Raw genomic sequence first — 57671 nt, 5'->3', positions numbered from 1 at the left:
TGAAGCATCCGCCACCACAAACACCTCAAAACCCTCTTCAATCGCTGCCAGTGCCGGGAATGCTACGCATACCTCAGTCACCACACCAGCAATAATCAATTGCTTCTTACCGGTCGCCTTAATTGCTTTCACAAAGTCTTCGTTATCCCACGCATTGATTTGGCCTGGACGTGGAATGAATGGTGCATCTGGGAACATCTCTTTCAACTCTGGCATCAATGGACCGTTCGGGCCATTCTCAAAGCTGGTAGTTAAGATCGTTGGCAACTTAAAGTATTTGGCTGCATCTGCTAGTGCCAACACATTATTCTTGAAACGATCTGGTTCGATATCACGCACTAAAGATAACAGGCCTGCTTGGTGATCTACTAATAAAACTACTGCGTTATCGCGGTCTAGACGTACATATGGTTTGTTCATGGTGTTTCTCCTAAATAAGTAATTAAAAATTAAAGTGTTGTATTGTTTTATGCCGCTACTGCAAAGCGACCATTGTTGTAATCATCAACCGCCTGATTGATTTCCTCCCAGATGTTCATGACAAAAGGGCCATGGCCAACCACTGGTTCATTCAGCGGCGCCCCGTTTAATAACAGCAGGACTGTGTCTTGCTGTGCTTCTAACACCAATTCTGTGCCTTCGCGTTGCATGACGGCAAGCTCGGATGGCTGGATAATGTGTACATCGCCAGTGCTAATTGCACCATGCAACACAAATAAGGCAGTGGTATGACCTTCTGGCAAATTAAATGTCGTTGTGCTGCCGGCATTCAATCTGACATCCCATACATTCATGCTACTGAAGGTATGCGCTGGGCCTTTTTGTCCTGCAAACTCACCTGCAATGACGCGCACTTTGCCGGCATTGCCAGCCAGTTTAATTTCTGGAATCTGTGCACTGGTAATGCCTTGATAGCCAGGGGTTGTCATCTTGTGTTTAGCTGGCAGATTGACCCAGAGCTGTATCATCTCGAAAGGCCCGCCAGTGTGAGCATAATCATCACCGTGATATTCCTCATGGATAATGCCGGAGCCGGCTGTCATCCATTGCACATCACCTGCGCCGATAGTGCCGCCTGCATTGGTAGAGTCATGGTGTGAAACCTGGCCATCGTAGACGATGGTGACTGTTTCGAAACCACGGTGTGGATGCTTGCCTACACCACGGCGTTGCTCCGTTGGCTCAAAGTTAGTTGGGCCGGCGTAATCCATGAGTAGGAATGGTGACATTTCTTCATAGATGTCGCGGTAAGAAAAAATGCTTTTCACAGGGAAGCCGTCACCTACCCAGTGATTACCGTTGCTGCGTTTAATAAAAGCTAGTTTTTTCATGATGTTTTTCCTTTATTTCTGTACTTCAGTTTTTTAACTTAGTTACGATGGTTATCACTATAAACACATGACAAATCCTATACTAGATGGTTAAATGTGAAATTACTTTTCATTTAAATGAATAATTATGGATTTCAACGAATCGGCGGTATTTGTAAAGGTAGTACAGGCTGGCAGTTTTAGTGAGGCGGCTAGGCAGATTGGCCTGCCTACCTCTACAGTCAGTACTAGAATTTCTAGGTTAGAAAAGCGTCTGGGTATTACGCTGTTACAACGTACCACCCGAAGGCTGAGCCTGACTGAAGCCGGCACAGTTTATTACCATCATGCCTCGCAGGGCCTGAGCTATTTGTTGGAGGCGGAAGCTGCCGTCGACGAGGCGCGCAAGCAGCCGCAAGGTAAGCTGAAAGTGACCGCACCTGCTGACCTTGGCGATAGCCTACTCGCTAACCTAATACAGCGTGCACAGCGAGAGTTTCCTGAGTTGGAGATGGAGTTGCTTTTGACCGACCGTTATATAGACCTCGTGGCGGAAGGGGTCGATGTTGCAATTCGTACCGGTGATTTACGCGACTCTAGCCTAGTAGCAAAGTCATTAGGTACGATACATTGGGAGCTATTTGCCAGCCGTGATTATTTAAAAAGCGCCGCTCCATTAGAGGTACCACAAGACATACATGCACATCATTGCTTGCAATTTACCCCCATGGGGCGTGATGCATGGACCTTGAGGCGTGAGCAGAGCAGCATGACCATTCCATTACAGGCACGCACCATGGCTAACAGTATTGGTGTTGTGAAGTCGATGACAGAAAATGGGCAGGGCATAGCGCTATTGCCTGCTTTTATCTGCAGGCAGGGAGTAACCAGGGGGGATTTGTTAAGAGTTCTCCCTGAGTGGCAAGGTAAAGCTGACCCCGTGCATTTGGTGTACCCCAAGCAGCGCTTTATGCCGCCTAAGCTGCGTGCATTTTTAGATCTGGCACAAGCAGAACTGAGGCCGCAGTTTCTTAGTCAGCTAGCCTAAAGCCAGATTGAGCATTTGGTAATTAACTCAGCTTGATTAGCTGCATTAAGCGTATCTCGGGCGCTTCGGAGCTGATTCTCTATGGTGCGTACAGACTTACCTAATTCATTTGCAATTTGTTTATAGCTCATGCCTTTTGCTGCAAGCTTGATTGCAATGAGCTCGGACTCAGTAGGCTTTTTGATGAGCTGGTATTTTTTAGGGTCATGCCAGAAATGGCTAATGCCTAGTAATGGCCCTAAAAAAGTTTCGCAGAATTCTGCGACAAATTCGATTTCAGTTTGCGTCCAAAAATGAGGCTCATGCGTAAAATCAATACAGGCCATGCCTAGTGGGCTTCTATCCCATACCAATCTTTGAAATAAAATAGACTTGCTCTGAATCGACTCGAATTTTTTCCTGGAATCGAGCAGCAGCGGGCTGGAGGTTACATTGTCACAAGCTACCGGTAGGCGCTGATGCCAGGTTTTCTGGAACACTCTGTCTTGGTTGGAATACACTGTTCCAGTGCAGTTCAGCGGACTTGAGCTTGCGTTGTAATAAATAAAAGCAGGCCTGTAAATACTGTCTTGTGGCCTGACAAAGCCAATATCTGCGCGGCACGCTTCGAGTTTTTTCACGATAAACTCCAAAGCCACCGACATCATTTCATCCGGGCTTTCAATCACCAAAATCAAGTGCGCAACACAGTTAAGCGTATCTTGCGGAAAGGCGCCTCTATTAGCATCAATGAAGTGCTGTTTCAATAACCGCTTAGATGGCGGCTCATCTTTATAATTGAACAAGTTCAATCACTTACGCCTTAAAGAGCTCTAGTTAGCAGCGGACTGCCTATTTATATCTTACTCCTAATTTTTAATGATTAGACAAACTATTCAACAATATTGATTCACAGTTTTATTACAAAAATATTTAGTTTTTTTGAGTTTTATAGGGGTTTTTTGTCATGTTTGTACACTCTATTAACAAATAAGATATCTCCAATGAAAGAGCAATCTTTCTTAATTGAAACATTAATTTTTAATATTGGAGATGAACATGAAAAAGTCATATTTATTAAGTGGTTTGATCGCAACTTTAGCTGTTTCTTATGGCGCTGCGTTAATGGCGCACGGCGTAGAGGTACCTGCTGGCAGCAAAAAAATGGAGTATTTTAAAAATGCCTCACGCATGAAAATTAAATCTATGAACATTAAAGGCACCAATGCTTACTTGCAGGATATCGTTGCCTCGAGCGACCCGAAAGCGCCGATTGCATGTGGCTTGTTTAAAATTGAAAAAGGCAATTCATTAACTTACACATACGGTTACGATGAGGCTAAAATCATTATCAAAGGTGAGATGATAGTGAACGATGGCACCACCAAAGTGAAAGCTTTACCGGGTGATGTGCTTTTCTTTCCTAAGGGTTCAACCATCACTTTTAGCACAGAAAGCTCAGGTTTAGGATTTATCTGTGGTCAACGTGAAATTGACGGCGCTTAATATTCAATAGCAAATTAATTTCAGTTGAACCAGAGGGCTCCAAGGAGAGCAAAATGAAAAAACTACCCACTTATGCCTTGCCATTGTTTGCGTCCTTATCCATTGCATCATTTGGCACACAGGCAGATGAAAGTATTAATCTTACTGACCTGACACAGGGCGACCCGTTCTTTTATACCAGTGATCAGAACATTAAAGATGACGATGCACAAAAGGCCTTAATCGGAACGGGCCGCCCGAACAAGACCCATTCTCAGATTCCACACCTACCGTTTTATAGTGGGTATATGAGCACTAACTATACTTACCGCTTTATTACGGTGGCAGAGCAAGTGCTGACCATGATAGGTGAAGGTAAACATGGCCTGTGGCGTGTGCAAGAAAACGGCACAGTCCGTGAGTACCTTAAAAAAGGTGCGAGCGGATTGCCCGCAACTGCCGATTTAACCGCTAAAGACAACTTAGCAAAAATCGAAAGTGACTACAGCGCTTATTTGCCGCAGGAAAGCTGGTCTGGCTATAAATACCCGGATGAGAAATTGAGTAAAGATGGCCAGCTAAACTATATTGATTTACCTATCAACCATCCTAAATATAAAGGTAAGTACGCAAAGCACGAGCCTATTGAACTGCCTAACTTTTATTGCACCATGTCTGAAAACGACTATCCATATGCCAAACAGGCAATGAATTTTGCGTTTAACCAACCGGGGGCTAACAAAATTGGCCCGCTTGGTAAACGCGCAGGCTTAGACGTAAAAGAAAACTACACCAATGTGCTTAGGTTAAATCAATTATCAGATGCGCGCTCCTGGATTAACGTGGGGCAGAAGGGTAAGGACAATCTCCATGTGAAGTGGGAGGCTGTTGATGCCAATAAAACCAATGTTGAATATTACTTGGTGGAGCGCCCATTCTTTAATAAGCCTTATCTTTTTGTGACTGCGGTATATGACAACAAAGATAACAATGATTTACGCTATGTGCGGCCCGAAGGCCCTTATTACGACAGTATTAAGAATGAGGGCTTGAAGTTAAAAACCACAGTGACTTCCCAGCCTAGATTCCACTTAGAAAATGGCGAAATCGGGCAACCAGTTGGCCTACCTATTTATGGCGTACACCACCCAAACCGTGCCGCATTTGGTGGCGGAGGTGCTTGTCCATTCAAAGGTGGTGACTGGGGGCGTTACCCTAAAACTACCGGTGGTTCTGGCTGGCCTACCCAATATGAGGAAGTGACCCCGCTTTGCGATGCAGTATTAGTAGACATTAAGTTCTATAGCAATCTTGATGGCAGAGATTGGAATGATGCCAACAAATATATGGCCAATGCTGGTGTAGGTGAAAAAACCGTTACTTACAAAATGCAGCCGGGTGAATATGGTGTGTTTGATGATCCATACAACACCAAACGTGGCGTTAAAAATGCTGAAGCGCAAAATGTACCGAGTGTAGTAGCGCTCACTTACCCTGCCGTACAGCCTGCTGTTACTTATGTTGAACCACCCAAACTGGACCTAGCTAACCGCATGGTCCCTACCAAAGGCACCACCTGCCGACCTGTACAGCAATAACAATAAAACAGCTGTAAGGCCACATCACAACTTAGGAGAGAATAATGTACACACGTATATTAAAAACCGTGAGCTTGCTCATGGTGAGTATGGTTTTGTCTGTAAATGCCTTAGCTGCAGGCGCAGATAGACCAAAAGATGAAACCGGACCTGTAGAAACAGGCCCTGTAAAAGCTGCAAAAGAGTCCAACGCATTTGATGATTTTTTAGATGATGAAACACTATTGGGCGGAAAATTCACCACTTGGGTTGAGTTTGCTTCCGATTATGTGTTTCGTGGGGAGTCTGAAACCAATGACGGCAAAATCCCTTCGTTAAAAGCCGCGATCACCTGGTCACATCCCAGTGGTTTTTATTTAGGGTATTACGGGGCAAATAACTTATTCCCCGGCAATGATGCAGCCCATAATAATCCACATATCAATGCACTGTGGGGCCCCTATGCTGGCTACAGCGTTAAGGATATTGCGGGTAGCGGTATTAACTATAATGGTATGTTTTTTCAATACATCTACCCTGGCTCCAGAGATTCAAATTATCTCGAGATGTTCAACTACCTAGATACACAAATAGGTAACTTGAATCTGAAATTTGAATATTCACCGACGATTACTGACTGGTTTGGTGTTAAAGGATTGCAATCTCACAACATTGCCATTCTACCAAGCTATGCACTGCCACATAAGTTTGTAGTCTCCGGCGGGGTAGGGTATCAGTTCTTTAATAACCATGGCCCTAACTTAGATGCAAACGGCAATGGCAAAGAGGAGCTAAATTGGGTGCATTGGAATATTGGCGTTAGCCGTAAGATGTTTGGGTATAACGTAGATTTGCGTTACCACGATACCAACATCAAAGAAGGTCATCATGACTTTTATGGGTTTTCATCTAACCACCAAATTGTAGATTCACGCTACGTATTCTCATTATCCAGAAGTTTTTAAGCGTCAAACTCTCCTGCCCACTTGATCGTTGGGCAGGTTTTCTCATATATAAAACAGCGGGTTGTGGTTTTTATCTAATATAGAAATTCCTACAGGTGACGAATCATCACATTTAAACCCAAAAGATGATGAACTAGCTTCTAAACTCTAAAACAGACTTGGCTACTTGGCTACTTGGCTACTTGGCACATTTAACACAATTTCTACCCTCCAGCTTAGCTTTATATAAAGCTTTGTCAGCACGGTTAAGCAAGCTTGCTGTGCTTTCTCCTGGTAGCATTTGGGCGACGCCAAATGATGCCGTTACAACACCAACCGTACTGTCGCTCTTTAGCTCGAAACTGTTTCTGATTCGCTCGGCAAACTTTAAAGTCGCTTTAAGGGTAGAGTTTGATACGACAATTAAAAACTCCTCACCACCCCAGCGAATGACACTATCTGTAACTCTTGCCTCACTTTTAAGCAATTGGCTGCTAGACTTTAATACCTGATCGCCGATGATGTGTCCGAACGTGTCATTGATTTTTTTAAATTTATCAATATCCAACATAATCAAGCAAAGCATATTGTTAGGCGGCTGTTTCATATCATCGTACTGCTTGAGCAGTTGCTCACCAGATCGTCTGTTGAGCAGGCCAGTCAAGGCGTCTCTTGATGCCAGATCTTTTAGCTCAAGCTCTTGCTTCAGCCTGTCAGTTGAGTCTTTACTGAAACTCACATAATGCGTTACTTTTCCAGCGTTGTCCTGAATCTTGGCAATACTTTGATCGACATAAAATAGTGCCCCGTCTTTACGTAAATTAGGCGCCTGTGATTTGAAATGCAGGTTAGATGATAGTTGTGAGTCTGAACTATCAGGCGCTATCTCTGATGTGTTGCTCCATAAAAAAGATGGTTCTTTGCCGAGCACCTCATCTTGCCCATACCCGGTTAATTGTTCGAAACCAGTGTTCACAAATATAATTTTATTTTGTATATCAGTAATCATGACGCAATCTGGCGAGTCATTAAGCGCTTTTGCCAGTAGGCTACGTTCTTGCTGCACTGCAATTAAAGCGGTGATATTTTTTTGTACAGAGATGAAATGCTGAATAACACCAGATTGATCCTTAATCGGAGAGATAGACCACTCTACATTGTATGGGGAGCCATTTTTATTGTAATTAATCGTGGAGCCTTCAAAAAACCTTCCGGTTTGTATGCATAACCGCATTTCTTCTATAACTCGTTGATCCGTGAGTGGGCCTTGCAGAATTTTAGGAGACCTGCCAATGAGTTCACACATGGTATAACCGGTCATTTTTTCAAATGAAGGGTTTGCATAAATGATACGTGGGCCTTCATCTGTGGTATTGGCATCAGTAATCACTACAGAGTTGTATGATTGATCAAGCGCCACCTGAAAAAGTAGCGCCTTGGCTTCTACAGGCATTGCCAGACTTTGGTACGCGTTACTGTTAAGGTCAGTCATACGTGCTTAATATCAAATGCAGTGAAATGGTTGATTAATGAATACAGAAACCATCATAACCATGCTTCCTCTCTAATTGAAGGCAATGATTCAAAACCTGGTCTGGCAAAATGGTAACCTTGAAATAAATCGACTCCTTGCTCAAACAAGGTTCTGCATTCTTCTTCACACTCAATGCCTTCTGCGATGATTTTGATAGATAGCTCTCTACATACCGTAATAATGCCAAACACTAAAGACCTGCGAACACGGTCATTATGGATGTTTCTTGTTAATGACATATCAAGTTTGATGACATCAGGCTGCCAGTCCGCTAGAAGATTTAGCCCCGCATAACCTGCGCCAAAATCATCGATAGCAGTAGTAAAGTTCTGTTTTTTATATTCAATAAAGATGCTCTTTAAATGATTATGGTCTTTAACTTTTTCACCTTCGGTGACCTCAAACATAATGCGGTCAGTTGGGAAGTCTAATTCTGCTGCGGCTTCAAGCGTTGCTCTAATACAAGTTTCTGGGCGATATACCGCATTAGGCAGGAAATTGATACTCAGCATTCCCTGTAGGTTCAGTTTCTTTGCCAGGTCCAGCGCCTTCACGCGGATTGCCTGATCGAACTTATAGCGGTTGCTGTCATTGAGCTGTGAAAGTACAGAGTCTGCACCTTCACCATTGATGCCTCTCACCAGCGCTTCATATCCAAAGATGGTTTTATCGCGCACATTCACAATAGGCTGAAAAGCCATGGTGAACTGGATTCCGAGTTTTTCTGGATCACGACATTCTTTGCAGCCAACAGGCTCAAATGGTTTAACTTCAATCATTAAATTTTATCCCCGATGCTAACTATATAATTTTTATACTTTTAAATTGTGCCGCGAACAGACATAAGTGCTACTAAGGAGAACGCAAACGCACTTATTGAAAAAAATAAAGCTAACATTACTAGCTTTTTATAACGACCTAACTGCGTTGGCGCGTGCTGGATTACGCTAGTGGCGTCTGCCTCTAGCGCTAACGTTGGATCGTATGCGTCGATTAGCAGCCCTAAGACTTTTTCTGTCATGGCTGGAACAAACGCGTAAGGATCGAACGTTTGGTATCCATTCTCTTTCAGGAACTTCCCCATTTTTTCATCAAGAGGCGCATATTTCATCGCCCAATCTGGAAAAGAGAGTTTCGCAATATATTTTCTGGAAATTAACTTAAGGTCTTTATGGCGAGGGTCTTTTTCGATTTTGGCAAAAAGAGTATTAATTGCTTCCTCATCGCCTTCCAAGCATTGAAAGAATGCACCGTCGCCAAAATACATAACACCAACTAGGCCATTCTTGCGGTTATTAATTCTAGATTTCGCCAGAATTCTCACTACGTTTGGTTCTATCTTATTTACTTTATCCGCACTTTCAAAAGTTGAGCGGCTGATATAGATAATCTGTACAAGCTTTCCCATATTACCCCTTGTAATATTTTGATTTGTAGCGCTTTAAATAGCAGTGGTGATTAAAATTACCTTCAATTGACAATCGAATTGACGACTTGTTCTGTCATTTCACAAATAGGCTAAAAATCGCAGCTAAACCTAAGGCTCTGGATTGAATTGCCTGCAAACCTATATTCATGCATTTGTTTGATTCAACAGATAACTTGAATCTGTAAAAGCCACATCGTGAATGTAGTGCCGATGGTCACAACCAAGCCGCTCTTTTTTGCACATATGAAAAGTATATACAGATCTGTATAAAAATGGTGAACTTTAGTGTTAATTAATGCTCATAGGAGTAAGTAGTTCAAGCTACTTTTAAAGTTAAACCAGTAACGATTATTAATTAAGGGGTTAAAAAATGAAATTAAGTCTTGTTGTGTCGTCATTAATACTTGGTATGTCTTTCAACACTTTTGCTGCTGATGCAAAAAAGCTTACTGTCAGTGAAAGCGTAACAATCAACGCACCTGCGGCTAAGGTTTGGGAGAAGGTGCATAACTTTAATGACCTAGGCGCTTGGCACCCTGCGGTTGCTAAAACAGAAATTACTTCAGGTACCAATAATAAAAAAGGAGCTGTTCGCCAATTAACATTGCAAGACGGTGGAAAGATCAATGAAAAATTATTGGCTTTTAGTGATAAGCATATGACTTTTAAGTACACCATTATTGATGGTGTTTTACCGGTAAGTAATTATGTATCAAGCATTACTGTAAAAGCAGACGGTGCTAACAAATCAACCGTGGTATGGCATGGTGACTTTAAGCGTAAAGATTTGAACAGCAACCCTGCAAAAGATCAAGATGATGAAACAGCGACTAAAACTATTACAGGTGTATATCGTGGTGGTTTAGATAACCTCAAGAAAATCAGTGAATAATTATCCAAGATAAAACTATCGGTTACCTTGAGTGTTACTGTGGTTAAAAGTATCTGACACATGATGTTGGCATGTAGTTGTTAGTATCTATTTTATGTGTTTGGATTAAAAGAAAGGCCTACTTCTAACTAGGAGTAGGCCTTTGTAGTTTTTGGTGTGGCAACCTGAAGATGGTTTAAGTGAATATAAGTAGTGAGGTGACGAGCTTGATAGAGGGGAGCCGGGCGGGACAAATTGTCGTCTGCATATAGTAAATAAAATTCAGCTAGTCACCTTAAGTCAGCGACTCATCAGAAACTTTTATACTAGGCCTAAACCAATGTAAGGATATAGCTGATGTAAACTCTCGTTAACTCAATCAATGATGACCTTATGACCGCACAACGTACATTCTGGACGCTAGTAATTTCAGCCGCCGCAATTCTGGCTGTGACTATGGGTATACGACAGTCATTGGGCTTATTCCTATCACCATTAAACACCTCAACTGGCTTAGGCATTGTGACGGTGAGTTTTGCCATGGCCGTTGCCCAATTTACATGGGGTTTAGCGCAGCCACTCTTTGGAATGCTTGCCGATAAAGTTGGCTCTTATAAGGTCATCGTATTGGGCACTTTGCTGCTGGCTGTGGGCTTGGCAGCCACCCCATTTATGAGCTCTGGCTTTGGTTTGATGTTTGCAATCGGCATCCTGACCGCAGTAGGTGCCGGTGCGGGAAGCTTCTCGATTTTAATTGGTGCTGCAGCGCAGCGATTGCCTGCAGAAAGCCGCTCTAAGGCTGCAGGGTTTATCAATGCCGGTGGCTCATTAGGGCAGTTTATTTTCGCTCCCATCACGCAGGCTTTAATCAGCTCATTTAATTGGGTTATCGCTATATTTGCCTTGGCAGCCACTTCACTGACGACCATTCTTTTAGCGCTGCCGTTACGCGAGAAAAAAGACATTGTGGATAAACGTGTAGTAGCACAGGCAGATGGGATGAGCTTGAAGCAGCAACTACGCATTTCGTTTAAAGATAGAAGTTTTCTTTGCTTGAATGCAGGGTTCTTCACCTGTGGCTTTCACATTGCTTTTTTAGTGACTCATCTGCCTGGTGAAGTAAGTCTATGCGGCTTGCCAGCCTCTGTAGGGGCCTTGTCACTTGCCATTATTGGTCTCTCAAACGTAGTCGGTAGCATTGCCGCTGGTTTGCTAGGGCAAGTTAAGCGTATGAAAATGATTCTGTTCTGGATGTATGCTTCACGCGCGGTAGCCATCGCGATATATCTGATTGCGCCTAAAACAGAATTAACCTTTTATCTTTTTGCAGCCATACTAGGGCTCACTTGGCTGGCAACGGTACCGCCCACAGCGGGGCTAATTGGAAAGCTATTTGGCCCGCGCTATTTAGCTACGCTGTTTGGATTTACGCTACTTAGCCATCAGATTGGCGGTTTCTTTGGTGCATGGCTGGGGGGGGATCACATTCGTGCAAAGCGGTAGCTACGAATGGATGTGGTACGCAGATATTGCGCTTGCAGGCATTGCCGCGTTAGTTAATCTTCCCATTCGTGAGGAACATCCCAAGTTGTCCATGACATCAGCTTAGTGCTTCAGCGCTGTTCAGTCATTGTTTTTCATGTTGCGATAGTACGCAATTCAGACTTTTTGAATTAATACAGCACAGTTGATGTAGTCAACTGTGCTGCTAAACTGCATTAACTAAGCTTGATAACGACTAGCGGCTTGTGTGTGTGATAAATTAGGCCCAAGTGCTTTGCGGGCATTATCTAATGCATGCCATTCTTCAATGTTGGGTAGTGATGGGATAGTAATCACTTCACCTAAATCAAAGCCAGCCAGTGCGGCATCCACCAAATTTTCCGGGGTCATTACGATCTGAGCCGGTAGATTATTTATTGGTAATCCGCTTTTGTCCCAGAACGGAGTGTCAATAGCCCCAGGTAATACGGCCTGAACCCTGATGCCTTTATCTGCAAGCTCATGATGCATTGACTGTGTGAAATTAACGACGTACGACTTCGAGCCGCTATACGCGCCATTTAAAAGCTCCGGGGCAAGCGCAACGATAGATGCAATATTGATGATTGCACCATGCGCATTTGCAATCAAGCCCGGCACAATTGCTGCAGAAAGCCTAGTCAGTGCGATGACATTTAATGAAATCATTGTTTCAATATCATCCATGTTGGAATCTGCAAGTTTAGTCACTGCACCCAGACCTGCATTATTGACCAGCAGACTAATGCTTTTATCAGCTTTTAAAAGATTTTCTATCTGCGCTAACTCTGATTTTATTGTCAGGTCGGCAGGTACTACTGCCACATTGACGTTGTAATCAGATTTTATTTTGTTAGCAACAGCATTTAACTTGCTTTCATCACGAGCAACTAAAATCAGATTATATCCTCGCTTAGCCAGTCTATCTGCATACACTGCACCCATGCCAGTTGATGCTCCAGTGATTAACGCTTTACCTTGATTTGCTTTTGAATTCATAACAACCTCACCTATATAAAATGAATGAAAATATATTTAAATACCAATCGGTAAATAAATATAATTCAGCATCACTTGCCTTGTCAACACTTTTTTGTAACAATTGGTATATTATTTATTTTGTGAAATTTAGCGATGTCTATTGATATTAAAAAATTACGTGGTCGGCCTAGAGTTTTCGATATGGATGAAGCGCTAGATAAGGCTTTAGCTATTTTTTGGAAAAGAGGCTATGAAGGCGCATCGCTGGCGGAGCTCACTGAAACGCTGGGGATAAATAAACCTAGTTTGTATGCTGCGTTTGGCAACAAGGAGGAGCTATTCAAAAAGTCGCTATCAAGATATACATCAGGGCCAGTGGCTTTTGTGAAAGACGTTATTAATGAACCCACAGCTTTCAAGGTGGCTGAGCGCTTTTTATTGAACGCAGCAGAGTTCCTTACCGCCCCTGATCATCCCAAAGGTTGCATGATTGTTCAGGCAGCATTATCTAGTGGAGAAAACTCCGATCTGGTTAAGGATTTATTGATTCAATATCGATATGCTTATGAGCATCAGTTAGCAGTACGTTTTGAACAGGCCAAAATCGATGGAGATTTGCCTAGTGATGCAAACGCTAAATCTCTAGCTAAATATTTGGCGACGTTACATCAGGGTATGTCGGTACAGGCAACCAGTGGTACTAGCAAAGATGAGCTTTTAGAAATGGCTGAATTAGCACTTAAGAATTGGCCGACTAAAGTAAATTGAGTTGTTCTACAACTCAAAATGACGTCACTATTCCAATAGCTTGTTATCTCCGATAGACTACGAAAATCAATTCAGAAAAACGGCTGACTAGTGTCTATAAAACCGGCTAAGTCCATGGTTTTGTTTGAGGCGCTTAGCCATGATGCACCTATAAAAAGTAATTTAAGTGTAAAAAAACTTTTTATAGGTACGATGGTTATGTGTTTAGTAACACTTAAAACCCCATAAGAGTAAATAAGAGCCACATTTCTGCAGGAAATTGTTAGCTATTAACATTTGTAACGGAAGCAGAATGTTGCCTCAGCAAAAAGGAAGCAGAACTTTGCCAAGCGGCAAAGTTCTGCTTCTAGTGACAGGTAAACTAACCAATTGATTTTTATGGCGCGCCCCAAATGATGAAGATGGGCACTGGGAAACTGAATTCTTACTGGGCTGATTGAATCACTAACTCTGACAAAAATGAGAATTGGAAAATCACTTTTTTAATAGAGTGGATATTATTCTTATTATCATAATGAGGATGATTAGAAATATAAAGCAATCTGCTAGCTGGCTCCCAAAATGAAAATATTCTGAGTCTGGGATGTAGACTTGCTTACCGTCTCTAAACCATGGGGCATATACTACAAAAAAATTCCCATTCCAATAGTTAAGTATGAATGCATCATTTGTAGGAGCTTCAAACACGTGATCTAAAACAGTATGAAAGGGGGCTTTTTCATACGAGTAGCCACGACCCTCATAATTGTTGTCATTATTATCCATCCATGACTTTACCTCTTTCCGATCTGGTAAATGAGAATTCTCTATTTGATACTTTTTTATATAAATAGAGAGTTTGTCAACTAAAGGTATATTGTATGGATCTATATCAACAATTTGAGTTGATTTTGTTTTTAATACTGAATCAATCAGGTGAATAGTAGTCACCAAACCTGCAAGGGCAAGCACAGCAATAACAAAGTATTTAATTACGTTCATTTTGAGTAACCTTCAGTTCAGTTTCGACATTATTGAATGTCTACTGCATTCTGGGAAGCCCACACATGTATCTAGTGAGCACTTGATGCAATTGGTAGATAAACGTTTTGCTGTAGTAGCGGATGAGTCACAAGCGGTACGTTTATGACTACAGGTAATGATAGGCAATAAAAAAGGGCTAAACAATTAAGTTTAACCCTTTGATATTACTACTATATATGGTGCGCTCAAGAGGATGAAGCTGGGCAATGGGAGGAAGTTGTTTTAGTTTCCTAATTGACTCATCGATGCAAACAAAACTGCGAGTTGAGTCATATCTATTTTTATAGCTTGAATGCCTGCTTTCTCCTCTAATCCGACAAGTGTAAGCACAATTATTTATTTTTAGGTGTCAGTAAAAATGCACGTAAACGACCTTTATAAACTCCATTTCCAACAATTGAACCAGAGTCATTGATTGCTTTAGCAGTCTTTAACTCCCAGCCAAGAGTAGGATCAATTAAGTTGTTAAGGTCATATGCTTTATTTTTAATCCATAATGCCGCGTGCTGTGTATGCCCAGCATCAAGTATCGCATAACCTACTATATGATTACTTTCATTAATACTTAAAGCGCCACATCCTTTCCACTCGTCTAAGCTCTGAAGCTCGGTAGCACTTCCATTGCTCCAAAGAAATGCTCGCTCTTTATACAACGTCGTGGTGTCGTCAGTTAGACTTAAATGACCAACGACATTTCCTTTATTATTAATATCAAAAGCTTCACTATAAATATTGTTTATACTGTTTAATATAGTAGGGATGCCATTGCTCCAAACTGCTGCGTGTCTTTTAAACTGACTATAGCTAATGAAACCAGCCACTTTGCCGCTATCATTTATTGCATTTGCTTGACTAGCTTGAGCATCTTTTGGGTTGAGATTTGTATAATTGTCTTTGCTCCATAGCATGGCTGTAGTATGTGCATGACTTTTAGTGTTGGTGTATGCGGCAGAGTAACCTGCCACTTGACCATTGACATTTATGCTGTTGGCTACATGAAAATCGAACTTTCCAGCAATATCAGTTATCTTGCCATTTATCCATATTGCAGCATGTGCATTACTAGGAGGAGGGTAGGTTGAATATCCTACAATTTGACCATTAAGATTGATGTCTTTGGCTATGCTGTGACCCTCTGTAACTCGACCGTTTTTAATTACTTTACCTTCAAAAGTACCAAGATCAATAATTTGACCATTGCTCCACAGGGTAGCGTGCTCTCCATCTGGAGTATAAGAACTCCCTACAATTTTCCCGTCGTTATTAATACTTTCAGCAGAACTATCTCTCCCGCCTAAACTACCTAGTTCAATGATATTAAACGCAATCTGCGAATATTCAGATTCAGTTGCTAATGCCAGCGTTGGTAAGAAAAGAAGAAGTATAAATACTCTCAAATTTAGTTCCTTATAGAACAATTTCAAATATTGGATATAGATTAGTTTCTGCATTAATAGTTATTCTTTCCCCGTTTATGTAACACGGGGGGCTATAAATACATGACCAAATAATACTATATCTACCCATGCTTATTTTCAATTATTCTCGTATGTCTATTGACATTCATTTAAATTGCATATAATTTGTTCGTATGTTAATCAACATATGGATAAATTACATGAAATCAGAATTACTACACGAGCTTTGGTCAAGTCCTGACAATAACCGTCTCGTATCAAAACAATTTTCATTCCGCTTGCCTGTGCATATCGCTGCAAAAATTAATGCACTTGGCGAAATGTACCCACAAAAAAATCGCACCCAAATTGTCGCTGATTTGCTTTCGACAGCACTTGATGATCTTGAGAAAAATCTTCCACACAAATTCATGGAGGCTCCAGAGTACATACAACAAAACCAAGCGGAGGCAGCTCGTGATTTAGGTTTTGATTTTAATACTGTGTATGAGCTGGCTGGAAGTCGAGGAGATTTTAGATCTTTGTCAAATAAGTACTACAGAGAATATGAAAAAGAGCTAGGTAATGAGTCGCCAGTGAAGCTTTATGAGGATATATATGGATCGAAAGAGTATTTAGAAAGCACATTAAAGTGAGTTTTAATTTCCTGATCTCAGGTTTTGATACTATCGAGTGTGCATATTATTTAATGCGCATGGATGACTGTCAGCTTGATTTTATTGATTTAGATGTTCAGAAACAATTGCTTAAGCATGGTAAGTCCAAGCAAGGTAAACCGATCACTTTAGGCAATGAAGAGTTTATGTTGGCTTCATATGGCTCATCTAGTGGCTATCCATTCATGATAGAAAATGATGCTTACGTGATTCAGTTCGGTGAAATGAATCGACCAAACTTTTTTGTGAAATACCGTAGCATTGCACTTTGGCATCATGGTGCACAAGCTTTGCATGAGCGATTCTTGGTATGGGCTGCATCAGTGGGCATGACTCCTAACCGACCTGAGAAGCTATCGCGTGTTGATTTTGCCTTTGATTATCAAATCCCTGAAATTGATTTTGATGAAGATAGCTTCGTTACTTCTGCGAAAAAAGATAACCAGCATCGCAAGAATGGAAAAATCCAAACCCTCAAATTTGGCACTGATCAGATTGTGCTGCGCATATATAACAAGACAGATGAGATTGAAGAAAAAAGCCACAAAACTTGGCTTTATGATTTATGGAAAACAGATAAAAACGTATGGCGTATTGAGTGGCAAGTGCGTAAACAATTTCTTAAATTCATGAGTATTGAAGCATTCTCAGATTTAGCCGACTTACAAGGCGATATGCTTAGATTACTTGTTAAAGACCATACAACACTCAGAATTAAATCAAACGATAGTAATCGGTCACGCTGGGCTATGCATCCGCTTTGGCTAGACCTCATCGAACGTGTGAATCAAATGGAAGGACTAGGCTTAGTAAGAAGCTTAGATATGCCTGCTTTGATTGAACAGCGCTTTTGCCGAATGGCGATTAGTGTTTATGGATATATTAAGCGTGTTGCTGCCATTAATCAGATTTATTCAGGTGAGGACAAATCCTATGTCGATGAAGCATTCACACATTTACAAAATCGTATTATGGAAATCCATGATCCATTAACTTGGCAGATGGATGTGGATCGTAGAGTAAAAGAAATGAGATTGGGCGAATGGTAAGCGCTCATGTGTTCAAAATGATATTGGATTTGCTTAATGCACGTAAAAGCAAAATACTGACCTATGCACAGGTCGCTATGACTGAGAGTCAGTTTAAGGCTTACAGGAGCCTTGTGTTGGATGAACTAGGCAAAGAAGGTCTGGAGTCAGAGTTAGCAAAACTACTGGATGAAGGTAATCATTTAGTAAAGAACAGGCAAGGGCAGGAATAGACTATGCGCGAAAGGGGGTGCCATCATGAGTGGAAGCAAATTCAAACTTAGAAATTCGTTTCAATACTCAGCATATCGCGCTTAGTATTCTTGACGAAGAACTCGCTTTAATTGAATCAATCATGCCTGATCTTATTCTTGCAATGATGCAGGAACATCAAGACGATGATTAATAGGTAATAGGAGAACACCTCATGCACGTCGCACTCTATGCTCGCGTTTCTACCGTTAGACAAGCTGACAATGACTTATCAATCCCTGATCAGTTAAGGCAGCTCAATGAATGGTGCAAAGCAAACGGTCATTTAGTCGTGCATGAGTACGTTGAACCTGGTGCATCTGCCACCGATGATAAACGCCCAGCATTTCAGCAGCTCATCAATGATGCCATGCAAAAGCCTCAAGCTTTTGAAGCGATCATCATTCACAGTCTCTCACGCTTCTTTAGAGATGCGATTCAGTTCGGTGTCTATGAACGCAAGCTCGGTAAAAACAAAGTCAAAGTAATTTCCATTACACAACAGACTAGCGACGATTCCGCGGGTGAAATGATGCGTCGTATCATCAGCACCTTTGATGAATACAACTCAAAAGAAAATAGTAAGCACACTTCACGTGCCATGAAAGAAAATGCACGTCAGGGCTACTTCAACGGCTCAAAACCACCGTTTGGCTTTATTGCTGCCTCCACAGAAACCGACGGCAGTCACGGACGTAAAAAGAAAAAGCTAGAGATCAACGAAGCTGAAGCAGGCATCGTGCGCATGATCTATGAGTTATACCTTAACGGCTCTCAAGGCAGAGTCATGGGGATTAAAGAGATCGGCAAGCATCTCACCGACAAAGGCTTACTCATGCGTGGTAAACCTTGGGGCATTCAGAAGGTACATAAAATACTGTCTGATACGCTCTACATGGGCGATTACTATTTCAACGTTATTGATTCAAGAACAAGACAAAAGCGACCACCAACTGAGTGGGTCAAAACTAATATACCAGTGATCATCGACGCGGCGGTGTTTGAGCGCGTGCGCGCAAAGCGACAGCTGCGCACACCCGATCAAACACCACCGCGTATTACAACATCACCCACATTATTAACTGGACTACTCAAGTGTGGCGAATGTGGTGGCAGCATGACCTTAGTCACAGGTAAAAGTGGGCGCTATAAATACTACAAATGCACCACACGCCAAAACAAAGGCAATCACGCTTGTTCTAGCGGTAACCATCCAATGGAAGCCACAGATCAACAGGTGCTGAATAAGCTCGCTGACAGGGTTTTTACGCCTGAACGTGTGCATAGCATGATGACAGCACTCCGTAAGCGCATTAAAAGCAGCAAAGACCTACAGCAGCAACGCGTCAATGAACTGAATCGACAATTGAAACAAATCGAAGAACGTCAGCACAGATTACTAGACGCGATTGAAACAGGTATCGTTGAACTTGATGAGACCGTCCAGCGTCGTGCCCAACAGCTAAAGTCTGCGCGAGAGGCGCTATTGATAGAGCAAGCAGGGGTTCGACGTGAACATTCCCTCCCTGTAGACCAGCTCAAAGCCAGCCAAGTAGAAACGTTTGCTAAGACCTTAAAAGCTAAACTGCTTGCCAAAGACTCTGCTATCGCAAAAAGCTACTTAAATCTATTAGTCGATGAAATTGTATTGGTAGATAAGACAGCCACAATAAAAGGCAGCTATGGTGCGTTAGCGCATGCGGTAACGATAGGCGATAAAAAAGTGGGTCACCTGAAACAAGTGCCCACTTCTATATCTGTTTGGTGCGCCCGGCGGGATTCGAACCCACTACCCTCGGCTTCGGAAACCGATACTCTATCCAAATGAGCTACGGGCGCTAAGTAGCGTTGCATTATAGCAAACTGAAGTGCAGTATGTTGCCTTAATACGCAACCGAGCCAAGCGGCTAGGGCATATTTTTTGTAGTTGTGCTTTTTGTCATAAGCTAAAGTGTAGGTATAATAAGGTTTTTATCCATATATTTTCAGGAACAAACGTAATGAGCAATGTAGATAATGAAGCTAAAGGCTACTCTCTAGGGCAGGTTCTGCTCGCGACTTTTGCTGGTGTCGTTGGTATTGTTGCATTTATAGTGATTGTCGCTAAAGTTTTTGGTGTAACAGATCCAGTGGAAGTTGATGAGCCTGTGGCGGCGGTAGCAGCTAAGCTTGAAGAAAACATTAAACCTGTTGCGGTTGTAGAGGTTGCAGAAGAAACTACTGGTGCCACAGCTGGTAAGAGTGGTGCTGAGGTAGTGAAAGCGGTTTGTTCTATGTGTCACGCGGCTGGCTTAATGAATGCGCCAAAAATTGGTGATAATTCACAATGGGCTCCACGTATCGCTCAGGGTTACCAAACATTAGTAAAACATGCGCTTGAGGGTATCCGTAGCATGCCTGCTCGTGGTGGTAATCCAGCGTTAACAGATGATGAAATAGCGGCTGCAGTGGCTGAAATGGCAAACGCATCAGGCGCTAAATTTACTGCACCTAAACCAAAGGCGGCTGATGCAGCACCTGCGGCAAAAGCAGCCGAAGCTGCACCTGCAGTGACTGAGCCTGTTAAAGCGGCTGAGCCAGCAAAGGCAGCAAAAGGAGCGGACCTTGTTGCTGCAGCTGCAGCCTCTGCACCAGTTGCTGCTGGTAAAAGTGGCGAGGATGTATATAAAGCCGTTTGTTCTATGTGTCACGCCGCAGGCTTGATGAACGCGCCGAAGTTTGGTGATAAAGCGCAGTGGGAGCCTCGTGTTAAACAAGGTTATGACACATTGGTTAGCCATGCAATTAATGGCGTACGTACGATGCCAGCTAAAGGCGGTAACCCAGCGTTATCAGATGCAGAAGTTGCTGCGGCAGTAAAACATATGGCAAATGCTGCGGGTGCCGGGTTTTAAGTAGAGATTTTTGCAAGGTAGTACACTAAAGCCACTTGATACATTAAGTGGCTTTTTTATTGGCGTTTATTTTAATCATTGAGGTGGTGTTGGTTCGTGGCTACTTATGCAATAGGTGATATACAAGGTTGTTATCATGCTTTTCAGGCATTATTAACACGCCTTAAATTTGATCAAGATAAAGACCAGCTTTGGCTGGTGGGTGACTTAATTAACCGTGGCAGTGGCACATTAGAGGTGTTGCGCTGGTGTTATGCTCACCAAAATAGTTTGCGTATTGTGTTAGGTAATCATGATTTGCATGCCATCGTGGTGGCCGCTGGTATCGTTGCTGCGCATCGGGGTGACACTTTACAATCGCTGCTGGCTGCTGACGACCGAGACCTGCTGCTAGATTGGCTGCGTCGCCAGCCTCTGGTGTATCAGGATTCTGATTACTTAATGGTACACGCAGGCTTGCTGCCGCAATGGACTGTGGAGCAAACCCTAAGCTATGCGGCAGAGGTAGAGTCAGCATTACGGGGTGAAGATTACCTGCATTTTCTAACGCATATGTATGGTAATTTACCCAATTGCTGGACACCGGATTTAATGGGGGTTGATCGCCTACGTGTCATTACTAATGCGGCAACGCGCTTGCGTATATGCACCGCAGACGGTGAAATGGAGTTTAAATTTAAGGGGGAGTTGCAAGATATCCCCCATGGTTATATGCCTTGGTTTGATGTGCCTTCACGCGCAAGCAAAGATACTCAGGTGATTTTTGGTCATTGGTCTGCGTTAGGGCTGCAACAGCGTAAAAATCTATTTGCTTTAGATACCGGATGTTTATGGGGCGGCAAGTTAACTGCAATGAATTTAGCCACCAAAGAAATTGTGCAGGTCGATGCCCACCCTTTAGATAAGCCAGTAGCAATACAAAAATCAGAGCATTAATTGCTTGCGAATTAAACCCTCAATATGCAGTGTAAGTGTGCGCCTGTCCATTGTCGCATATTCTGCTGGCGTAATTGGTGCTAAGAAGTGCAGCACGATGACTGGGTTTTCTTGCAATAGCATACTGCGCATGGATTCAACCAAGGTGGTTTCACCTGCGTAAGCAACTTGGGTGTTGATGCTGCCATCGGCGTTGGGGTAGTGTAAGGCCACAGGCCAAATGGATGACTTTGCCAGAATGGCCGCCTGAATTAGGCTGCTCTTAAATGGCTTCATTTCTGTGCCGTCTGTCGTAGTGCCCTCAGGAAACAAACATAAATTATCGCCACTCTGCAGGCTGTCGTGGGCGATCTCAATCGTACGTTTGGCGTCCTGCCGTTTACTGCGGTCAATGAATAATGTATTGGCTTTGCTAACAAGAAAGCCAAAAATTGGCCAGTTCTTAATTTCAGATTTAGCAATAAAGCGTAACGGAATCAAACTGTTGAGTGCGTGGATGTCAGACCATGAAATATGGTTCGCCACAAACATGATGCTGTTGAGTGCAGGGTTGCTGTTAGGTAGCACTCCAGTCTTTTTTACTTGAATGTTAAATGCTGCGAGTAAGCCGGTGCACCACCACTGAATGAGCTTAGCCTTTATTTGATTGCCAGCAAATGGAAATAAAACGGATGCCAAAATCAAGCCTACGCAGGTGTGGAACACGATGCGCGCTACTCGGTAATAGCGGGTGAGGGCATTAGTGTGGCCGGGGCTAGGTTGTGTTGTTTGCAAAGTAACTGAGCTAATCAAGGGGCGAGCTTTTATTTTACATGAGTTATATGGCATTGCAGCAGGCAATATGCCGCAACCGTGATGCTTTCAACCTTAAGGTACGATGGATAGCTTGCCACAGCGAGGTGGCAAATATAAAGCGAATCGGCACTCAGTTTATTTTAAGAAATGTGCTGCGTATCTTGGGTTGATTCTAGATAATGGCAGCATCACTAGCATATCCGCTGTGTTGAAATAAGGGTCCCAAGCAGGCTCGCCGCAGATGTAGGCACCTAGGCGCAAATAGCCTTTAATCAGCGGAGGGCATGCCACTTGTATGTTGTTATGCAATGCTTGTATTGGCAGCGGGTTGCGTGCAAATACACGGTACTCTAAAGGGGATAAGTATTCGTCACGTAACTTGTTGTAAAGGCTAGCTGCACTGTGGCCGCCATCTGACATGCTCATGCTGCCACAACCAATCATGTACTCGTAGTTATGAATCTGCATGTACTTGGCAAGGCCCGCCCATAACATGGTAATGGTCCCGCCGTTGCGGTAGTTCTGGTGTACGCACGCTCTACCAACCTCAACAGTGCGGTCAAATAGATGGGATAGTCGGCTTAAATCAAATTCACCGGCCGAGTAATAGCCACCAGCTTCATTCGCCTTAGATGGGCTTAGTATTCTATAAGTGCCAATGACTTGATTAGTGCCGCTGTCGCGCACAATTAAATGGTCGCAAAACTGGTCGAATCCATCAATATCTAAGCCGCCAGTACCTGAAAGTTGTGCGCCCATTTCTTCAGCAAATACTTTATAGCGCAAGCGTTGTGCCTCTTCAATTTCAGCCTGCGTGTGTGCCAAGTTTACATATAGCCTTCTTTGTGATGCGGGCTCTTGGTTACGTGCATTAATGCTTTCAATTAAGGTTAAATCTTTACGCATGATCAGGCTACTCTCCATAAAATTTTCTTTTAAGCTTGTACAGCACTTTAAAGATGGAATATGAAGGATTAATGACGCGCAGATGATGCTTTGTTGACAGCAGTTCGGTGTGTTGCAAAGCTACATTCAAGCATGATGTAACTAGTGGGGGTGCTTAGCTTTAGTTTGCTAGATTTAGTAATTGAGTGAGTGTTTTGTATAAAAACTGCGACCCATGATGCCTGAATTATCGCTCAGACATCATGGTGGTTGTCAGCGTTAGGCGCTGTTTAGTGTGATACGCGAGTAGTGCCGCCGTTTTCAATTAGGCGTACTCTTTGTCCTGCTGAAAATGCTTCATCCGCTTCTTGTACGACTGCAAGCAGGCCGCCACCATCTAGTTTGACAGTGATTTCTAATGCATCTTTCCTTGTGGCTACTTCTTCAGCAGCAGAGCCTGCAAGACCGCCAACCACAGCGCCAAGCACTGCGGCAATCGTGCTGCCTTTGCCGCCGCCCACTGAGCTACCTGCGATGCCGCCAACCGCACCACCAGCTAGGGTGCCAATCGGTGATTTGGTGCCTTCAAGCTTTACTTGGCGCACACTTTCTACAGTACCAGTTCTTACGGTTTGTGTTTTTCTGGCATCTTCTCTGCTATACACAGAACCAGAGTTGGAACTTGCACAAGCAGCTAAAAATACGCTGAGTACGCCTACTGCGATAAGTCGACTGATATGCATTTTCTTTTTTCCTTTAATCAGTGAATATAAATTTTAAAAGTTTTAACCCTACGTACACACTAAAGCAGCCAGTATTTAGTTGGCTAAGCCTTCTGTTAACGCTGTTTCATTAACGAGCGCTTGGGTGTAAATAACCTCAATCTCTGTACGTGTTGGTGCATGGTTCTGCCCGCCACGGTGAGCAATTTTAATTGCGCCCATGGTCGAAGCAAGTCTGCCGCAAGTTGGCCAATCCCAGCCTTTAGCAATACCGTACAACAAGCCTGCGCGGTACGCATCGCCACAGCCGGTAGGGTCAACAATCTTATCTGCCACAACGCATGGAATATCAAAGCGTTGACCGTCAGCATAAATTTGTGAACCCTGGCCGCCTAGGGTTACGACCAAAGCTTTAACTTTTAGTGCCAACTCTTCGAGTGATAATCCAGTTTTATCTTGAATAATTTGTGACTCATAATCATTGACTGCGAGGTAGTCTGCCATTTCAATGAACTGCAGCAGCTCTTCACCGTTGAACATCGGTAAGCCTTGCCCTGGGTCGAATAAGAACGGAATGCCTGCCTCATGGCATTCACGTGCGTGCTGAAACATGCCGTCTCGGCCATCGGGTGCAATCACTGCCAAGGTAACATCTTTAGCCTCTTTCACGCTGTTTTGGTGTGACTCTATCATCGCGCCTGGGTGAAATGCCGTGATCTGATTGTCATCGGTATCTGTGGTAATGAACGCCTGGGCAGTAAAGCTGTTAGGAATAATTTTGATGTGGGCTGTGTTGATTTTATTTGTGTTTAGCCATTGTGTGTAAGTGCCAAAATCTTCACCAGCAGTTGCCATGATGAGCGGGTTGCCATCGAGCAGTTGCAGGTTATAAGCAATATTACCTGCCGTGCCGCCAAACTCACGACGCATTTCCGGTACGTAAAACGCAACGCTTAAAGCGTGAATTTTATCTGGCAAGATATGGTTTTTGAATTTATCTTGAAACACCATGATGGTGTCAAAGGCGAGTGAGCCGCAAATAAGTGTATGCATGGAATTAACGCAGAAATAAAAAAGAATCATTATCTTAGGTATTAGCCTAGATAGGCAAGTTTAATAGATAAGCGAGCTAATCAGTACTGGCATTTGCTGGGCACGATGCGCCTGTTTGTTTTATTGCGTTGATGCGCCGTCAATCAGGATTTTGGCTGCTGTTTTTGCGTATTTAATCGCACCAGAGCCGCGTTTCATTTGCTCAGCCTGTACTGCGCCTTCAAATATTAAGGATAGCTGCAACGATAAGCCTTCAGCATCTTTAATGTTGGCCTCTGTGGCTAAGTGGTGAATATATTGCTTAAATTGCTGCGATTGCTGTGAGGATAACTGATGTACTGGGTTATCTTCTTGAGGGAACTCTGCCGAGGCTTTAATAAAACCTACGCCATGGAAGTCAGGCGATGTGACCCACTCTTCAATGTAGTCAAATAGCTTTTGCAGTTTTTCGCTGGGTTGCTTGGTGTTGCTGCTCAGTTTGTCGTTGAGCCAGTTTTGAAAGTCCAGATGACCTTGTTTCAGTACTTCGAGAATGAGTACCTCTTTGCTGCCAAAATATTTATACAGCGTCATTTTGGTGGTGCCGGCGACAGCCACAATGGTATCAACCCCAGTCGAGTTAATGCCCTGCGTTTGGAATAGATTGCTCGCAGTAGTGAGTATTTTTTCACGTAGGCCAGTCATAACACCATTATACTAATCTGTATAGCGTGATTGCAACAGTTATTATTTAGCTCTTTTTGCTACTTAGAGGCAGCCATCAGCATTGGCGTAAAGTTGCATCGTATTTTTTCTAGGTACACATTGGCAATGGCAAGGTCTTCAAGGTTAGAAGGCAGTTTGCCGCCCACTACATTTTCTAAGTAAATGGCTTTATGCTTATCTGGCATTTGCAATACTTCAGGGAACTGACACGAGCCTTGGCGCATTAGCTCAAATTTAGCGTACATCTGCGTTGCGTCTTGTGCAGTCAGGGGTTGCCCTTGCGTTGCCGCTAGTGTGGTGGCGTGCGTATCGTTTGTTTCAGCACGCATGTTGGGTGTCGCTTGCTGATCTTTTAAGTATGGTGCCCATATGAGTGACGCACAGATGGCCAGCGTTAAAGTTGCTGCAATGCTATAAGCCACAGGCTTAGTCATCGTTCGCTTAATCTCTGTGACCGCTGCCGGCTGAGTTTGCGCCAAGATGAGGGCATTGGCTGCTTTCTTGGCATGCATCAGGCTGTTGCTCAGTGGGTGTGTGATATCTTGCTGCGCGGCATTGCGTGCAATCAAGACAATATGTTCAGCTAAGATTTCAGGGCTTTCTGCACCTAAAGCTTGTGCTTGCGCTATGCAATAGCTCAGCAATAATGCATGGTTGGCGTTGCTTAAGTGACAATGTTTCAGCATGTTGGGTGCTTTTAACCAGTCATTAAGAATATCAAATAGGCTTAATAAACGCCCCTCAGGTGTATTGCTGGATTTGGCTAACATGTAAATGAGCCAAGACGAACCTAGTAGGTCATAATCATCATTATTCATGTTTAATCTTTCTATTAAAAAGGTTTAACCACAACCAGTATGACAATGGCGATGAGAATCAGCACTGGCAGTTCATTAAACCAGCGATACCAAATATGGCTATGTTGGTTTTTATCCAGCCTGAAGTCATTCACCAGTTTGCCGCAGTAAACATGGTAACCAATCAGTATGGTAACCAGTGTTAGCTTGGCGTGCATCCACGCACCAGAAATACCATAACCTAACCATAGCCAGAGCCCAAACCCAAGTGCCAATAAAGCGAGTGGCAGCATAAAACGGTAAAGTTTTTTTTCCATCAACTTCAGGCGTTCAGAGGTGTTTTGGTCGGGAGTTGCGCTATCTAGCACCATGGCGTGGTTAACAAATAGTCTGGGCAGGTAAAATAAGCCTGCAAACCAGCTAGTGATAAAAATAATGTGTAGCGCTTTAATCCAAAGCATTTAAACACCTAACTCTTTATTTAATAATTGCTGTAATGCGGCAAAATCTAACTCGCCCATGGTTCTTTGTAATAAGTCACCTTGTTTGTTGTAGATAAATGCGGTGGGGGTTAGTCGGACTTGGCCAAATAGCTCGGTGAGCGCTGCGCTTTGGTCATATGTTACTGGGAAGGGCAGTTGTTGGGCTTTACTATAGTTTTTGATTTGCGAGATTTCGTCATGCGGCATGGCAACCGCGATGATTTCAAGCCCCTTGGATTGGTAAGCGTTATATGTTTTAATTAACTCGGGCATTTCTTTAATGCAGCCTGGGCAGTCTGTGGCCCAGAAATTAACGATGACGACCTTATCTTTCAAAGATGCCATAGAGATTTGTTTGCCATCAATCGTGTTAAATGTCACATCCGGTGCTTGCGGTTTTTTGGTCAGTTGCAGCCCTAGCAGCGCTAAAAGTGCAATAATAATAATCGGCAGTAAAGATTTCTTTAATAATTGTTTCATCTTGGTAGTCTAACTTTATTAATGGATATTCTGGGTGAATTTTTTTCAGGTGTAGCTATCATAAATGTGTGTACGTGATAAATAACCATATCACAGTCGCGCTTATTTGCTAGCTTACACCATGTTATAATGATTCTTTAATAGCAAAGCTATTTGTCAAAAACTACAATGAACGCACCTCTATTAAGCACTATTTTAAACGCAGAGCCTAAGCCTGCAACGCGCTTGCGCGAAATTCCCTACAACTATACTTCTTTCTCTGACCGTGAAATTGTCATTCGGTTTCTTGGTGAAGAAATTTGGAGTATTTTAAATGAATTGCGCGGCGAGCGTAAAACTGGGCGTTCCGCACGCATGCTGTTTGAAGTGCTGGGCGACTTATGGGTAGTATCACGCAACCCATATCTGCAAGATGACCTATTAGAGAATCCTAAGCGTTGCAAAGCGTTAGTCGATGCGTTGAAGCACCGCATTGCCGCCATTGATGAGCGCAGTGCCGGTAACGCAAAAGTGCTTAAGCTGGTGGTGGCTGCACGCCAAGCCGTGACTAAGTTCGAGAATGAATTCAAGCACACGGCTAATCTGCGCAAAAAAGCGCTGGCTAAACTTTCAAAAATTACGCGCAAAGATAATGTGAAGTTTGATGGCTTGTCACGCGTGTCTCACGTGACTGATGCTACTGACTGGCGTGTTGAATATCCATTCTTGGTATTAACGCCAGATACCGAGAGCGAAATTGCGGCCATGGTACGCGCTTGTATCGAGTTAGGGCTTACTATCATCCCACGTGGTGGTGGTACTGGCTATACCGGTGGTGCTGTTCCATTAACACCTTTATCAGCAGTCATTAACACAGAAAAACTGGATCAGCATACAGGCGTGCAAATGCGCACCTTGCCTGGTGTTGCACGCCAGGTTGCCACCATTGAGTGTGGTGCTGGTGTAGTTACCAGGCGCGCGATGGAAGCGGCTTCTGACGCAGGCTTAGAGTTTGCTTGTGACCCAACCAGTGCGGATGCCTCTTGTATCGGTGGTAACGTAGCCATGAATGCGGGCGGTAAAAAAGCCGTGTTATGGGGTACTGCCTTGGATAACTTGGCCTCATGGCGCATGGTGACGCCAGATGGTGAGTGGATGGAAGTTGAGCGCCTAGACCACAACCTAGGCAAGATTCACGACATTGAGATGGCTAGATTTAAAATCAGCCGTTACAGCGAAGACATGAAAACGCTGTTGTCTGAGCCTGAGATTTTAGAAATTCCAGGCCCAAGTTTCCGTAAAGTTGGCTTGGGTAAAGACGTTACCGATAAATTTTTATCTGGCTTGCCTGGTATTCAAAAAGAGGGTTGTGATGGTTTAATTACTAGCGCTACCTTCATTTTGCACCGTATGCCTAAGTATGTGCGTACCCTTGCCTTGGAGTTCTTTGGCAATGTATCGCATGCAGTGCCGGCTATCGTTGAAATTAAAGATTACCTAGATGCAACGGCGAAACAAACGCCAGCTGTGATTATGGCTGGACTTGAGCATATGGATGAGCGCTATATTAAAGCGGTGGGTTATGCCACTAAAGCCGCTCGTCAGCAACGTCCTAAAATGGTGTTGATTGCTGATATTGCTTCAGATGATGAAAACGCAGTGGGTGAAGTTGCCTCAAGCATGGTGCGTTTATGTAACGCACGTAATGGTGAAGGCTTTATTGCGGTTTCTAGTGAATCCCGTAAAAAGTTCTGGCTAGACCGTGCCAGAACCGCAGCGATTGCTAAGCACACCAATGCGTTCAAAATCAATGAAGACGTAGTGATTCCATTACCGCGTTTGGGTGATTACTCTGATGGTATCGAGCGCATTAATATTGATTTATCTATCAGAAACAAGCTTAAGCTGATTGATGCCTTAAAAGTCTTTATGCAAGGCGAATTGCCATTGCAAGCGGATGAAGAGGGTAATGCCGATTTAAATATGGTGAAAACCAAACAAACAATGGCGTTGGCATTGTTGGATGATTTGCGTGCACGCTGGAGTTTCGTTTTAGATAATCTGGATGAGCCTGTTTCCGTGTTGGGTGAGGCTGGCAAAGCCTATGCACATTATGAAAATGTGTTCAGAGCGGTGCAGTCTTATGATTTACGAATTTCATGGAAACGCGAGCTCAAGCGTCCAATGGCAGATATTTTTGCTGGGCGTGAGTATCAAAAAATTCTTGAGCGCTGCGATGAGATTCATAAGCAAGTGCTGAAAAGCCGCGTGTTTATTGCATTGCATATGCATGCGGGTGACGGAAACGTACATACCAACATCCCAGTAAACTCTGATGACTACGGCATGATGCAGGATGCACATGCGGCCGTAGCTAAGGTCATGGCGCTGGCACGTAATTTAGACGGCGTGATTTCTGGTGAGCACGGTATCGGCATTACCAAAATGGAGTTTTTGGATCAATCTACCATTGATACATTTACTACCTATAAAAATAAAGTAGACCCGAACGGACACTTTAATAAAGGTAAATTGCTGGCTGGCTCTGGCTTAGAGAATGCTTATACGCCAAGCTTTGGTTTGCTTGAGCAAGAGTCCATCATTATGGAGCAATCTGCAATTGGAGAAATTGCAGACGACATTAGTGATTGTTTACGTTGCGGCAAGTGTAAGCCCGTATGTACTACCCATGTGCCACGTGCAAACTTATTGTATAGCCCACGTAATAAGATTTTAGGTACGTCATTGCTGATTGAAGCCTTCTTGTACGAAGAGCAAACACGTCGTGGCATTTCAATTAAGCATTTTGATGAGTTTAATGATGTTGCAGACCATTGTACGGTTTGCCATCGTTGCGAAAAGCCGTGTCCTGTGGATATCGACTTTGGCGATGTTTCAATCAAAATGCGTAATTTCTTGCGTGAGCAAGGTAAGAAGCAATTTAACCCAGGCACCGCGCTAGGTATGGCATTTTTGAATGCTAAAGACCCTGCCACCATTAAATTATTACGCACTGTCATGATTAATTGGGGTTATAAAGCGCAAAACCTTGCACATGGCTTGGCTAAGCGCTTTGGCTTGTTGCGTGATAAAAAACTCCCGCCAGCGACTGTCGGTAAGGCTGATATCAAAGCGCAGGTGATTCATTTTATTAATCGTCCAATGCCGAAGAAAATGCAATCTAAGACTTCACGTGCGATGTTAGGTTTAGAAGACGATCATATGATTCCGGTAATCCGTAACCCACAAAAGGTGACGGATGATTCTGAAGCAGTGTTCTACTTCCCAGGATGCGGCTCTGAGCGTTTGTTCTCAAACGTAGGTTTAGCTACGCAGGCGATGCTATATGAAGTTGGTGCGATTACAGTATTGCCACCAGGCTATCTATGTTGTGGCTACCCGCAAACTTCTGCAGGCAATCATGATAAAGGTCAGGAAATCACGGCAGATAACCGCGTGCTGTTCCATCGTGTTGCTAACACATTGAATTATCTTGATATTAAAACGGTGATTGTGTCGTGCGGTACTTGTATGGACCAATTGCAAAAGTACGAATTTGAAAAGATTTTCCCAGGCTGCCGCTTGTTAGATATTCATGAGTATCTCATGGAGAAAGATGTGCGCTTGCAAGGCGTTACCGGTACACGCTATATGTATCACGATCCTTGCCATACGCCGATGAAAACGTACAAGCCACTGGAAGTGACCAATAAATTAATGGGCCAAGATGTTGCATTGAATGATAGATGCTGCGGTGAGAGCGGTACATTTGCGGTGGCACGTCCGGATATTTCTACGCAAGTGAAAATGCGTAAACAGGAAGAGCTGGAAAAAGGCATGCAGCAAATGGGCTTGACCGTAGGTGCACCAGAAGAGCAAGTGAAAATACTGACTTCTTGCCCAAGCTGCTTACAGGGTCTATCACGTTACGGTGAAGATACTGGTATTGAAGCTGACTACATTGTGGTGGAAATGGCTAAACATATTCTAGGTGAGAACTGGATGCAAGAGTATGTACATAAAGCCAACAATGGCGGTATTGAGAAAGTATTGTTGTAACAGTAGGTGCGCCCATGTAGATTGCATACGCAATTTACATGGGTCGTAGCAGTGACTGGTTAGGCTGGCGTTTGATGAAGCAGTGTTGCGCAGTGGTTACATGCTCAGCGCATGTTCTGCCTAAGCGTGTGTGCGTTACGCTGTGTGGCTAAAACGGTAAGAATAGTGCGGTAGCAAGGTTCTGCACCACGCGTGAAATCAAGCGCTGCGACTTCTCAGCCAGCACAAGTGCATACAGGTCTATGCGGCCAATCATTTTGCCAAACTCACGTTCAAACGATAAGTTCTTATCATGCTCGTTAATCTCATTGCTGAGCAAGTACAATGCGCCGGTTTCGTCTCTGGCATTCGATAGTTTCCACACGGCAATTTCTATGTTGCGCGCCACATTGTATATGCGCTGCGGGTCTAGGCTGTCTGTGAAATAAAACTCGGTTTTGTCGTTATGTGCTTTTAACAGCATGGTGTGTAGGCCGACGGTGAAGGCTAACACTCGGTCACCTTTAAACTCAGGATTAAATGCCAAGAAAATTGCATCAGTCGTCACGAGATTGTTAATCTCGGGTAATTGGTAGTGATGCTGCGCTGCGCCATCAAACACCCAATCAATCATTTTTTCAGCAGGGTCTGAGGTACTTTTCTTGAGTTCCTGCGGGTTGCGTTTGTACAGTTTAAGCATCAGCAAGCGCAAGCTCTGTGCGTTCTCACGCATTTCTACATCAGCCATTCTATCGATATCTGCTTTTGCAATTTGGCTAATCGTACTTTTGTCTTTTTGGTCTGGAACGCTCTTTTTACCGTTTTTATCCAGTGGTACATTGGTGGCGCAGGCAGAGAATAAAAAGACACATCCAATATAAGGTGTGATTTTCTTTAACTGAGCGGAGATGCTAGTCACTTTTGTATAATCCGAGCTTTAGGGAAAACTGCACTGAATGTACTGCCCGCACCCAGTTCACTGGTGATTTCAAGTCTGGCCTGATGTCTGGTTAAGATATGCTTGACGATAGACAGACCTAACCCGGTGCCGCCAGTTTCACGACTGCGGCTTCTATCTACACGATAAAAGCGCTCAGTTAAGCGATGGATGTGCTGCTGGTCGATACCTATCCCGTTATCTGAGACGCTAAAAACACCTTGGTTATGGTGTAGTTGCCAACTAATATTGATTTCACCGCCCTCTGGTGTGTAGCGTATGGCGTTGCTTACTAAGTTGCCTAAAGCGCTTTGCAGCTCATCCACTGCGCCAGATAAATCGAAATGCGGATTGGTTTGCGCGTTAATCTTGTGTTTGCCTTGGCTCAGCGCATTGGCGTCATTCAATAACATATTCATGAGCATGGACATGTTGATCGGGTTGTTGTCGGGCGCCTGCGTGTTGCTTTCTATATGTGAAAGGGTGAGCAAGTCTTCTATCAGACGTCGCATACGTGTCGTCTGGTCTTGCATCATGCCAAAGTAGCTGCGTATGTTGCTGGGAATTGCACCTTCCATGTCTGAAAGCGTTTCAATAAAACCGCCAACTACGGTCAGTGGCGTGCGTAACTCGTGTGACACATTGGCAATAAAGTCTCGGCGCATCGCGTCAACTTTCTCAATTTGTGTGACATCGCGACTAATCAGTAGTTTTTGTTTGGTGGCCAGCGGGATTAGCCAAATTTCCAGCGTAGACTCAGTGCTCTTAATGTCTTTTAGTTTAAACGGCTCGTCATATACTTCATTATACAAATAGGCAATGAAGTGGCTGCTTCTAAGCAAGTTAACTATCGGTAGGTTTTGATCGGTTTTAAGATCTAGCCCCAGTTGGTATTCTGCATGCGACGTACACCACTCAATGGTATTGGCTGCACTGAGGATGACTAGCCCATCCGGAATCGCATTTGCGACAATCTGAAAGCGTTCTAACGCAGAGTTTAATTCTGTCTGCTTTAGCGTATTGCTACGTTCGTATTTCAGTAAGCTGCTGTACACATCCTCCCACAACCCTGAGCCCTCTGGCACCTGACGTATGTCTGGCGTTTTGAGCCAGTTGTTGAGTTGATGTATCCAGTAAATATGGCCAACGAGATAAAGTAACAGCCCCAGTGTAAATACAACCAAGGCAGTTACCAAGCTTGAAATTAGCCAAAGAAAAACGCTCACGATACTTAGAGCGCAAATAAATAAGGCGGCTTTCCAGCGTATATCAATCACGAGTCATATTTTCAGTTGTTTTTATTAAAGTGATTATAGCGAGGATTTACAAGTAAGCATCAATTTTTGATGTCATGCGTAATCACTTGATGACCGGCATACAGCTGTTTAGTTGTGACTGGCTTCGCTCGGTTGCGAAGATAGTCGGTAACCGGCGCCTCTTACTGTTTGAATCAGGTCTTCGTGACCGGATGCAGATAGTGCATTGCGTAAGCGTCTGATATGAACATCTACGGTGCGGTCCTCAACAAACACACGGTCGCCCCAAACTTTGTCCAGCAATTGGCTACGCGTATGCACACGTTCCGCATTGGTCATGAAGAAGTGTAATAGTCTGAACTCTGTCGGTCCTAAATCGATGGTTTTTTGATTGCCAGTCACGCGGTGGGTGGTTGGGTCTAATCGCAACCCGCTAAGCTCGATCGGGTCGTCTGTCATTTGTGGCGCTCTGCGACGTAGCACCGCTTTGATGCGTGCATTAAGTTCGCGAGGGCTAAATGGTTTTGTGACATAGTCATCGGCACCAACTTCTAAGCCACGCACCTTGTCGTACTCTTCACCACGTGCGGTGAGCATGATGATAGGAATGTTTTTGGTGTAGGTGTCTGATTTAAGTTTGCGTGCAAGCTCTAGCCCATTCATGCCAGGCAGCATCCAGTCTAGTAGGATTAAATCAGGCACAGTTTCACGCATGAGGTCTAGTGCAATCTCACCGCTAAGTGCGCGAATTGCGTTGTGACCAGCCTGGGTAATGTTTAGAGCTAGTAACTCTTGAATGGCTGGTTCGTCTTCAATTACTAATATATTGGCTGGCATATATATTTCCTCAATTAATTTGCCTCGGATATTTAAGCCTAATCAGTTTATGACGCTAATATGACATATTCATGACAAAGTTTAAACATGTATATATGCAAGTAAATGCAATAACTAAATTGCCATTTTTAACAAATTGTTACACTATACCGTTAGCTTGGTATTAAAAATAATAATGCGTGTGGAGATTGCAGAATGACGGATTTTTTTTCTAAAGAGAGAATCACGGCTAGCCCTAGTTTTAATCGTTGGCTGGTGCCACCAGCCGCCTTGGCAATTCATTTGTCCATAGGCATGGCGTATGGGTTTAGCGTGTTCTGGCTACCTCTCTCTAAGGCGCTTGGTATTCAAGACCCAATCGCATGTGCAGATACCATGGGTATATGGGCACGTGCTTTTGCGACAGACTGTGATTGGAAGGTTAGTGACTTAGGCTGGATGTTTACTTTATTTTTTGTATTTTTAGGGACATCAGCCGCAGTATTTGGTCATTGGCTGGAGCATGCCGGTCCACGTAAGGCAGGTGCAGTGGCTGCGGTATGCTGGGGTGGCGGTCTTCTTTTATCCTCATACGGTGTTTACACGCATCAATTATGGTTGATGTGGCTAGGTTCTGGCGTGATTGGTGGAATTGGCCTTGGTTTGGGCTATATTTCACCAGTTTCTACATTGATTAAGTGGTTTCCGGATCGTCGCGGCATGGCTACCGGTATGGCAATTATGGGGTTTGGTGGCGGCGCTATGATTGGTGCGCCGCTGGCTAATACCATGATGTCGCATTTTGCTACGCCGACTTCTGTTGGTGTGTGGCAGACCTTTGCGATTATGGGTGTGTTCTATTTTATTGCCATGATGATCGGTGCATTAAGTTACCGTGTACCGCCTACCGGTTGGGTGCCTAAGGGTTGGGTGCCGCCTGTGAATAATGGTAATAGCATGATTACCAACCGCCATGTACATGTGAATCATGCGCATAAAACGCCGCAGTTCTGGTTGCTTTGGGCGGTGCTGTGCCTTAATGTCAGCGCGGGTATTGGTGTGATCGGTATGGCCTCCCCTATGTTGCAAGAGGTGTTTGGCGGTGCATTAATCGGCGAGCAATTGAAGCTGGCTGAACTGTCACCGGAACAGCTGTTGCGCGTGACTGCGATTGGCGCTGGCTTTGCGGGTTTACTCTCTCTGTTTAATATTATCGGCCGTATTGGTTGGGCGTCTTTATCAGACTGGTTGGGTCGCAAGCGTACCTATATTATCTTTTTTGCATTAGGCTTCTTTTTGTATATCTCTGCGCCTTGGGCAGGGGGTACCGGTAGTGTGGCGGTGTTTGCCGGCTTGTTCTGCGTTATCTTGACCATGTATGGCGGTGGCTTCTCTACTATTCCAGCCTATTTGGCGGACATTTTTGGCACCCAGCATGTGGGCGCAATCCATGGGCGACTCTTAACGGCTTGGGCTACTGCCGGCGTGCTGGGGCCGGTGATTGTCAATTACCTGCGAGACTACCAGCTGGATCATGGTGTGCCTGCCAGCGCGGCATACAACGTGATTATGTACGTGTTAGCTACGCTGCTTTTGCTTGGTTTTATCTGTAATTTGCTGGTAAAACCCGTGTCAGACAAGCACTATATGACCGATGCTGAGCTGGAAGCAGAGCGGCAACTAGCGCATGAGAAATCAATCAAATTAAATGGCGATAAAGTAGAAAGCCAGCAATCCGAGAGTCATCCACTGCTGGTCTTTGTGGCATGGACACTAGTTGCTATTCCAATTTCGTATGGCATATTCAGTACCTTGCAGAAGGCTTGGATACTATTTCATTAGTTGATGTTGATTTTATCTAGGTAGAGTGCTTTGAATATATCGCCTATGATATTGACGATATGCGGTAAAATATTGCTTTATTAAGTTTAAGCAAGTTTAAAGGAAGCATACGTGAGAGAAATTAAGAAAAACCTAGATGGATCAGGGATGCAGGTAGGTGTTGTTTTATCAAGATTTAACAGCAATATTGGTGACGGCTTACTTGAGGCATGTAAGAGCGAACTACTTAAATTAGGTGTGGCAAGTGATGCGATTACGATTGCCACGGTGCCAGGCGCATTGGAAACACCGCTCATTCTTCAGCACATGGCGTTAAGTGAAAAATATGATGCGTTAATTGCTCTGGGTGCGATTATCCGCGGTGAGACTTACCATTTTGAAGTGGTTGCTAATGAATCAGCTCGTGGCATTTCAGAAGTGCAGTTAAATACAGGTGTGCCTGTTGCAAACGCTGTGCTTACTACAGAAGATGATGACCAAGCAATTGCGCGTATGCATATTAAAGGTGCTGAAGCAGCTCAGGTAGCTGTTGAAATGTTTAATTTGGTTAAAGCGCTATGATTGAAAATAAACCAGCAGTAACAAGCTTAGTGGTAGATGCCGAAGCCGAGGCTGGTACTACTGCCGGCGGCAGTGGTAAAAAGCCAGCGTCTAGAAGCAGCGGCAAAAAGAGTGGTAGTCAAAACCGTAGAAAATCGCGCGAGTTAGTATTAAAAGCCGTCTATCGCGGTATGTTAAATGACTCTGAGCTGTCGCAAGTATTCCGTGATATGCGTGATGATCCAGATTACAACAAGGCCGATGAGGCTTACTTCAAGCATTTATTGCAAGCAGTGACAGAGAACTTAGTTGCGATTGATGACAAGATTGTTAATTTTATTGACCGTGCCATTAGCGAACTTAGCCCTGTAGAGCATGCGATTTTACGTATTGCAGGCTGCGAGTTGATGTTTGATTTAACCATTCCATATCGCGTAGTGATCAATGAAGGTGTTGAATTGGCGAAAGTGTTTGGCGGTACGGATGGGCATAAATATATCAACGGTGTTTTAGATAAATTTGCAGCAGATGTACGCGAAGCTGAAGTTAAAGCCGCGAGAAGCTAGTCTCTGACATTGATGCGCGGTTGCTTTGTGATGCATGCTCAATCAAGGCAGATATCATGGATTTGAGCCACGTCCTAGAAATTGTACGTTTAACAGATGTTGGATTGCTGCGTAGTCATAATGAAGATGCAATCGCCAGTGATGCCAGCATCGGTTTTGTGGTTCTGGCTGATGGCATGGGTGGTTATAAAGCAGGTGAGGTCGCCAGTGAGATGGCTGTACTGAGCATCGCCGCTGAACTCAATGAGGCATTGGGTTCTTATTCGGCTAAACCTGCAGTGTTAGATGTTGTTGATAGACCCTTTTTAAATAAAGCGATTCTGAGAAAGCTATTGATCGATGTGGTTGCTACGGCAAATGCATCTATTTATCACGCATCACAAACATACCAGCAATGCGCCGGTATGGGTACGACCTTAGCATTAGGCTTGTTCACGAATAATCAGTTGTTAGTTGGGCACATTGGAGATTCACGGGTCTACAGGTTGCGAAACCATCAGTTAGAGCAAATGACCGAGGATCACTCTCTGCTACAAGAGGAGATTAGGGCGGGTATCGTGACTCTGGAGCAGGCAAAGCATTGCACCCATAAAAACTTAGTGACGCGCGCCTTGGGAGTTGATTCAGAGGTTGAACTGGAGTTGAATGAGTTTAAAGTTGAAGTGGGCGATGTTTATTTACTTTGCTCTGATGGTTTGAGCGATTTAGTGGATGATGCACTGATACAGGCAACGCTTAATCATCATATATTAGACTTAACCAGTGCTGCAGATGTTTTGGTGCAGTTAGCGAATAGTCATGGCGGCAAAGACAATGTTTCTGTCATACTAGCCAAGGTTAATGGCTCATATGAAGATAAAAATACTTGGTATGATAATTTTATAGGTTGGATAAAGTAACAGGATAGATTATGGCAAAGCTTATTCTTACCCTAGACGGTTCATACTTAAATGAATATGCATTAACCCACCTTAAAACTACCATCGGCCGTAAATCCAGCAATGACATTCACCTTGATAATTTAGCAATCAGCGGTGAGCATGCTGTTATTCTGAAGCAAGGCAATGATTTCTTTGTAGAAGATCTCAATAGTACCAACGGCACGCGCATCAATAATGCAGTTACTAAAAAACAGCTGTTAAAAAATGAAGATGTGATTGAGCTGGGTCGATTCCACCTTACGTTTCTTGATCATGAGGCGAGTGCCGCGGCAGCGTTTGAAAAAACAATGATGGTGCATCCATCGGCATTCGATGCTAAACCGCATCAGTCTTTCTCTAGTTCTGCGCCTGTAGCGCCGGCTGCATCACTCAGGCAAAGTGCTAGGCCGTCAGCTATTTCAAATGTGTTATCAGATGATGAAGAGCAAGCTAAACCAGCTTTAATTGGTAAGATACAGGTATTAAATGGCTCTAGCAGTGGGCGTGAGTTAGTGCTCAATAAGGCACTTACCACATTGGGTAAAACTGGCGTGCAGGTGGCCGTGATTACCAAGCGCCCGAATGGCTATTTTATTACGCATGTGGAAGGTAAAGTCTTGCCCGTGGTAAATGGCATTTCTACCGGTGTGCAGGCGCATGCGTTGGTCGATCATGATGTGATAGAACTGGCAGGTGTGAAAATGGAGTTCTATTTATCGCATGCATAGAGGTAGTGTGCATGGGGTCTTGGTTAGTGTGTTTGCGTCATGTGCTTAAGGCACTGTGTTAAAGAAGTTTGAGTTACCCAGTCAATGAGGTATAGCATTCAATGTTTGAACATCAGCACCCATACTTGTTAGCGCAGCTAGAGCGCCTAAACGCAATCGGCATTGCACTCTCAGCTGAGCGTGATCACCAGCGCTTATTAGAAATGATTCTACTTGGCGCACAAGAGATTACCAATGCTGATGGCGGTACACTTTACACCATTACGCAAGATAATCACCTCAAGTTTGAAATGATGCGTAATAAGTCGCTTAGCATGTACCTAGGTGGGACGACAGGTAAAGAGATTCCATTCTTACCATTACCTTTGTACTTGGCAGACGGTAGCCCTAACTTAACCACCGTTGCCGCCTATGCAACCTTACAAGATCAAACTGTTAATATTGCGAATGTGCGCGAGGTCGATAGTTTTGATTTCTCCGGTACGCGCAAATTTGATGAAAAAACTGGCTATCATTCGCAATCGTTTTTAACGATTCCGATGAAGGATCATGAGTCGAAAGTCATTGGTGTGTTGCAACTCATTAACGCCATAGATACTGAGACCGGGGCCATTATTCCGTTCTCAATAGCAAATCAGACGCTTGTCGAATCGTTGGCGTCGCAGGCAGCAGTTGCGATGACTAATCATCACTTGATTGAAGGACTTAAAGGCTTATTCGAGGCGTTCATTGAGTTGATTGCCGATGCCATCGACCAAAAGTCACCCTATACAGGTGGCCATTGCCGACGTGTACCCGAGCTAACCATGATGCTTACGCAGGCCTTAATTGACGCTAAAACAGGACCATTTAAGGACTTTACTCTTAACGAGAATGAGTTTTACGAGCTGAAAGTGGCCAGTTGGTTACATGATTGTGGCAAGGTAACCACTCCTGAAGCCATTATGGATAAGCCGACAAAGCTATCCTCAATCTTTGACCGCATTCTGTTGCTTGACCAGCGATTTGAGCTCTTAAAACAGCAGGCTGAATGCGCGATGCTTAAAGAGCAAGTGGAGATGCTAAAAGCAGGTGGTTTGGATCAAGAAAAACAAAATAGGCTAGCGGAGCAGCAGTCTAAGTTAGATGCGTTTAAGGCTTATTGCGATGAGGCTAGAGCCTTTTTAAGAGTCGCTAATATTGGTAGCGAGTCAATGACGGCGAGTGATCTGCAACGTATACAAGATATTGCTAATATGGAGATATTAGATATCTTAGGCAATAAGGTGCCATTTTTGGATGAAGATGAGACCTATAACTTAAGTATCAGGCGTGGCACGTTAACTGCAGAAGAGCGTCAGGTGATTAATAACCATATTGTGGTCACCATTAGCATGCTGGAGTCATTACCTTACCCACAGAGCCTTGCGCGTGTTCCTGAATACGCCTGCGGACACCATGAGCACATGGACGGCAGTGGTTATCCTAAAGGGCTGACGCGTGAGCAAATGTCGATACCAGCGCGCGTCATGGGGATTGCTGATATCTTTGAAGCGCTCACCTCTAAAGACAGGCCGTATAAGAAGGCAAAAACACTTTCCGAATCATTGGCGATATTGGGTAAGATGAAGGTGGAAAATCATATCGACCCTGAATTGTTTGATGTCTTTATACGAGAAGGTATCTACCTGAAGTATGCACAAGAGTTTTTAGAGCCTGAGCAAATTGACCAAGTTGATTTGACGCTGATCCCTGGCTATCAGCCTTAAGGGTTGATTACCGTATAGGCAAGGGCGAGCTGGCTGTTAATTGTTGTTCAGGTTAACGCTATGGCAGCCTGATGCATCGCAAACTAGATAGCTGCCCTGTTCATACCAGTCACCCAGTACCCATCTTGTTGTTGCTTTACCGTCCACTAGCAATTGGTGTTGGTTGGGTCTGTGTGTGTGTCCGTGAATAAGCTGGCTGGGGTGGCCATACTCTCTTAGTAGCTGGCTTACCGCATCTGGATTCACATCCATGATCTCGGCTGACTTATTAGATTTTTCTTGTTCGCTGCGTAATCTAATGGCTTCAATCTGACTTTTACGCGCCTGTAATGGCTGACTTAAAAACTCTGACTGCCATTGCTTGTTTCTCACTTGCGTGCGGAACTGCTGGTATGCGATATCATCGGTACATAAAGCGTCGCCGTGGCTGAGTAGGGTGGTTATCCCGTTTAATTCTATTAACGTTGGGTCATTGATTAAATGTATATGTGCCGCGTTGCAGAAGTCATCCGTAATTAAGAAATCACGGTTACCGTGCATTAAGTAAATGGAGACGCCGGACGTAGCTAATTGCTTAAATCCTTGAATAATCTGCTTGTTAAACGTGTCATCAATGTCATCATCACCAGCCCAGTATTCAAATAAATCACCTAGTATATAAAGTGCTTTGGCCGATTTGGCGTCGGATGATAGGAATTGCAAGAAGGTGTTAGTGATATGTGGGCGACTCGCGCATAGATGTAAATCAGAGATGAAAATTGTCGCGTCTGTTAAAGTGGGGCTGTTAGTGTTGAGATTAACCAAAATGTACAGCCCCTACTTTATTGCGTTTGCCTAGTTTGCTTGGAAGTTTCAGCATGTAGTTTAATAAGTGAGTGTTCTCAAGCAAACTAATGTTTGCGATTAAACGCGTGTAGCACGCTCAATTACTACGTTGCTTGACGGTACGTCTTGATGGCCTTTAAGGCTGGTAGTGGCAACTTGTTTGATTTTATCAACCACGTCCATGCCTTCAACAACCTTACCGAAAACACAGTAGCCCCAACCGTTACCGCTAGGTGCAGTGTGGTTTAAGAACTCATTGTTTGCCACGTTAATAAAGAACTGGCTGCTAGCAGAGTGCGGTGCAGAAGTACGTGCCATCGCAATGGTGTACTTTTCGTTACCTAAGCCGTTGTCTGCTTCATTCTTAATTTCAGCTTCTGTGCCTTTTTGTGTCATGGTTGTGTCAAAGCCGCCACCTTGAATCATAAAGCCACTAATCACACGGTGAAAAATTGTGCTGTCATAAAAACCAGCATCTACATACTGTAGAAAATTAGCTACTGTAATCGGTGCTTTTTCGGCATTGAGTTCAATAGTGATGTCGCCAAAATTTGTTTGTAGTTTAACCACGAAATGTCCTTAATAAATAATTGTGAAAACTGTTGAAAATACCTAGTAAAAATTAGGCGTGTGCTTATAAAGGCGTTTTGTTAACTTTAACTTGATGCACAACGATAGGTGATCTTGGTACGTCGCCGTATGGTCCCACATTAGCAGTTGAGGTAGCGGCAATGTCGCGCACTACATCCATACCTTTTAGCACTCTACCAAACACGCAGTAGCCAATAAGCTGTGCATCTGGGCTTTGGTAGTTAAGAAACTGGTTGTTCTCTAGGTTAATAAAAAATTGTGAGGTTGCAGAATCTGGGTCTGAAGTTCTAGCCATGGCAATCGTGCCAACCTCATTGGCAAGGCCATTGTTTGACTCGTTGATAATCGGCGCGCGCGTTTCTTTTTCTGTCATGTCTGCATTGAAACCACCACCTTGAATCATAAAGCGCTTAATAACGCGATGGAAAATCGTGTCTTGATAAAAGCCTGTGTTCACATACGCCAAAAAGTTTGCCACAGTTTTAGGCGCTTTTTCAGGGTAAAGCTCAACGATAAAGTTGCCACGGTTAGTTTCAAATACAACTTGTGGGTTAGCTGCCATGGCAGTACTGCTAAGTAACATTAAGGTTAGAAAAATATAAAATTTACGCATATGGTTCCTTGAGTGATGATTGAAGCAGCCTAGTGGAAACTAAGCTGTACCTTCATAAATGATTTTCCAGCGGTTGCCTTCTTGAATCCAGTACTGGCGTTTTTGCATGACATTTTTTAAATGTGAGCTATTAAAACTTTGCGTGAAATCAACTACCACTAGTTTTTTCTGTGGGTCAGGGTAGCTAAACATGCTGATATTAGACAGTGAAATGTCGATATCAGGCTTACTAGCTTGCACGCGATACTTATGCTCGGCCCATTGTTGATAGTTAATGCCATTAGTTGAAAAGTCTTTAGAGTAGTGAGACAGGTATTTCTCGGTATCCTGTGCTCGCCAGTCATTTAGCCAATGGTCTATTGCTGAGTTGAGTAACTCTTTTTCAGCCTCGGGGGCATCGGAGCTATTCAGCCACTCCAGATTGTTGGCAATGATAATTGGGGTTTTACCTGATTGCAGTGCAGGCTCTAGCGCCTTCAAGTCCTGATTTGCAACGACTACGCAGCCATCGCTTGCACGAGGTGGGCGGCTATAAGTGCTGCTCGGCGTACCATGCAACCAAATGCCGGAGCCGTTTCTGTTGTGTGCTTTATCCCATTCATTAGGGTAGCTAAGTGGGTAAGCACCTTCACCATAAAAGTCTGGTAGTTGCTGTTTTAGTTTGGTGCTGGCAAAGTAGACGCCAATCGGTGTGCGTTTATCACCTTCGGTCTGTTTTTCAACCCCATTTTTGCCGACGGTAATGTAATAGTCAGCAACGTATTTGAGTTGGTTGTCATGTTTTTCATACAGATATAATCTGGACTTGCTGGTGTCAATCAGCATCAAATGACTTTGCTGGGCGTTAGGCGCCAGAATTAAATTGGGTTGCTTTGCTTGCGATTGCTTGGCTAAATAGCGCTCAATACGTACGCGAGCCTCTTCTTGCAGATCTTGCACAGCTTCTGGGCGGTTGATGCTAGGGTCACCAAACGCTTGTAAATACTTACCCTGCGCCATGAGTAAGTCGCCACGCACCAAGTGTGCGAGCTTAAAGTTAGGAACGCTTTGAATTAATTGATCTATAGTATTCAGCGCCTGCTGGTGTTTACCCTCAGAAATCTCGAATAAACTTTTGACCAGTAATTCCTCTACCAGATTAGCTGCCGCATTAGATGCGATGGTTGCTGCGCTACTGAAACTAGCTTTGGGCAACAGGTTGCCAAAGCTAAAGCGGTTCACAGCGGTTGCATTCCATGGCACCAGCGTAATGGTAGCTAATAGCGTATAGGTCAGTGCTTTGTTAATCATCATGCCTTATATTTCAATACCACTATTTCAAAAATACCACGCGCAACTAGTTGCTTGCGATTTCTTCAGTAATTAACCAGTTGTCGCCTGATTTTTTCAGCAATAGTGTTTTGCTGGTACGGATTGGTGAGCGTTTGTCCGCTTGGTAGCTTTGCTTAAAGCGTACTTTTGCTGTATTGCCTTCGTTTGAGACCACGGCAATATTGTTGAGTTCTACGTTAATTTTAGATGGAGCGCTAATGCGTTCACGTCTTTGTTTTTCCCATGCCTTATAGTTTTGGCCTTTAGCAGGCTTAAAGTCATCGGCATAGCTCGCGAAGTATTTATTTAAGTCTTTGTTAGACCAAGCTTGTGCCCAGCCATTAACAGAAGCAGTAATGTTGTCGGTATTGTTGTTTGCTGGGGTTGATGCTTTTTTCACGTCAGGAGCAGGTGCTGGGGCAGCTGCACTTGCTGTAGTTTGTGTGCTTGCTGCTTTTGCAGGCTCTCTAGCCGCAATCGTTGTTTTATTGCCTGTGCCGAACAAGTCTTTAATTAAAGATAATTTACCTTGTGCGCGGGTGTTGGCAGTATCAAGTTGCAACGCTTTGTCATAAGCTTCACTGGCCATGCGCGCATAAATGTCACCTAGGTTTTCATGCGCGGTTGCATAGCTAGGATGGGTTTTAATTGCTGTTTCCAGTGCTTTACGCGCTTTATCAAACTGACCTTGGTCTGCATATAAAACTGCTAGGTTGTTGTAAGGCTCTGGCAAGTTTGGAAAGCGTTCAGTCACTTCAGTAAATGATTTGATTGCTTCATCTCTACGACCTTGCTCAGCTAGCAAGACGCCCTTCATGAATAATGCTTGTGCATTTTTTGGGTTTGCCGCGATAAAGGTGTTGATGCGGTCAAGTGCTACCGCAGTTTGGCCTTGATCAGCTAGTTTTGTGATGTCTTTAAGCTCGTCTGCAGATGCGATATTGAACGCAAAACTTGCTGAGGCTACTAGAACAAACCGAGCGATTGAAGGAGTCAGTGACGCAATAAAATTATTCATTGTGATATACTTTTTGGGTGAATAAATAAAGTGTAATTCTATCAATAGCCTAAGCAACCTCCAATAGCTCATTTTGATTTAAGCCAATATATTTCTTCATTGCGCGCATTAATCGGCCTGATGGGCGCTTAGTTTCAGATAAAAACAAATAACCAACCCTCTAGCTCTTAAATATATGTTAAAAATTTACAATACATTAGCCCGCGAAAAGCAGACATTTACCCCCATTGTTGCTGGCAAGGTCAGTATGTATGTATGTGGTATGACAGTTTATGATTACTGTCATTTAGGCCATGCGCGCGTGATGGTGGTTTTTGATATGGTGAGTCGCTGGTTGAGGACGTCTGGCTACGACGTGACTTATGTGCGTAATGTGACCGATATTGATGACAAAATTATCAAGCGCGCCAATGAAAATAATGAAACTATTGCACAGCTGACGCAGCGCTTTATTGACGCCATGGATGAAGACTCTGCCAAACTGGGTGTGTTACGTCCAGACATAGAGCCTAAGGCCACCGAGTTCGTTGGCGGTATGTTGACGATGATTACTGCCTTAATTGAAAAAGGCTTTGCCTACCCTGCGGCTAATGGCGATGTATTTTATTCTGTCAGCAGCTTTCAAGGTTACGGCAAATTATCTGGTAAGTCTTTAGAGGATTTGCGTGCGGGTGAGCGCGTTGAGGTAGATACCTTTAAAAAAGACCCAATGGATTTTGTACTATGGAAAGCGACAAAACCTGGAGAGCCAAGCTGGGACTCTCCGTGGGGTAAGGGGCGCCCAGGCTGGCATATTGAATGCTCGGCAATGAGCTCGCATCATCTAGGCCGACATTTTGATATCCACGGTGGTGGGCAAGACTTGCAATTCCCGCATCATGAAAATGAGATTGCACAATCTGAGGCGGCGCATAGCCATGATGGCAAGCCCTGTCAGATGGTGAATTACTGGATGCATAATGGTTTTGTACGTGTTGATGATGAAAAAATGTCTAAATCATTAGGCAATTTCTTTACGATACGTACCGTGCTGGAAAAGTATGATGCAGAAGTCATCCGCTTTTTTATCTTGCGCGCGCACTATCGCAGCCCGCTCAATTACAGCGACCAGCATTTGAATGATGCTAAGTTGGCACTCACTCGTCTTTATACTGCGTTGCGTGGTTTAGATGTTACTGATGCTGCCGTTGACTGGCAGCATCCACATGCCGCGCGTTTTAAGCTAGCGATGGATGATGACTTTAATACGCCAGAAGCCATGGCTGTATTGTTTGATTTGGCAAATGAAGTGAATAAAACCAAGTCTGCAGAAGCTGCAAGCCTACTTAAAAAATTGGCGGGTGTGCTTGGGCTGTTATCACGTGACTCAGACGAATTTTTACAAGCTAAGTCAGCGGCTACCAGTAATGCAGTAGCGTCAAATGGTGAGGCAGCAGTGTTGGATGTTGATGGATTGATTGTCAAACGCCTTGAGGCTAAGCAGGCCAAAAACTTTGCTGAGGCAGATCGCATTCGTAAAGAGCTGGCAGAAGCTGGCATTATTTTAGAAGATACGCCACAAGGTACAACCTGGCGTAATGCTTAATCAGCTTGTTATTTAAATATTATTGGAAATGAGTAAGGAACTGTTATGCCAGTTAAATTAACTGCCCCCCTAGCTTCATCTTTATTGCCTGTAAATGGCGTTGAATTAGGTTATGCGGAAGCGCACGTAAGAAAGCCTAACCGTAAGGATGTGTTGGTGATTAAGCTTGCAGAGGGCACGCGCGTGGCTGGCGTTTTTACTAAAAACCGTTTCTGTGCTGCACCGGTAGTGCTGTGTAAGGATTTTTTAGCGCAAAACGCTGGTATTCGCGCTTTGCTAGTTAATACCGGCTGTGCCAATGCCGGTACCGGTGAAGATGGATTAAAGCGTGCCCAGCAAAGCTGCGATGCGCTAGCGGGCTTGCTTGGTGTTCAGGCAAATCAAGTACTGCCATTTTCTACCGGTGTGATTTTAGAGCCTTTGCCTGTTGATAAAGTAGTGGCTGGTTTGCCAGCAGCCATCGCTAATTTAAAAGCGGACAACTGGTTGAATGCTGCTGAAGCGATTATGACGACTGATATTGTGGCTAAAGGCACGTCTCGTCAATTAAATGTGGATGGTAAAATTATCACCATCACTGGCATGAGCAAAGGCTCAGGCATGATTCACCCTAATATGGCAACCATGCTGGGCTATGTTGCAACAGATGCTGCGATTAGCCAAGCTGCACTCGAAAGCATGATTCAGTATGCAGTGAATAAATCATTTAACTGTATTACGGTAGATGGCGATACTTCGACCAATGACAGCTTGATTTTTATGGCGACCAACCAAGCCGGCAACACTGAAATTACCGAAAGTAGTGCAGATTATATTGCGCTACGCGATGCCTTCACCGATGTGGCGGTTGAGTTGGCGCAAGCGATTGTGCGCGACGGTGAAGGTGCAACTAAGTTTATGTCGATTGTGGTCGAGCGTGGCCAGAATGAAGAAGAGTGCCGCAAAGTGGCTTATGCCATTGCACATTCGCCATTGGTTAAAACCGCATTTTTTGCATCAGATCCTAATTTAGGCCGTATTTTAGCTGCGATTGGCTATGCTGGCGTGGATGATCTGGATGTGAACACCCTGCAATTGTATTTGGGGGATGTATTGGTAGCAGAGCACGGCGGCCGCGCGGCCTCATATCTTGAGGAGCAGGGTTCAGCTGTGATGAGTGAGTCTGACATCGTCGTGCGGGTCGTGCTTAATCGCGGGGTTGCCGCAGTTACGATTTGGACATGTGACTTCTCGTATGATTACGTAAAAATTAATGCAGACTACCGCTCTTAATCATTATTAAGCTGCACCCAACTCCAGCTAACAAGAAAACCAAAAACATGAGCACCAGCGCCCTTAATTTATCCTCAGATTCGGCCGCCAGCATGCCTGCTTCGCAAGTGACAGAAGCGGCAGTTGGCATCATTCAGCGCGATAATGGCATGGTGTTGTTAGGTGAGCGCCCAACTGGTAAGCCTTGGGAAGGTTATTGGGAGTTTCCTGGGGGTAAAGTAGAGCCTAACGAGACACCGGCACAAGCCCTGAAAAGGGAGTTGCAGGAGGAGTTGGGCATTACGGTCACACGCTTTCACTCTTGGATTACACGTACATATGAGTATGAGGCGCGCTATGATCAATCCGGCAAGTTAGTAACACCAGCTAAGGCGGTTAAGCTGCATTTCTTTATTGTGGTGGAGTGGCAAGGTGATCCGGTTGGTTTGGAGGATCAGTTGCTAAGTTGGCAGAACCCAGAGAAACTCACAGTGGGGCCTATGTTGCCAGCCAATAGCCCAATTCTCAGTGCGCTCAGCTTAGCGTCTACTTATGCCATCACTAATTTAAAAGAAATGGGTGAGGCGCAGTTTTTTGAGCGCTTAAAAATTGCGCTGGAAAATGGGTTGATGATGATACAAGTGCGCGAGCCGCATCTGTCTAAGCAAGATTTAATGTTGTTTGCCGAACATGTGATTGCTTTGGCAAAGCCGTTTGAGGCAAAAGTGTTTATCAATACAGATGTGCAGAGTGCGCAGCAGCTTAACGCTTCTGGCGTGCATTTATCTGCAGAGCGGTTGATGCAGCTTAAGGTTAAGCCTGAAGGTTTGTTGGTGGGTGCTTCTTGCCATAATACGGCAGAGTTGGCGCACGCAAAAATGTTGGCGCTGGATTACGTGACGCTGTCACCGGTTAAATCTACGTTAAGTCATCCTGACGCATCGCCGCTTGGCTGGGATGCATTTAATCAGTTGATTGCTGGGTACTCACTACCGGTTTTTGCGCTGGGCGGCATGTTGCGGGAAGATCTGGATACAGCAAGAATCTATGGTGCGCATGGGATTGCGATGCAGCGCGATGTGTGGGGCGCGTTATAGATTAGGTGCGCTGTAAATTAATGGCTGTGGTGATGCTCGTGATCGCTATGGTTGGCTGGGCCGCTACTGTTTTCTGCATTTTTAACCGCGGCTTTCACACTTTGTTTGAATTCAATATTCTGTTTATTCTTAAATGTTAGTTCGAAGTTCACCGTTTGTGCATCAAGTAGCGGTTTTTTCAGGTCGAACAGCATAAAGTGGTAACCCGCTGGCTCTAGCTTATAAGGCTTGCCAGCAGCTAATGGTAGTGAGGGTAGCATGCGCATTTTCATCACGTTGTTTTCCATTTTCATGCTGTGAATTTCCACGCTTTCGCTCACGTCACTTTCAATCTTCACTAAAGTCACATCATTGGCGCTGGTGATAGTCATGTATCCAGCACTGATGTTTTGTCCTGGGTAAGTCGCTTTTACCCAAGGGTTGTGAATAGTAATGCTCTCTTGTGCATGGCCTAGTGTCGCAGTGGTTGCAAGCAAGAGAGCTAAGCTGTAACGCAAGGCGCGTTGTATATGGTTACGTAGTCGGTGTGGCTGCGTCATTGTCATGTTGAGCACCTTGAGATTTGTCGTTGTTAAGTACTTACTGGGTTAACTCGTCAGGTAAGTCATCATCTTTGGTTTCTGCCGGTATTGCGTAGTCTTCATTGGCCCAAGCGCCTAAATCTATCATTTCACAACGTTTGCTACAAAATGGTCTGTAAGCGTTTAGCGGAGAAAACTCCACTAGCTTTTTGCATGTAGGGCAGGCGATAAGTCGTTTAGTTTGATTCATGTGTCGGTACTTTGCTATTACTTTACGAGTTAAGCGTTGTCTGTTTAAGATAAATGCGTGCTTGAGTAGGCGCGCTGCGCTTATAAGTTACACAGCGTTAACGTGAAGTCGATATCTTCTTCGAATTTTTGTGGTTTTTGCGAGCAGTCTAGCGTGTTGAATCTAATATTAATCGCGTACTTATTTGCACTAACTTCAGGGAAGCAGTTGAGATTATCCGCAAGATTGATTTTTAACATTTGTGCTGGTCTTACACCGCCCAGCATTTGCTGATAAACGCCATTAGTGGCAACCAGTTTGTTGGTGCTGCCGCTACCGCGCAAAATACGTAAGATGATGATGATAGCTTGCTGCATTGGAATCAGCGGTTTAATCCACGATTCCAAATCATGCTTGCGACGCTCTGAGCCTAGCCCCAGCCAGTAATGGTAAGAAGGCACATCAAATTCACACACGCCGCCAGGGATGCCTGCACGCTGCTTAATACTCATTAGCCATTCGTTAGCGCGTAAGGTTTGCCCGAGCTTGGTAGTTTCTGCGCGCAATGCATCTGCAGCTACACTAATGTCGCCTAGTGTTGCCTCTAGTGCTTCGGTAGAAATGATTGGGTTCCCAATGAGCATGCGCATGGCGGTTTTCTGGCGGTCTAGCTCTTGCAGTAAATCAACTTTGAGTTCTGCGCGATCTACCACGTCTAGAATTTGCAAAAGTGTCAGTAGGGCACAGTGATGTTGAAACTCATGGTCTGCGGCAACGTTATGTAAAACTTTGGCAAACAAATCCTCTACGCGCAGTAGTGTGCGTATGCGTTCATTGAAAGGATAGTCGTAACTAGGCATGTTTAATCATGTACGCCAAAGGCTTTTTTAGGTTAGGCCGTTGCATTGAATTTAAAAGTTGAACTGGATTATCAAATTTATTTGCTAACTATGCAAGTCTTAATAAGTTTTTTATGAAATTCATTAATTTTCTCCGTTAACTCATGCACTGAGCCGCTGTTATCTATGATTGCATCAGCAAGGCTGCGTCTATTTTCCCTCGAAGTTTGTGCGAGCATTAGCTTTTTTACTTCGTCAGCCGTGAGCTGGCTGCGGTTCATCGCGCGCTGAATTTGTAGCGATTCATCGCAATCAATCACTAAGGTGGTATTAACAATCGATTGATAGCGCTTACTTTCAAACAGCAAAGGCACTACTAACAGTTGATAGCTTGGGTGCAGATTTTGTTCATTATTCTGTAGTGTTTGCCATGCATGCTCATAGATGGCAGGGTGCAGCAATTGTTCCAGCTTGGTTTTTTCATTGGCATCGCTGAAGATATGCTGGCGCAGTTTGGCGCGGTTAAGCATGCCATCGGCATTAAAGAACTGCGCCCCAAATATGTGCTGCATTTCTTTGAGTAAGGGGCTGCCAATCGCGGTTAGCTCATGTGCAATTACATCTGTATCTACTACAGGAATCCCTAGGCTAGCAAAATGCCTAGAGGCTTCGCTCTTACCGGAGCCGATTCCGCCAGTGAGTGCAACGACGTACATGGTCTAGCTACGGTAAGTAAAAAGTGGCCAGTGTTTGGCCAAAAAATAATGCAGCAATGCCGCCAATTGCCAAGAATGGGCCAAACGGCATGGGTACTTCTTTACCGCGTTTAGTGAGTACGATCAAAGCAATTCCGATGATGGCGCCTAGGGTGGATGATAGGAGTATTACCGCAGGCAGTAACTGCCAGCCAAACCAAGCGCCAATTGCCGCTAGTAGCTTGAAGTCGCCATAGCCCATGCCTTCTTTCCCTCGAATTAGCTTAAACAGCCAATAAACAGACCATAGCACCAGGTATCCTGCCATGGCGCCAATGACGGCAGATTTTAAATCGGTAAACCCGGCATTTAAGTTGAATAAGATGCCTAACCATAGTAGAGGTAGGGTAATGTCATCCGGTAGCAGTTGGGTGTCAAAATCAATAAAAGTCAAGGCGATGAGTGCTAGCGCAAATGCCCATGCCATTAAGGTGATGCTGGTGTAGCCAAATTTCCAGCTGATAGCGCCAATTAACGTGCCGGTCAGTGCCTCTATGAGTGGGTAGCGCATGCTGATTGGGGTTTTGCAGCTTTTGCAGCGACCTCTTAGTGCTAGGTAGCTAATGATTGGTATGTTCTCTAAAGCCGAGATGTGATGACCGCATTGTGGACAGGCCGAGCGCGGATGGCACAGATTGTATTTGGTTGCGGTGGGAACCTCTTTCCCTTGTAGTTCTAGGCAGTTGTTATGCCATTCCTGCTCCATCATTTTGGGTAGGCGGTGGATAACGACGTTTAAAAAACTGCCGACCATGAGACCAATTAGCGTAGAAAGTGCGATAAATAAGGTGTTGTTTTGTTGAAGGATAACTGAAATTTCGTTTAATGCAGCAGGCATGGCAATCCTTTGGTCAGGGCTTATTATGGGCATCGCTTTAAGATAAAACTATAACGTGCCGTTAACTAACTGTAAACTTAATGCATGGTGTTAGCGTTAAGTGATTATAACTATCATGGTTTAGTTTTGGCCTCTAGGCTTGAAATTTAAGCAGGGCGCCACAAATATAGAGTTGGTAATTGATATTATAATAGAGCGGTAATTTGTATTAAGGACACAATATGACAGACACTAATCATCAACTGAATGCAGCTGAACTAGTTCAGGCTGAGATGCATCACCCAGAGTGGGATGAGCCTATTATTTGCCGTGTTGAGGTTGATTTGCCAAGTTGGTTATCACAATTGGCAGGTGGTAAGGATTGGGAAGTCTATTCTGAGGCGGAGGAAGAAAACTGCATTAGTTTTGCGATGCGTGAGATTGCAGTTAAAAAGCCAAAGTTGGCGGAGGTAACGCTGTATCACAATGGATATGCCGTGGTTGATGTTGAAGGGCAGTCTTTGTTTGACGGGTCTTTAACCGCTGGCACAAGTGATTGCGCACATTTGACCTACTACCATGCGGATAGTGGTGAAAAAATCGTCTTGAACTAAATACCTGCTTTTAGCTGAGGTTTTCGCCGTCGGCTAAAAGCTTCTTGTTACCGCAAAGTCTGCAAGCTCAATCAGTGCTTGCTTAAAGTTTGATTCCGGAAAGTGTGCAATCGCCGCACGACATTGCGCGGATTCTTCTTCAGCAATCTTTTTCACATGATCAAGTGCCCCAGAGTTTTTCACAATTTCTACAACCTGGGCTAAATGTTCCAAGCCGCCTTGTTCAATTGCATTGCGGATGAGTTGGCTCTGTTCGGCGTTGCTGTTACGCATCGCGTATAAAAGTGGCAGTGTTGGCTTGCCTTCAGCTAAATCATCGCCTAGGTTTTTGCCGATGTCCTCACTATTGCCACTTAAATCTAAAATGTCGTCTATTAGTTGGAATGCTGTACCTAAATGCATACCGTAAGCGGTGAGCGCTGCTTCATCTTTTGCGCTGGCTTCGCTAATGATTGCTCCTAGTCTGGTGGCTGCTTCAAAAAGTTTGGCGGTTTTGTAATGGATAACTTGTAAGTATGCTTCATCAGAAATGTCTGCATTATTAACGTTTAGTAGCTGCAGTACTTCACCTTCGGCAATTACGTTGGTTGCATTGCTTAATACTTCCATCACGCGCATATTTTGTACGGCAACCATCATTTGAAATGCACGTGAGTAAACAAAGTCGCCAACCAATACGCTGGCTGCGTTGCCAAATAAGGCGTTAGCGGTGCTTTGGCCTCTGCGTTTGGATGACTCGTCCACCACATCATCATGCAACAACGTGGCTGTATGGATGAATTCTACAACCGCGGCTAGTTGGTGGTGCTGTGCCTGAATTTCGCCAAACAGGCCTGCTGAAAGTAGCACAAGCATCGGGCGTAATCTTTTTCCGCCGCTATTGATAATGTATTCGGCTACTTGATTAACCAGAGTCACTTCAGAATGTAGTGATTGGCGGATAGTCGTATCCACCATGCGCATGTCGTCGTTTATGCAAGATTGAATGATGCTTGGAGTCACATTAATAAAGCCTGTAAAATGAAATCTGATTTTATCACAGCCTATTTAAATCCTAGATTTTCAATGGCATGGTTTTTTAACCATATTCATCTATATAATAATGTTTTTGGTTTTTAAGCCGAGCGCAACATCATTGAGCCAAGTTTCGTTAGATAAATCTAGTAGAAGCTAATGTTTTTTAGTGGTTCTTTATGATGGCTTTTCTGCTTGGGAAGCAACCAAACACGTGGCTGTGCATTGCTAATTAGGCGGCGACAGTTTACCTGACAAAATTTAATCTAACATTTTTGTTAATTTGCTTAGATTAAGGTTTGCTTTACAGGATAAATTGCGTATAATGCGCGATTCTTTTGAAGTATGAGTTAAAGGCATAATCATGTATGCAGTAATCAAAACTGGTGGTAAACAATATCGCGTAGTTCAAGGCGAAAGATTAAAAGTTGAGAAACTAGAAGTTGAAGTTGGCGGCACAGTTACGCTAGATCAAATTCTTATGGTTTCTGACGGTGATAACACAACAATTGGTTCTCCAATTATTAAAGGTGCTACTGTTAAAGCAACGGTTGTTTCACACGGCCGTGGCGACAAAGTAATGATTTTTAAATTCCGCCGTCGTAAGCACTACCGTAAAACACAAGGCCATCGCCAAAGTTATACGGAAATTAAAATTGAAGCAATCGCTGCTAAATAAGCAGTTATCGTTAAGTTAAGGATTAAATCATGGCACACAAAAAAGCAGGCGGTAGTTCACGTAACGGTCGCGACTCACAAGCCCAACGTCTAGGCGTTAAAGCATTCGGTGAGCAATTTGTTTCAGCTGGTAGCATTATCGTGCGTCAACGTGGTACTAGAATGCACGCTGGTGAAAACGTAGGTATGGGTAAAGATCATACTTTGTACGCTAAAGCAGACGGTAAAGTGAGCTTTACAATTAAAGGCGCATTAAAACGTAAAACTGTGAATATTATTCCAGCTTAGTTTTTTGCGATAATTTAAGAAGCCCTGTCGTTTGATAGGGCTTTTTTATTTGGTACGCGCTGGCAGAATGTTTTTTCAATTCGTGCGTTCTTGCTAGTTTTTTGTCGGGTAGTGCTTTTCTTATTGAATGGTAATGCGCTTGTCATTACTCTTTATAAAAATCTCCTACAAAACATAATCTTGCGCGATAATTACATGAACTGATTATACAGTCTGGGTATTATGAAATTTATTGACGAAGCTACTATTAAAATTTATGCGGGTGACGGCGGTAACGGCGTAGCCACGTTTCGTCGTGAAAAGTACGAGCCGATGGGTGGTCCAAGCGGCGGTGATGGTGGCCGCGGTGGATCTATCATTATTGAAGCGGATCGTAACATCAATACTTTAGTGGATTACCGTTATACGCGTAGCTTTAGAGCTGAACGCGGTGAAAATGGACGCAGTGCTGAGTGTTATGGCGCTAAGGGCGAGGATATGATTTTACGTGTGCCGGTTGGTACCGTGATTTCTGATAAGTCTAGCGAACAAATGCTGGTAGATTTGAGTGAGCATGGTCAACGTGCACAAATGGCGACAGGCGGCAAAGGCGGCTTGGGTAATGTGCATTTTAAATCCAGCTTGAATCGTGCGCCGCGCCAATGTACCAAAGGTGAACCAGGTGAGGAGTTTGAGCTTTATTTAGAGCTTAAAGTGTTGGCTGACGTGGGCTTGCTGGGCATGCCTAACGCGGGTAAATCTACGTTTATCCGCTCAGTGTCTGCGGCTAAACCAAAGGTTGCCGATTATCCATTTACAACATTGCACCCTAATTTAGGTGTGGTGCGTGTTGATGCTGAGCGTAGCTTTGTGATTGCAGATATTCCGGGGATTATTGAAGGTGCTGCTGAGGGTGCTGGTTTAGGCCATCAATTCTTACGTCATTTGCAACGCACTTCATTGTTGCTGCACCTTGTAGATATTGCCCCCTTTGATGAGGCAGTTGACCCAGTGTACGAGGCGAAAGCGATTGTAGAAGAGCTTAGAAAGTATGATGAAGCCCTCTACAATAAGCCGCGCTGGTTAGTATTGAATAAAATTGATATGTTGCCAGAATCAAAACAGGTGGTTGAAGACTTTGTGAAGGCGTATGGGTGGGAAGGGCGTGTGTTTGCTATTTCTGCCATCAGCGGTATTGGTTGTAAAGAGCTGACCTACGCAATCATGCAGCATATTGATGAAAATAAGCAGCATGTAGAAGACTCCGCTGAGAACAAACAAGAAGCTGTTGTAAGTGTTGCTGCCGATAAAGAAGCTGGGAATGAAGTCGTCTGAATTTAAGTCTCTAGTGCTAGATGCAAAAGTTATTGTAGTGAAGGTAGGCTCAAGCCTAGTCACTAACAATGGCAATGGTCTGGATCAAGTAGCGATTGCTGAGTGGGCTGCACAAATAGCTGCGCTTGTGCAGCAAGGCAAGCAGGTTATTTTGGTTTCAAGTGGTGCAGTGGCTGAGGGGATGCAACGACTCGGTTGGAAAAAGCGCCCAGTCGCGGTGAATGAACTGCAAGCGGCTGCAGCGGTTGGACAAATGGGTCTGGTGCAAATGTATGAGCGCTGCTTTAGTCAGCATCAGTTACATACTGCGCAGGTGCTGCTTACGCATGATGATTTGGCTGATAGAAAGCGCTATTTGAATGCGCGAACCACATTGCGTACTTTATTGGATTTAAAAGTCATTCCAATTATCAATGAGAATGATACCGTGGTAACGGATGAGATTAAGTTTGGTGATAACGATACTTTAGGGTCGTTGGTAGCTAATTTGATTGAGGCTGATACCCTAGTGATTTTGACGGATCAGCAAGGTTTGTATTCAGCTGACCCACGTAAAGACCCCAATGCTCAATTTGTGCAGCATGCAATTGCCGGTGACTTAGCCTTAGAGCAAATGGCTGGCGGTGCGGGCAGTAGCGTAGGTACTGGTGGTATGTTAACCAAAATTCTAGCGGCAAAACGTGCAGCACGTAGCGGAGCGCATACCGTGATTGCTTCTGGCCGTGAGCATAACGTGCTTGTGCGCTTGAGTGCTGGTGAGGTAATCGGCACACATCTTGAAGCAACACAGATGAAAATCGCTGCCCGTAAGCAGTGGCTTGCGGATCATTTGCGCACGACGGGTAAATTGGTGTTGGATGCTGGTGCAGTACGCGTGCTAGTGACTGAGGGGAAAAGTTTGCTGCCGATAGGTGTGACCGCGGTTGAGGGGCATTTTGAGCGCGGTGATGTAGTGGCCTGTGTAGATGTGGATGGCCATGAAATTGCGCGTGGCTTGGTTAATTATTCCGCAAGTGAAACTGCACGGGTGATGCGTAAACCTAGCCAGCAGATAGAATCAATTTTAGGGTATGTGGATGAATCTGAATTGATTCACCGTGATAACTTGGTCCTGTTAAAGCAGGGTTAAGCTTGAGATAAGAAAAAACATCAGTTTTAATCATTAGTTTAATTAAATCCTCTAGTTTTAATGTAGATTACATAAAGGAATGCATGTGGCAAATAATCAACCGTTGGTAGCCATTATTATGGGTTCAGACAGTGACTGGCCTGTAATGAAAAATGCTGCACAAATGCTTGCTGATTTTGGTGTGGCTTATGAAGCGAAAGTGGTTTCAGCACATCGTACGCCTGATTTGATGTTTGATT

General features: G+C 44.1%; 60 protein-coding genes, 1 tRNA gene and 1 pseudogene (2 of these 62 cut by a window edge). 30 read left to right on the top strand and 32 right to left on the bottom strand.

The window, feature by feature from the left end:
• Positions 1-420 carry the 5' portion of an isochorismate family cysteine hydrolase YcaC gene (gene ycaC, locus ACSSU7_RS07135; RefSeq protein WP_492515871.1) on the bottom strand. It extends 207 nt beyond the left edge of the window, so the window shows 420 of its 627 coding nt (coding positions 1-420); it begins with the start codon at positions 418-420; its stop codon lies off the left edge, out of view.
• Positions 421-467: 47 nt separating this feature from the next.
• A complete protein-coding gene (locus tag ACSSU7_RS07130) occupies positions 468-1331 on the bottom strand; it encodes a pirin family protein (RefSeq protein WP_492515870.1) in 864 nt (287 codons plus the stop codon).
• A gap of 127 nt (positions 1332-1458) precedes the next feature.
• Here ACSSU7_RS07130 and ACSSU7_RS07125 point away from each other — a divergent pair, with 127 nt between their 5' ends.
• Complete coding sequence (locus ACSSU7_RS07125; protein ID WP_492515869.1) at positions 1459-2358, top strand: LysR family transcriptional regulator; 900 nt, start codon at positions 1459-1461, stop codon at positions 2356-2358.
• Here the strand turns inward: ACSSU7_RS07125 and ACSSU7_RS07120 are convergent.
• Positions 2355-3149, bottom strand: a complete 795-nt coding sequence (locus ACSSU7_RS07120; protein ID WP_492515868.1) for a sigma factor-like helix-turn-helix DNA-binding protein — start codon at positions 3147-3149, stop codon at positions 2355-2357. The two genes, ACSSU7_RS07125 and ACSSU7_RS07120, sit on opposite strands and share 4 nt — an antisense overlap.
• A 247-nt stretch (positions 3150-3396) precedes the next feature.
• Between ACSSU7_RS07120 and ACSSU7_RS07115 the strand changes: the two genes are divergently transcribed.
• Genes ACSSU7_RS07115 through ACSSU7_RS07105 form a run of 3 tightly spaced genes read left to right on the top strand, consistent with a single transcriptional unit; the run spans position 3397 to position 6364 of the window.
• Positions 3397-3843, top strand: a complete 447-nt coding sequence (locus ACSSU7_RS07115; protein WP_492515867.1) for a cupin domain-containing protein — start codon at positions 3397-3399, stop codon at positions 3841-3843.
• Between the two features lie 53 nt (positions 3844-3896).
• A complete protein-coding gene (locus ACSSU7_RS07110) occupies positions 3897-5420 on the top strand; it encodes a hypothetical protein (protein WP_492515866.1) in 1524 nt (507 codons plus the stop codon).
• A gap of 44 nt (positions 5421-5464) precedes the next feature.
• A complete protein-coding gene (locus ACSSU7_RS07105; protein WP_492515865.1) occupies positions 5465-6364 on the top strand; it encodes a TorF family putative porin in 900 nt (299 codons plus the stop codon).
• A 178-nt stretch (positions 6365-6542) separates the two neighbouring features.
• On the opposite strand, the gene ACSSU7_RS07100 is transcribed toward ACSSU7_RS07105, so the two are convergent.
• From ACSSU7_RS07100 to ACSSU7_RS07090, 3 genes are read right to left on the bottom strand one after another with little or no spacing between them, the layout of a single operon-like run.
• Positions 6543-7835, bottom strand: coding sequence for a sensor domain-containing diguanylate cyclase (locus ACSSU7_RS07100; protein ID WP_492515864.1), 1293 nt, complete (start codon positions 7833-7835; stop codon positions 6543-6545).
• 53 nt (positions 7836-7888) lie between these two features.
• On the bottom strand, positions 7889-8656 hold the full coding sequence (locus ACSSU7_RS07095; protein ID WP_492515863.1) for an EAL domain-containing protein: 768 nt from the start codon (positions 8654-8656) through the stop codon (positions 7889-7891).
• Positions 8657-8697: 41 nt separating this feature from the next.
• Positions 8698-9285: a BLUF domain-containing protein gene (locus tag ACSSU7_RS07090; RefSeq protein WP_492515862.1), complete on the bottom strand. Its 588-nt coding sequence runs from the start codon at positions 9283-9285 to the stop codon at positions 8698-8700.
• A 391-nt stretch (positions 9286-9676) separates the two neighbouring features.
• On the opposite strand from ACSSU7_RS07090, the gene ACSSU7_RS07085 reads away from it, so the two are divergent.
• Positions 9677-10198, top strand: coding sequence for an SRPBCC family protein (locus ACSSU7_RS07085; protein ID WP_492515861.1), 522 nt, complete (start codon positions 9677-9679; stop codon positions 10196-10198).
• 372 nt (positions 10199-10570) lie between these two features.
• Complete coding sequence (locus ACSSU7_RS07080) at positions 10571-11680, top strand: MFS transporter (protein ID WP_492515860.1); 1110 nt, start codon at positions 10571-10573, stop codon at positions 11678-11680.
• Between the two features lie 219 nt (positions 11681-11899).
• Here the strand turns inward: ACSSU7_RS07080 and ACSSU7_RS07075 are convergent, their stop codons facing one another.
• On the bottom strand, positions 11900-12697 hold the full coding sequence (locus ACSSU7_RS07075; RefSeq protein ID WP_492515859.1) for an SDR family NAD(P)-dependent oxidoreductase: 798 nt from the start codon (positions 12695-12697) through the stop codon (positions 11900-11902).
• Between the two features lie 135 nt (positions 12698-12832).
• On the opposite strand from ACSSU7_RS07075, the gene ACSSU7_RS07070 reads away from it, so the two are divergent.
• On the top strand, positions 12833-13447 hold the full coding sequence (locus ACSSU7_RS07070; RefSeq protein ID WP_492515858.1) for a TetR/AcrR family transcriptional regulator: 615 nt from the start codon (positions 12833-12835) through the stop codon (positions 13445-13447).
• 474 nt (positions 13448-13921) lie between these two features.
• Here the strand turns inward: ACSSU7_RS07070 and ACSSU7_RS07065 are convergent, their stop codons facing one another.
• Both ACSSU7_RS07065 and ACSSU7_RS07060 read right to left on the bottom strand, forming a co-directional pair.
• Complete coding sequence (locus tag ACSSU7_RS07065; RefSeq protein WP_492515857.1) at positions 13922-14428, bottom strand: hypothetical protein; 507 nt, start codon at positions 14426-14428, stop codon at positions 13922-13924.
• A gap of 374 nt (positions 14429-14802) precedes the next feature.
• Positions 14803-15867 carry a DUF3466 family protein gene (locus tag ACSSU7_RS07060; RefSeq protein ID WP_492515856.1) on the bottom strand — a complete coding sequence of 355 codons (1065 nt, stop codon included), beginning with the start codon at positions 15865-15867 and terminating at the stop codon, positions 14803-14805.
• 221 nt (positions 15868-16088) lie between these two features.
• Between ACSSU7_RS07060 and ACSSU7_RS07055 the strand changes: the two genes are divergently transcribed.
• The 5 genes and pseudogenes from ACSSU7_RS07055 to ACSSU7_RS07035 form a co-directional block, all read left to right on the top strand.
• Positions 16089-16523 carry a hypothetical protein gene (locus tag ACSSU7_RS07055; protein ID WP_492515855.1) on the top strand — a complete coding sequence of 145 codons (435 nt, stop codon included), beginning with the start codon at positions 16089-16091 and terminating at the stop codon, positions 16521-16523.
• Positions 16520-17593: a phage/plasmid replication domain-containing protein gene (locus ACSSU7_RS07050; RefSeq protein WP_492515854.1), complete on the top strand. Its 1074-nt coding sequence runs from the start codon at positions 16520-16522 to the stop codon at positions 17591-17593. The genes ACSSU7_RS07055 and ACSSU7_RS07050 overlap by 4 nt, the downstream gene beginning before the upstream one ends.
• Before the next feature lie 17 nt (positions 17594-17610).
• Entirely contained in the window at positions 17611-17805 is a 195-nt protein-coding gene (locus ACSSU7_RS07045; protein ID WP_492517774.1) for a hypothetical protein, read from the top strand.
• Positions 17806-17834: 29 nt separating this feature from the next.
• On the top strand, positions 17835-17978 hold the full coding sequence (locus ACSSU7_RS07040) for a hypothetical protein (protein WP_492515853.1): 144 nt from the start codon (positions 17835-17837) through the stop codon (positions 17976-17978).
• A gap of 21 nt (positions 17979-17999) precedes the next feature.
• Positions 18000-19016 (top strand): annotated as a pseudogene (locus ACSSU7_RS07035) (recombinase family protein); the annotation flags it as partial.
• A gap of 570 nt (positions 19017-19586) precedes the next feature.
• Here ACSSU7_RS07035 and ACSSU7_RS07030 read toward each other — a convergent pair.
• A tRNA-Arg gene (locus ACSSU7_RS07030) sits at positions 19587-19663 on the bottom strand.
• Between the two features lie 161 nt (positions 19664-19824).
• Here ACSSU7_RS07030 and ACSSU7_RS07025 point away from each other — a divergent pair.
• Both ACSSU7_RS07025 and ACSSU7_RS07020 read left to right on the top strand, forming a co-directional pair.
• A complete protein-coding gene (locus tag ACSSU7_RS07025; RefSeq protein WP_492515852.1) occupies positions 19825-20718 on the top strand; it encodes a c-type cytochrome in 894 nt (297 codons plus the stop codon).
• A gap of 96 nt (positions 20719-20814) precedes the next feature.
• Positions 20815-21654 carry a symmetrical bis(5'-nucleosyl)-tetraphosphatase gene (locus ACSSU7_RS07020; protein WP_492515851.1) on the top strand — a complete coding sequence of 280 codons (840 nt, stop codon included), beginning with the start codon at positions 20815-20817 and terminating at the stop codon, positions 21652-21654.
• Here the strand turns inward: ACSSU7_RS07020 and ACSSU7_RS07015 are convergent.
• From ACSSU7_RS07015 to ACSSU7_RS06980, 8 genes are all read right to left on the bottom strand, one after another.
• Positions 21643-22428: a lysophospholipid acyltransferase family protein gene (locus ACSSU7_RS07015; RefSeq protein ID WP_492515850.1), complete on the bottom strand. Its 786-nt coding sequence runs from the start codon at positions 22426-22428 to the stop codon at positions 21643-21645. The two genes, ACSSU7_RS07020 and ACSSU7_RS07015, sit on opposite strands and share 12 nt — an antisense overlap.
• Before the next feature lie 156 nt (positions 22429-22584).
• Complete coding sequence (locus ACSSU7_RS07010) at positions 22585-23355, bottom strand: GNAT family N-acetyltransferase (protein ID WP_492515849.1); 771 nt, start codon at positions 23353-23355, stop codon at positions 22585-22587.
• Between the two features lie 269 nt (positions 23356-23624).
• Entirely contained in the window at positions 23625-24077 is a 453-nt protein-coding gene (locus ACSSU7_RS07005) for an outer membrane lipoprotein (RefSeq protein WP_492515848.1), read from the bottom strand.
• A gap of 75 nt (positions 24078-24152) precedes the next feature.
• Positions 24153-25109 (bottom strand): carbohydrate kinase family protein, encoded by a 957-nt coding sequence (locus ACSSU7_RS07000; RefSeq protein ID WP_492515847.1) that lies wholly within the window; start codon positions 25107-25109, stop codon positions 24153-24155.
• A 120-nt stretch (positions 25110-25229) separates the two neighbouring features.
• A complete protein-coding gene (locus ACSSU7_RS06995; RefSeq protein ID WP_492515846.1) occupies positions 25230-25793 on the bottom strand; it encodes a TetR/AcrR family transcriptional regulator in 564 nt (187 codons plus the stop codon).
• 59 nt (positions 25794-25852) lie between these two features.
• Positions 25853-26632 carry a hypothetical protein gene (locus ACSSU7_RS06990; RefSeq protein WP_492515845.1) on the bottom strand — a complete coding sequence of 260 codons (780 nt, stop codon included), beginning with the start codon at positions 26630-26632 and terminating at the stop codon, positions 25853-25855.
• A gap of 14 nt (positions 26633-26646) precedes the next feature.
• The gene (locus ACSSU7_RS06985; protein ID WP_492515844.1) at positions 26647-27072 is read right to left on the bottom strand and encodes a CopD family protein; all 426 of its coding nucleotides are present in this window, start codon (positions 27070-27072) and stop codon (positions 26647-26649) included.
• A complete protein-coding gene (locus ACSSU7_RS06980; RefSeq protein WP_492515843.1) occupies positions 27073-27573 on the bottom strand; it encodes a peroxiredoxin family protein in 501 nt (166 codons plus the stop codon).
• Between the two features lie 168 nt (positions 27574-27741).
• On the opposite strand from ACSSU7_RS06980, the gene ACSSU7_RS06975 reads away from it, so the two are divergent.
• Entirely contained in the window at positions 27742-31611 is a 3870-nt protein-coding gene (locus ACSSU7_RS06975; protein WP_492515842.1) for a DUF3683 domain-containing protein, read from the top strand.
• 148 nt (positions 31612-31759) lie between these two features.
• Here ACSSU7_RS06975 and ACSSU7_RS06970 read toward each other — a convergent pair whose 3' ends face one another.
• The 3 genes from ACSSU7_RS06970 to phoB all read right to left on the bottom strand — a co-directional run bounded on the left by ACSSU7_RS06970 (position 31760) and on the right by phoB (position 34620).
• The gene (locus ACSSU7_RS06970) at positions 31760-32509 is read right to left on the bottom strand and encodes a hypothetical protein (RefSeq protein WP_492515841.1); all 750 of its coding nucleotides are present in this window, start codon (positions 32507-32509) and stop codon (positions 31760-31762) included.
• Positions 32506-33804: a phosphate regulon sensor histidine kinase PhoR gene (gene phoR / locus ACSSU7_RS06965; RefSeq protein ID WP_492515840.1), complete on the bottom strand. Its 1299-nt coding sequence runs from the start codon at positions 33802-33804 to the stop codon at positions 32506-32508. Before phoR ends, ACSSU7_RS06970 begins: the two co-directional genes overlap by 4 nt.
• A 108-nt stretch (positions 33805-33912) precedes the next feature.
• Entirely contained in the window at positions 33913-34620 is a 708-nt protein-coding gene (gene phoB / locus ACSSU7_RS06960) for a phosphate regulon transcriptional regulator PhoB (protein WP_331019709.1), read from the bottom strand.
• Between the two features lie 195 nt (positions 34621-34815).
• Between phoB and ACSSU7_RS06955 the strand changes: the two genes are divergently transcribed.
• The 6 genes from ACSSU7_RS06955 (at position 34816) to ACSSU7_RS06930 (ending at position 40943) form a co-directional block, all read left to right on the top strand.
• Positions 34816-36441, top strand: coding sequence for an OFA family MFS transporter (locus ACSSU7_RS06955; RefSeq protein WP_492515839.1), 1626 nt, complete (start codon positions 34816-34818; stop codon positions 36439-36441).
• A 111-nt stretch (positions 36442-36552) separates the two neighbouring features.
• Positions 36553-37002 carry a 6,7-dimethyl-8-ribityllumazine synthase gene (ribH, locus tag ACSSU7_RS06950; protein WP_015831448.1) on the top strand — a complete coding sequence of 150 codons (450 nt, stop codon included), beginning with the start codon at positions 36553-36555 and terminating at the stop codon, positions 37000-37002.
• Positions 36999-37547, top strand: coding sequence for a transcription antitermination factor NusB (nusB, locus tag ACSSU7_RS06945; protein ID WP_492515838.1), 549 nt, complete (start codon positions 36999-37001; stop codon positions 37545-37547). The genes ribH and nusB overlap by 4 nt, the downstream gene beginning before the upstream one ends.
• A gap of 56 nt (positions 37548-37603) precedes the next feature.
• Positions 37604-38446, top strand: a complete 843-nt coding sequence (locus tag ACSSU7_RS06940; protein WP_492515837.1) for a Stp1/IreP family PP2C-type Ser/Thr phosphatase — start codon at positions 37604-37606, stop codon at positions 38444-38446.
• A gap of 11 nt (positions 38447-38457) precedes the next feature.
• Complete coding sequence (locus ACSSU7_RS06935; protein ID WP_492515836.1) at positions 38458-39195, top strand: FHA domain-containing protein; 738 nt, start codon at positions 38458-38460, stop codon at positions 39193-39195.
• Between the two features lie 101 nt (positions 39196-39296).
• Positions 39297-40943, top strand: a complete 1647-nt coding sequence (locus tag ACSSU7_RS06930) for an HD domain-containing phosphohydrolase (RefSeq protein WP_492515835.1) — start codon at positions 39297-39299, stop codon at positions 40941-40943.
• A 36-nt stretch (positions 40944-40979) separates the two neighbouring features.
• Here the strand turns inward: ACSSU7_RS06930 and ACSSU7_RS06925 are convergent, their stop codons facing one another.
• The 5 genes from ACSSU7_RS06925 to ACSSU7_RS06905 form a co-directional block, all read right to left on the bottom strand.
• Positions 40980-41747 (bottom strand): UDP-2,3-diacylglucosamine diphosphatase, encoded by a 768-nt coding sequence (locus ACSSU7_RS06925; RefSeq protein WP_492515834.1) that lies wholly within the window; start codon positions 41745-41747, stop codon positions 40980-40982.
• 99 nt (positions 41748-41846) lie between these two features.
• Positions 41847-42338 carry a peptidylprolyl isomerase gene (locus ACSSU7_RS06920; RefSeq protein ID WP_492515833.1) on the bottom strand — a complete coding sequence of 164 codons (492 nt, stop codon included), beginning with the start codon at positions 42336-42338 and terminating at the stop codon, positions 41847-41849.
• Positions 42339-42402: 64 nt separating this feature from the next.
• Complete coding sequence (locus tag ACSSU7_RS06915; RefSeq protein WP_492515832.1) at positions 42403-42972, bottom strand: peptidylprolyl isomerase; 570 nt, start codon at positions 42970-42972, stop codon at positions 42403-42405.
• A 39-nt stretch (positions 42973-43011) separates the two neighbouring features.
• Entirely contained in the window at positions 43012-44265 is a 1254-nt protein-coding gene (locus ACSSU7_RS06910; RefSeq protein WP_492515831.1) for a L,D-transpeptidase family protein, read from the bottom strand.
• Between the two features lie 43 nt (positions 44266-44308).
• On the bottom strand, positions 44309-45301 hold the full coding sequence (locus tag ACSSU7_RS06905) for a tetratricopeptide repeat protein (protein ID WP_492515830.1): 993 nt from the start codon (positions 45299-45301) through the stop codon (positions 44309-44311).
• 175 nt (positions 45302-45476) lie between these two features.
• Between ACSSU7_RS06905 and cysS the strand changes: the two genes are divergently transcribed.
• The 3 genes from cysS to ACSSU7_RS06890 are packed head-to-tail and all read left to right on the top strand — an operon-like array spanning position 45477 to position 49234.
• Complete coding sequence (cysS, locus tag ACSSU7_RS06900; protein WP_492515829.1) at positions 45477-46886, top strand: cysteine--tRNA ligase; 1410 nt, start codon at positions 45477-45479, stop codon at positions 46884-46886.
• Positions 46887-46931: 45 nt separating this feature from the next.
• The gene (gene argJ / locus ACSSU7_RS06895; RefSeq protein WP_492515828.1) at positions 46932-48158 is read left to right on the top strand and encodes a bifunctional glutamate N-acetyltransferase/amino-acid acetyltransferase ArgJ; all 1227 of its coding nucleotides are present in this window, start codon (positions 46932-46934) and stop codon (positions 48156-48158) included.
• Between the two features lie 47 nt (positions 48159-48205).
• Entirely contained in the window at positions 48206-49234 is a 1029-nt protein-coding gene (locus tag ACSSU7_RS06890) for a Nudix family hydrolase (protein ID WP_492515827.1), read from the top strand.
• 17 nt (positions 49235-49251) lie between these two features.
• On the opposite strand, the gene ACSSU7_RS06885 is transcribed toward ACSSU7_RS06890, so the two are convergent.
• The 5 genes from ACSSU7_RS06885 to ACSSU7_RS06865 form a co-directional block, all read right to left on the bottom strand.
• Entirely contained in the window at positions 49252-49779 is a 528-nt protein-coding gene (locus ACSSU7_RS06885; RefSeq protein ID WP_492515826.1) for a copper chaperone PCu(A)C, read from the bottom strand.
• Positions 49780-49813: 34 nt separating this feature from the next.
• Positions 49814-50005 (bottom strand): DNA gyrase inhibitor YacG, encoded by a 192-nt coding sequence (locus ACSSU7_RS06880; protein WP_492515825.1) that lies wholly within the window; start codon positions 50003-50005, stop codon positions 49814-49816.
• 80 nt (positions 50006-50085) lie between these two features.
• A complete protein-coding gene (gene zapD / locus ACSSU7_RS06875) occupies positions 50086-50844 on the bottom strand; it encodes a cell division protein ZapD (protein WP_492515824.1) in 759 nt (252 codons plus the stop codon).
• 77 nt (positions 50845-50921) lie between these two features.
• A complete protein-coding gene (gene coaE / locus ACSSU7_RS06870; RefSeq protein ID WP_492515823.1) occupies positions 50922-51539 on the bottom strand; it encodes a dephospho-CoA kinase in 618 nt (205 codons plus the stop codon).
• Positions 51540-51546: 7 nt separating this feature from the next.
• On the bottom strand, positions 51547-52416 hold the full coding sequence (locus ACSSU7_RS06865) for a prepilin peptidase (protein WP_492515822.1): 870 nt from the start codon (positions 52414-52416) through the stop codon (positions 51547-51549).
• A 221-nt stretch (positions 52417-52637) separates the two neighbouring features.
• Between ACSSU7_RS06865 and ACSSU7_RS06860 the strand changes: the two genes are divergently transcribed.
• On the top strand, positions 52638-53009 hold the full coding sequence (locus tag ACSSU7_RS06860) for a hypothetical protein (protein ID WP_135276206.1): 372 nt from the start codon (positions 52638-52640) through the stop codon (positions 53007-53009).
• Positions 53010-53042: 33 nt separating this feature from the next.
• Here ACSSU7_RS06860 and ispB read toward each other — a convergent pair whose 3' ends face one another.
• On the bottom strand, positions 53043-54011 hold the full coding sequence (gene ispB, locus ACSSU7_RS06855) for an octaprenyl diphosphate synthase (RefSeq protein ID WP_492515821.1): 969 nt from the start codon (positions 54009-54011) through the stop codon (positions 53043-53045).
• 376 nt (positions 54012-54387) lie between these two features.
• On the opposite strand from ispB, the gene rplU reads away from it, so the two are divergent.
• The 5 genes from rplU to purE all read left to right on the top strand — a co-directional run.
• Complete coding sequence (rplU, locus tag ACSSU7_RS06850; RefSeq protein WP_015831468.1) at positions 54388-54702, top strand: 50S ribosomal protein L21; 315 nt, start codon at positions 54388-54390, stop codon at positions 54700-54702.
• Positions 54703-54731: 29 nt separating this feature from the next.
• Positions 54732-54989, top strand: coding sequence for a 50S ribosomal protein L27 (gene rpmA, locus ACSSU7_RS06845; protein ID WP_015831469.1), 258 nt, complete (start codon positions 54732-54734; stop codon positions 54987-54989).
• Positions 54990-55211: 222 nt separating this feature from the next.
• Entirely contained in the window at positions 55212-56303 is a 1092-nt protein-coding gene (gene cgtA / locus ACSSU7_RS06840) for an Obg family GTPase CgtA (RefSeq protein WP_492515820.1), read from the top strand.
• Positions 56290-57432: a glutamate 5-kinase gene (gene proB / locus ACSSU7_RS06835; protein WP_492515819.1), complete on the top strand. Its 1143-nt coding sequence runs from the start codon at positions 56290-56292 to the stop codon at positions 57430-57432. Before cgtA ends, proB begins: the two co-directional genes overlap by 14 nt.
• Before the next feature lie 79 nt (positions 57433-57511).
• A protein-coding gene (gene purE / locus ACSSU7_RS06830; RefSeq protein ID WP_492515818.1) for a 5-(carboxyamino)imidazole ribonucleotide mutase crosses the window boundary here: on the top strand, positions 57512-57671 show its 5' portion. It continues 347 nt past the right edge of the window; 160 of the gene's 507 nt are visible here — the first part of the coding sequence; the start codon lies at positions 57512-57514; the stop codon falls past the right edge of the window.

Source organism: Methylotenera sp. E1MeOHC1, from assembly GCF_058745595.1.
The sequence above is the reverse complement of the archived record's forward strand: the minus strand, read 5'-3'. Positions and strand labels throughout refer to the sequence as shown.

Excerpts from the sequence above, each read along its gene's own strand:
- ACSSU7_RS07130 (WP_492515870.1), bottom strand. The coding sequence starts at position 1,331 with ATGAAAAAACTAGCTTTTATTAAACGCAGCAACGGTAATCACTGGGTA.
- ACSSU7_RS07125 (WP_492515869.1), top strand. The coding sequence starts at position 1,459 with ATGGATTTCAACGAATCGGCGGTATTTGTAAAGGTAGTACAGGCTGGC.
- ACSSU7_RS07115 (WP_492515867.1), top strand. The coding sequence starts at position 3,397 with ATGAAAAAGTCATATTTATTAAGTGGTTTGATCGCAACTTTAGCTGTT.
- ACSSU7_RS07110 (WP_492515866.1), top strand. The coding sequence starts at position 3,897 with ATGAAAAAACTACCCACTTATGCCTTGCCATTGTTTGCGTCCTTATCC.
- ACSSU7_RS07105 (WP_492515865.1), top strand. The coding sequence starts at position 5,465 with ATGTACACACGTATATTAAAAACCGTGAGCTTGCTCATGGTGAGTATG.
- ACSSU7_RS07100 (WP_492515864.1), bottom strand. The coding sequence starts at position 7,835 with ATGACTGACCTTAACAGTAACGCGTACCAAAGTCTGGCAATGCCTGTA.
- ACSSU7_RS07095 (WP_492515863.1), bottom strand. The coding sequence starts at position 8,656 with ATGATTGAAGTTAAACCATTTGAGCCTGTTGGCTGCAAAGAATGTCGT.
- ACSSU7_RS07090 (WP_492515862.1), bottom strand. The coding sequence starts at position 9,285 with ATGGGAAAGCTTGTACAGATTATCTATATCAGCCGCTCAACTTTTGAA.
- ACSSU7_RS07085 (WP_492515861.1), top strand. The coding sequence starts at position 9,677 with ATGAAATTAAGTCTTGTTGTGTCGTCATTAATACTTGGTATGTCTTTC.
- ACSSU7_RS07080 (WP_492515860.1), top strand. The coding sequence starts at position 10,571 with ATGACCGCACAACGTACATTCTGGACGCTAGTAATTTCAGCCGCCGCA.
- ACSSU7_RS07075 (WP_492515859.1), bottom strand. The coding sequence starts at position 12,697 with ATGAATTCAAAAGCAAATCAAGGTAAAGCGTTAATCACTGGAGCATCA.
- ACSSU7_RS07070 (WP_492515858.1), top strand. The coding sequence starts at position 12,833 with ATGTCTATTGATATTAAAAAATTACGTGGTCGGCCTAGAGTTTTCGAT.
- ACSSU7_RS07065 (WP_492515857.1), bottom strand. The coding sequence starts at position 14,428 with ATGAACGTAATTAAATACTTTGTTATTGCTGTGCTTGCCCTTGCAGGT.
- ACSSU7_RS07055 (WP_492515855.1), top strand. The coding sequence starts at position 16,089 with ATGAAATCAGAATTACTACACGAGCTTTGGTCAAGTCCTGACAATAAC.
- ACSSU7_RS07045 (WP_492517774.1), top strand. The coding sequence starts at position 17,611 with ATGATATTGGATTTGCTTAATGCACGTAAAAGCAAAATACTGACCTAT.
- ACSSU7_RS07025 (WP_492515852.1), top strand. The coding sequence starts at position 19,825 with ATGAGCAATGTAGATAATGAAGCTAAAGGCTACTCTCTAGGGCAGGTT.
- ACSSU7_RS07010 (WP_492515849.1), bottom strand. The coding sequence starts at position 23,355 with ATGCGTAAAGATTTAACCTTAATTGAAAGCATTAATGCACGTAACCAA.
- ACSSU7_RS07005 (WP_492515848.1), bottom strand. The coding sequence starts at position 24,077 with ATGCATATCAGTCGACTTATCGCAGTAGGCGTACTCAGCGTATTTTTA.
- ACSSU7_RS07000 (WP_492515847.1), bottom strand. The coding sequence starts at position 25,109 with ATGCATACACTTATTTGCGGCTCACTCGCCTTTGACACCATCATGGTG.
- ACSSU7_RS06995 (WP_492515846.1), bottom strand. The coding sequence starts at position 25,793 with ATGACTGGCCTACGTGAAAAAATACTCACTACTGCGAGCAATCTATTC.
- ACSSU7_RS06990 (WP_492515845.1), bottom strand. The coding sequence starts at position 26,632 with ATGAATAATGATGATTATGACCTACTAGGTTCGTCTTGGCTCATTTAC.
- ACSSU7_RS06985 (WP_492515844.1), bottom strand. The coding sequence starts at position 27,072 with ATGCTTTGGATTAAAGCGCTACACATTATTTTTATCACTAGCTGGTTT.
- ACSSU7_RS06980 (WP_492515843.1), bottom strand. The coding sequence starts at position 27,573 with ATGAAACAATTATTAAAGAAATCTTTACTGCCGATTATTATTATTGCA.
- ACSSU7_RS06975 (WP_492515842.1), top strand. The coding sequence starts at position 27,742 with ATGAACGCACCTCTATTAAGCACTATTTTAAACGCAGAGCCTAAGCCT.
- phoB (WP_331019709.1), bottom strand. The coding sequence starts at position 34,620 with ATGCCAGCCAATATATTAGTAATTGAAGACGAACCAGCCATTCAAGAG.
- ACSSU7_RS06955 (WP_492515839.1), top strand. The coding sequence starts at position 34,816 with ATGACGGATTTTTTTTCTAAAGAGAGAATCACGGCTAGCCCTAGTTTT.
- nusB (WP_492515838.1), top strand. The coding sequence starts at position 36,999 with ATGATTGAAAATAAACCAGCAGTAACAAGCTTAGTGGTAGATGCCGAA.
- ACSSU7_RS06940 (WP_492515837.1), top strand. The coding sequence starts at position 37,604 with ATGGATTTGAGCCACGTCCTAGAAATTGTACGTTTAACAGATGTTGGA.
- ACSSU7_RS06935 (WP_492515836.1), top strand. The coding sequence starts at position 38,458 with ATGGCAAAGCTTATTCTTACCCTAGACGGTTCATACTTAAATGAATAT.
- ACSSU7_RS06930 (WP_492515835.1), top strand. The coding sequence starts at position 39,297 with ATGTTTGAACATCAGCACCCATACTTGTTAGCGCAGCTAGAGCGCCTA.
- ACSSU7_RS06915 (WP_492515832.1), bottom strand. The coding sequence starts at position 42,972 with ATGCGTAAATTTTATATTTTTCTAACCTTAATGTTACTTAGCAGTACT.
- ACSSU7_RS06910 (WP_492515831.1), bottom strand. The coding sequence starts at position 44,265 with ATGATGATTAACAAAGCACTGACCTATACGCTATTAGCTACCATTACG.
- ACSSU7_RS06905 (WP_492515830.1), bottom strand. The coding sequence starts at position 45,301 with ATGAATAATTTTATTGCGTCACTGACTCCTTCAATCGCTCGGTTTGTT.
- cysS (WP_492515829.1), top strand. The coding sequence starts at position 45,477 with ATGTTAAAAATTTACAATACATTAGCCCGCGAAAAGCAGACATTTACC.
- argJ (WP_492515828.1), top strand. The coding sequence starts at position 46,932 with ATGCCAGTTAAATTAACTGCCCCCCTAGCTTCATCTTTATTGCCTGTA.
- ACSSU7_RS06890 (WP_492515827.1), top strand. The coding sequence starts at position 48,206 with ATGAGCACCAGCGCCCTTAATTTATCCTCAGATTCGGCCGCCAGCATG.
- ACSSU7_RS06885 (WP_492515826.1), bottom strand. The coding sequence starts at position 49,779 with ATGACAATGACGCAGCCACACCGACTACGTAACCATATACAACGCGCC.
- ACSSU7_RS06880 (WP_492515825.1), bottom strand. The coding sequence starts at position 50,005 with ATGAATCAAACTAAACGACTTATCGCCTGCCCTACATGCAAAAAGCTA.
- zapD (WP_492515824.1), bottom strand. The coding sequence starts at position 50,844 with ATGCCTAGTTACGACTATCCTTTCAATGAACGCATACGCACACTACTG.
- coaE (WP_492515823.1), bottom strand. The coding sequence starts at position 51,539 with ATGTACGTCGTTGCACTCACTGGCGGAATCGGCTCCGGTAAGAGCGAA.
- ACSSU7_RS06865 (WP_492515822.1), bottom strand. The coding sequence starts at position 52,416 with ATGCCTGCTGCATTAAACGAAATTTCAGTTATCCTTCAACAAAACAAC.
- ACSSU7_RS06860 (WP_135276206.1), top strand. The coding sequence starts at position 52,638 with ATGACAGACACTAATCATCAACTGAATGCAGCTGAACTAGTTCAGGCT.
- rplU (WP_015831468.1), top strand. The coding sequence starts at position 54,388 with ATGTATGCAGTAATCAAAACTGGTGGTAAACAATATCGCGTAGTTCAA.
- rpmA (WP_015831469.1), top strand. The coding sequence starts at position 54,732 with ATGGCACACAAAAAAGCAGGCGGTAGTTCACGTAACGGTCGCGACTCA.
- cgtA (WP_492515820.1), top strand. The coding sequence starts at position 55,212 with ATGAAATTTATTGACGAAGCTACTATTAAAATTTATGCGGGTGACGGC.
- proB (WP_492515819.1), top strand. The coding sequence starts at position 56,290 with ATGAAGTCGTCTGAATTTAAGTCTCTAGTGCTAGATGCAAAAGTTATT.